The sequence below is a fragment of the Lentzea sp. HUAS12 genome (genome assembly GCF_024125735.1).
GTDB lineage: Bacteria > Actinomycetota > Actinomycetes > Mycobacteriales > Pseudonocardiaceae > Lentzea > Lentzea albida.
The window spans coordinates 741,002-798,672 of sequence record NZ_CP099738.1 but is presented as its reverse complement, the minus strand read 5'-3'; the positions used below and the strand labels follow the sequence as shown (position 1 = coordinate 798,672).

General features: G+C 70.1%; 45 protein-coding genes (2 of these 45 running past the window's edge). 17 read left to right on the top strand and 28 right to left on the bottom strand.

Annotated features, from left to right (window positions below; all coding sequences use genetic code 11):
- The 3 genes from ND450_RS03790 to ND450_RS03780 form a co-directional block, all read left to right on the top strand.
- A protein-coding gene (locus tag ND450_RS03790; protein ID WP_253324756.1) for a GH1 family beta-glucosidase crosses the window boundary here: on the top strand, positions 1-1,329 show its 3' portion. It extends 48 nt beyond the left edge of the window; only the last 1,329 of its 1,377 coding nucleotides appear in the window; its start codon lies off the left edge, out of view; the stop codon is at positions 1,327-1,329.
- Positions 1,326-2,348, top strand: a complete 1,023-nt coding sequence (locus tag ND450_RS03785) for a LacI family DNA-binding transcriptional regulator (protein ID WP_089920199.1) — start codon at positions 1,326-1,328, stop codon at positions 2,346-2,348. The genes ND450_RS03790 and ND450_RS03785 overlap by 4 nt, the downstream gene beginning before the upstream one ends.
- 96 nt (positions 2,349-2,444) lie before the next feature.
- Complete coding sequence (locus ND450_RS03780; RefSeq protein ID WP_253324755.1) at positions 2,445-2,753, top strand: hypothetical protein; 309 nt, start codon at positions 2,445-2,447, stop codon at positions 2,751-2,753.
- Positions 2,754-2,833: 80 nt separating this feature from the next.
- Here the strand turns inward: ND450_RS03780 and ND450_RS03775 are convergent, their stop codons facing one another.
- Positions 2,834-3,391, bottom strand: a complete 558-nt coding sequence (locus tag ND450_RS03775) for an NADPH-dependent FMN reductase (RefSeq protein WP_253324754.1) — start codon at positions 3,389-3,391, stop codon at positions 2,834-2,836.
- A gap of 86 nt (positions 3,392-3,477) precedes the next feature.
- Between ND450_RS03775 and ND450_RS03770 the strand changes: the two genes are divergently transcribed.
- The 7 genes from ND450_RS03770 to ND450_RS03740 all read left to right on the top strand — a co-directional run bounded on the left by ND450_RS03770 (position 3,478) and on the right by ND450_RS03740 (position 15,312).
- Positions 3,478-4,074, top strand: coding sequence for a TetR/AcrR family transcriptional regulator (locus ND450_RS03770; protein WP_253324753.1), 597 nt, complete (start codon positions 3,478-3,480; stop codon positions 4,072-4,074).
- Between the two features lie 139 nt (positions 4,075-4,213).
- On the top strand, positions 4,214-6,787 hold the full coding sequence (locus tag ND450_RS03765; RefSeq protein ID WP_253324752.1) for a glycoside hydrolase family 9 protein: 2,574 nt from the start codon (positions 4,214-4,216) through the stop codon (positions 6,785-6,787).
- A 508-nt stretch (positions 6,788-7,295) separates the two neighbouring features.
- Positions 7,296-8,381, top strand: coding sequence for a multiple monosaccharide ABC transporter substrate-binding protein (gene chvE / locus ND450_RS03760; RefSeq protein ID WP_089920190.1), 1,086 nt, complete (start codon positions 7,296-7,298; stop codon positions 8,379-8,381).
- Positions 8,382-8,407: 26 nt separating this feature from the next.
- The gene (mmsA, locus tag ND450_RS03755) at positions 8,408-9,913 is read left to right on the top strand and encodes a multiple monosaccharide ABC transporter ATP-binding protein (RefSeq protein WP_371927751.1); all 1,506 of its coding nucleotides are present in this window, start codon (positions 8,408-8,410) and stop codon (positions 9,911-9,913) included.
- Positions 9,910-11,124, top strand: coding sequence for a multiple monosaccharide ABC transporter permease (gene mmsB, locus ND450_RS03750; RefSeq protein ID WP_253324750.1), 1,215 nt, complete (start codon positions 9,910-9,912; stop codon positions 11,122-11,124). The genes mmsA and mmsB overlap by 4 nt, the downstream gene beginning before the upstream one ends.
- 19 nt (positions 11,125-11,143) lie before the next feature.
- The gene (locus ND450_RS03745; RefSeq protein WP_253324749.1) at positions 11,144-14,212 is read left to right on the top strand and encodes a family 43 glycosylhydrolase; all 3,069 of its coding nucleotides are present in this window, start codon (positions 11,144-11,146) and stop codon (positions 14,210-14,212) included.
- A gap of 14 nt (positions 14,213-14,226) precedes the next feature.
- A complete protein-coding gene (locus ND450_RS03740) occupies positions 14,227-15,312 on the top strand; it encodes an aldose epimerase family protein (RefSeq protein ID WP_253324748.1) in 1,086 nt (361 codons plus the stop codon).
- A 1-nt stretch (position 15,313) separates the two neighbouring features.
- Here the strand turns inward: ND450_RS03740 and ND450_RS03735 are convergent, their stop codons facing one another.
- Both ND450_RS03735 and ND450_RS03730 read right to left on the bottom strand, forming a co-directional pair.
- Positions 15,314-15,646 carry a hypothetical protein gene (locus ND450_RS03735; protein WP_089920183.1) on the bottom strand — a complete coding sequence of 111 codons (333 nt, stop codon included), beginning with the start codon at positions 15,644-15,646 and terminating at the stop codon, positions 15,314-15,316.
- A gap of 53 nt (positions 15,647-15,699) precedes the next feature.
- Entirely contained in the window at positions 15,700-16,110 is a 411-nt protein-coding gene (locus ND450_RS03730; protein ID WP_253324747.1) for an NUDIX domain-containing protein, read from the bottom strand.
- A gap of 148 nt (positions 16,111-16,258) precedes the next feature.
- Here ND450_RS03730 and ND450_RS03725 point away from each other — a divergent pair, with 148 nt between their 5' ends.
- Together ND450_RS03725 and ND450_RS03720 are read left to right on the top strand one after the other, a co-directional pair.
- Positions 16,259-17,785, top strand: coding sequence for an AMP-binding protein (locus ND450_RS03725; RefSeq protein ID WP_253324746.1), 1,527 nt, complete (start codon positions 16,259-16,261; stop codon positions 17,783-17,785).
- Positions 17,786-17,793: 8 nt separating this feature from the next.
- Entirely contained in the window at positions 17,794-18,012 is a 219-nt protein-coding gene (locus ND450_RS03720) for a sigma factor-like helix-turn-helix DNA-binding protein (protein ID WP_253324745.1), read from the top strand.
- On the opposite strand, the gene ND450_RS03715 is transcribed toward ND450_RS03720, so the two are convergent.
- The 6 genes from ND450_RS03715 to ND450_RS03690 all read right to left on the bottom strand — a co-directional run bounded on the left by ND450_RS03715 (position 17,999) and on the right by ND450_RS03690 (position 27,057).
- The gene (locus tag ND450_RS03715; RefSeq protein ID WP_253324744.1) at positions 17,999-19,936 is read right to left on the bottom strand and encodes a family 43 glycosylhydrolase; all 1,938 of its coding nucleotides are present in this window, start codon (positions 19,934-19,936) and stop codon (positions 17,999-18,001) included. The genes ND450_RS03720 and ND450_RS03715 overlap by 14 nt on opposite strands.
- A complete protein-coding gene (locus tag ND450_RS03710; RefSeq protein WP_253324743.1) occupies positions 19,933-21,618 on the bottom strand; it encodes a ricin-type beta-trefoil lectin domain protein in 1,686 nt (561 codons plus the stop codon). Before ND450_RS03710 ends, ND450_RS03715 begins: the two co-directional genes overlap by 4 nt.
- A gap of 59 nt (positions 21,619-21,677) precedes the next feature.
- Positions 21,678-23,129 (bottom strand): non-reducing end alpha-L-arabinofuranosidase family hydrolase, encoded by a 1,452-nt coding sequence (locus ND450_RS03705; protein ID WP_253324742.1) that lies wholly within the window; start codon positions 23,127-23,129, stop codon positions 21,678-21,680.
- Between the two features lie 28 nt (positions 23,130-23,157).
- Positions 23,158-24,189 carry a cellulose binding domain-containing protein gene (locus ND450_RS03700; protein ID WP_253324741.1) on the bottom strand — a complete coding sequence of 344 codons (1,032 nt, stop codon included), beginning with the start codon at positions 24,187-24,189 and terminating at the stop codon, positions 23,158-23,160.
- Positions 24,190-24,332: 143 nt separating this feature from the next.
- Entirely contained in the window at positions 24,333-25,334 is a 1,002-nt protein-coding gene (locus tag ND450_RS03695; protein ID WP_253324740.1) for a LacI family DNA-binding transcriptional regulator, read from the bottom strand.
- A 391-nt stretch (positions 25,335-25,725) separates the two neighbouring features.
- Positions 25,726-27,057: a glycoside hydrolase family 6 protein gene (locus ND450_RS03690; protein ID WP_253324739.1), complete on the bottom strand. Its 1,332-nt coding sequence runs from the start codon at positions 27,055-27,057 to the stop codon at positions 25,726-25,728.
- 445 nt (positions 27,058-27,502) lie between these two features.
- On the opposite strand from ND450_RS03690, the gene ND450_RS03685 reads away from it, so the two are divergent.
- The 3 genes from ND450_RS03685 (at position 27,503) to ND450_RS03675 (ending at position 31,618) form a co-directional block, all read left to right on the top strand.
- Entirely contained in the window at positions 27,503-28,882 is a 1,380-nt protein-coding gene (locus ND450_RS03685) for an endo-1,4-beta-xylanase (protein WP_253324738.1), read from the top strand.
- A gap of 100 nt (positions 28,883-28,982) precedes the next feature.
- The gene (locus ND450_RS03680; protein WP_253324737.1) at positions 28,983-30,317 is read left to right on the top strand and encodes a PHB depolymerase family esterase; all 1,335 of its coding nucleotides are present in this window, start codon (positions 28,983-28,985) and stop codon (positions 30,315-30,317) included.
- A complete protein-coding gene (locus tag ND450_RS03675) occupies positions 30,314-31,618 on the top strand; it encodes a cellulose binding domain-containing protein (protein WP_253324736.1) in 1,305 nt (434 codons plus the stop codon). Before ND450_RS03680 ends, ND450_RS03675 begins: the two co-directional genes overlap by 4 nt.
- A 6-nt stretch (positions 31,619-31,624) precedes the next feature.
- Here ND450_RS03675 and mmuM read toward each other — a convergent pair whose 3' ends face one another.
- The 13 genes from mmuM to ND450_RS03610 form a co-directional block, all read right to left on the bottom strand.
- Complete coding sequence (mmuM, locus tag ND450_RS03670; RefSeq protein ID WP_253324735.1) at positions 31,625-32,524, bottom strand: homocysteine S-methyltransferase; 900 nt, start codon at positions 32,522-32,524, stop codon at positions 31,625-31,627.
- A 194-nt stretch (positions 32,525-32,718) separates the two neighbouring features.
- Positions 32,719-33,741, bottom strand: coding sequence for a LacI family DNA-binding transcriptional regulator (locus tag ND450_RS03665; RefSeq protein WP_218159731.1), 1,023 nt, complete (start codon positions 33,739-33,741; stop codon positions 32,719-32,721).
- 235 nt (positions 33,742-33,976) lie between these two features.
- Positions 33,977-35,725, bottom strand: a complete 1,749-nt coding sequence (locus ND450_RS03660) for a glycoside hydrolase family 6 protein (RefSeq protein WP_305885206.1) — start codon at positions 35,723-35,725, stop codon at positions 33,977-33,979.
- Positions 35,726-35,745: 20 nt separating this feature from the next.
- Positions 35,746-36,213: a hypothetical protein gene (locus ND450_RS03655; protein ID WP_253324734.1), complete on the bottom strand. Its 468-nt coding sequence runs from the start codon at positions 36,211-36,213 to the stop codon at positions 35,746-35,748.
- Positions 36,198-37,469 carry a lytic polysaccharide monooxygenase gene (locus ND450_RS03650; RefSeq protein WP_253324733.1) on the bottom strand — a complete coding sequence of 424 codons (1,272 nt, stop codon included), beginning with the start codon at positions 37,467-37,469 and terminating at the stop codon, positions 36,198-36,200. The genes ND450_RS03655 and ND450_RS03650 overlap by 16 nt, the downstream gene beginning before the upstream one ends.
- A gap of 11 nt (positions 37,470-37,480) precedes the next feature.
- Entirely contained in the window at positions 37,481-40,357 is a 2,877-nt protein-coding gene (locus ND450_RS03645; protein ID WP_253324732.1) for a glycoside hydrolase family 48 protein, read from the bottom strand.
- Positions 40,358-40,600: 243 nt separating this feature from the next.
- On the bottom strand, positions 40,601-41,479 hold the full coding sequence (locus ND450_RS03640) for a polysaccharide lyase family 1 protein (RefSeq protein ID WP_253324731.1): 879 nt from the start codon (positions 41,477-41,479) through the stop codon (positions 40,601-40,603).
- A 156-nt stretch (positions 41,480-41,635) separates the two neighbouring features.
- The gene (locus ND450_RS03635) at positions 41,636-42,781 is read right to left on the bottom strand and encodes an enolase C-terminal domain-like protein (protein ID WP_253324730.1); all 1,146 of its coding nucleotides are present in this window, start codon (positions 42,779-42,781) and stop codon (positions 41,636-41,638) included.
- On the bottom strand, positions 42,778-44,046 hold the full coding sequence (locus ND450_RS03630) for a sugar ABC transporter substrate-binding protein (RefSeq protein WP_253324729.1): 1,269 nt from the start codon (positions 44,044-44,046) through the stop codon (positions 42,778-42,780). The genes ND450_RS03635 and ND450_RS03630 overlap by 4 nt, the downstream gene beginning before the upstream one ends.
- Before the next feature lie 10 nt (positions 44,047-44,056).
- Positions 44,057-44,938 (bottom strand): carbohydrate ABC transporter permease, encoded by an 882-nt coding sequence (locus ND450_RS03625; protein ID WP_253324728.1) that lies wholly within the window; start codon positions 44,936-44,938, stop codon positions 44,057-44,059.
- A complete protein-coding gene (locus tag ND450_RS03620; protein ID WP_253324727.1) occupies positions 44,935-45,810 on the bottom strand; it encodes a carbohydrate ABC transporter permease in 876 nt (291 codons plus the stop codon). The genes ND450_RS03625 and ND450_RS03620 overlap by 4 nt, the downstream gene beginning before the upstream one ends.
- On the bottom strand, positions 45,807-47,051 hold the full coding sequence (locus ND450_RS03615; protein WP_253324726.1) for a polysaccharide lyase family 1 protein: 1,245 nt from the start codon (positions 47,049-47,051) through the stop codon (positions 45,807-45,809). The genes ND450_RS03620 and ND450_RS03615 overlap by 4 nt, the downstream gene beginning before the upstream one ends.
- Positions 47,052-47,318: 267 nt before the next feature.
- Entirely contained in the window at positions 47,319-48,494 is a 1,176-nt protein-coding gene (locus tag ND450_RS03610) for an MFS transporter (RefSeq protein WP_253324725.1), read from the bottom strand.
- A gap of 74 nt (positions 48,495-48,568) precedes the next feature.
- On the opposite strand from ND450_RS03610, the gene ND450_RS03605 reads away from it, so the two are divergent.
- Positions 48,569-49,552 (top strand): LacI family DNA-binding transcriptional regulator, encoded by a 984-nt coding sequence (locus ND450_RS03605; protein ID WP_256557433.1) that lies wholly within the window; start codon positions 48,569-48,571, stop codon positions 49,550-49,552.
- Here the strand turns inward: ND450_RS03605 and ND450_RS03600 are convergent, their stop codons facing one another.
- The 3 genes from ND450_RS03600 to ND450_RS03590 all read right to left on the bottom strand — a co-directional run bounded on the left by ND450_RS03600 (position 49,553) and on the right by ND450_RS03590 (position 53,261).
- A complete protein-coding gene (locus tag ND450_RS03600) occupies positions 49,553-50,431 on the bottom strand; it encodes a cellulose-binding domain-containing protein (RefSeq protein ID WP_253324723.1) in 879 nt (292 codons plus the stop codon).
- Positions 50,418-52,388 (bottom strand): RICIN domain-containing protein, encoded by a 1,971-nt coding sequence (locus ND450_RS03595; protein WP_253324722.1) that lies wholly within the window; start codon positions 52,386-52,388, stop codon positions 50,418-50,420. The genes ND450_RS03600 and ND450_RS03595 overlap by 14 nt, the downstream gene beginning before the upstream one ends.
- Positions 52,389-52,541: 153 nt before the next feature.
- Entirely contained in the window at positions 52,542-53,261 is a 720-nt protein-coding gene (locus ND450_RS03590; RefSeq protein ID WP_253324721.1) for a hypothetical protein, read from the bottom strand.
- A 194-nt stretch (positions 53,262-53,455) separates the two neighbouring features.
- Here ND450_RS03590 and ND450_RS03585 point away from each other — a divergent pair, with 194 nt between their 5' ends.
- Complete coding sequence (locus tag ND450_RS03585) at positions 53,456-54,283, top strand: alpha/beta fold hydrolase (RefSeq protein ID WP_253324720.1); 828 nt, start codon at positions 53,456-53,458, stop codon at positions 54,281-54,283.
- Here ND450_RS03585 and araA read toward each other — a convergent pair.
- The 3 genes in view from araA to araB are tightly spaced (at most 17 nt apart) and all read right to left on the bottom strand, a layout consistent with a single transcriptional unit that may run on beyond the window.
- Positions 54,253-55,755: an L-arabinose isomerase gene (gene araA, locus ND450_RS03580; protein ID WP_253324719.1), complete on the bottom strand. Its 1,503-nt coding sequence runs from the start codon at positions 55,753-55,755 to the stop codon at positions 54,253-54,255. The genes ND450_RS03585 and araA overlap by 31 nt on opposite strands.
- Before the next feature lie 17 nt (positions 55,756-55,772).
- Positions 55,773-56,426, bottom strand: coding sequence for an L-ribulose-5-phosphate 4-epimerase (locus tag ND450_RS03575; RefSeq protein WP_253324718.1), 654 nt, complete (start codon positions 56,424-56,426; stop codon positions 55,773-55,775).
- On the bottom strand, positions 56,426-57,671 hold the 3' portion of the coding sequence (gene araB / locus ND450_RS03570; protein WP_253327851.1) for a ribulokinase. The gene runs 428 nt beyond the window's last position; only the last 1,246 of its 1,674 coding nucleotides appear in the window; its start codon lies off the right edge, out of view — the gene reads right to left on this strand; the stop codon is at positions 56,426-56,428. Before araB ends, ND450_RS03575 begins: the two co-directional genes overlap by 1 nt.

Here is a 57,671-nt window from a genome sequence, read left to right as displayed (position 1 = left end):
GCCGCGTTCCAGGTGGAAGGTGCGACCGACGTGGACGGTCGCACCGACTCCATCTGGGACGAGTTCTGCCGGCAACCCGGCAAGGTGGTGGGCGGCGACTGCGGTGAACCCGCCGCCGACCACTACCGGCGCTTCGAGCAGGACGTCGCCATGATGGCGGACCTGGGGATCAAGGCCTACCGGTTCTCGATCGCCTGGCCGCGCGTGCGGCCGGACGGCGGCAAGGTCAACCAGGCCGGGCTCGACTTCTACCAGCGGCTGGTCGACTCGTTGCTGGCGCACGACATCGTGCCGTGGCCGACGCTCTACCACTGGGACCTGCCGCAGACGCTCGAGGAGTCGGGCGGCTGGGCGAACCGCGACACCGCGTACCGGTTCGCCGAGTACGCCGCCGCCACCGTCGAGGCGCTCGGAGACCGGGTCGGCACGTGGACGACGCTGAACGAGCCGTGGTGCTCCGCGTTCCTCGGTTACGCCGCGGGCGTCCACGCACCGGGCCGCACGGAACCGGCCGCCGCCGCAGCAGCCGTGCACCACCTGCTGCTCGGGCACGGCCTCGCGAACGAGACCATCCGCGCCGCGCGGCCGGACGCCAAGGTGGGCATCACGCTCAACATGTACCCGATCATCCCCGTCGACCCGGACAACCCCGCGGACCTCGACGTGGCGCGCAGGCTCGACGGGCTGCAGCAGCGGATCTTCCTGGACCCGTTGCTGCGTGGTGAGTACCCGGCCGACGTCCTCGAGGACCTCGAGCCGTTCGGGTTCGGCGAGCACGTCCACGACGGCGACCTGAAGGTGATCTCGGGCCCGATGGACATGCTCGGCGTCAACTACTACACCGAGCACTACGTCAGCTCGACGCCCAACGGCGAGGCCGGTCCGTCACCGTGGATCGGCGTGCAGCACGCCTCGTTCCCGCCCAGGGACGCCCCCATCACCGACATGGGCTGGGAGGTCAGGCCGGACGGGCTCACCACCGTCCTCATGCGGGTGCACAACGACTACCCGCGCCTCCCGCTCTACATCACCGAGAACGGCGCCGCGTTCCGCGACGACTTCTCGGGCACCGGTGCCATCGACGACGTGGACCGCACCGGTTTCATCGCCTCCCACCTGCGCGCCGCCCACGCGGCGATCGAGGCGGGGGTCGACCTGCGCGGCTACTTCTGCTGGTCGCTGCTGGACAACTTCGAGTGGGCAGAGGGGTACGCGAAGCGGTTCGGCATCGTCCACGTCGACTACGACACCCAGATCCGCACGCCGAAGATGAGTGCGAGGTGGTTCAGCAGGGTGGCCCGCGACAACGCGCTGGTCGCCGTCTCATGACGGAAGGCAGGAGTCGCCGCCCCGGCCCGCGCATCGAGGAGGTCGCGCGCGTGGCCGGGGTGTCGAAGTCCACCGTGTCCAGGGTGATCAACGGCGAGAAGTACGTGAGCGAGCGGTCGCGCCAGGCGGTGCACCGCGCGATCGCCATGCTCGGGTACAGCCCCAACCACGCCGCGAGGACCCTGGCGGGCAGCAAGGCGAACGCGATCGCGCTGGTGATCTCGGAGCAGGGCAGCCGGGTCCTCGCCGACCCGTTCTTCGCCGGGGTCCTGCGCGGGGTGCACGCCGAGCTCGCCGGACACCACGTGCAGCTCCTGCTGATGATGAACCAGCCGCTCGACGGTGAGGACCAGGTCGCCTACCTCACCGGCGGGCACGTCGACGGGGCGCTCGTCGTGAGCCTGCACGGCGAGGACCCGTTGCCGAGAACGTTGCACGAGACGGGGCTGCCCACGGTGGTGGGCGGCCGTCCGCTCGTGGGCGGCACCGTCCCGTTCGTCGACGCGGACAACTTCAACGGTGCGCTGGGCGCCGTGCGGTTCCTGATCTCGCTGGGGCGCGAGAAGATCGCCACCATCGCCGGCCCGCACGACATGGCCGTCGGCATGGACCGCCTGAGCGGCTGGCGGTGCGGCCTCGCGGAACACGGCATGCCCGTCGAGCTCGTCGCGCACGCCACCGACTTCACCCCGGAGAGCGGCGCGCTCGCGATGGAGGACCTGCTGCGCCGCGCCCCCGACCTCGACGCGGTCTTCGTCGCCGCGGACATCATGGCGCTGGGCGCGTTGCGGGTGCTCCAGACGCGCGGCTACCGGATCCCGGACGACGTCGCGGTGGTGGGCTTCGACGACTCCGTGCTCGCCTCGACGGCCGTCCCCCCGCTCACGACGGTCCGGCAGGACGTCGAGGGCTTCGGCCGCACCATGACGTGGCGCCTGCTCGCCGAACTGGCGGGCGAGGAGAAGCTGCCGCAGTCGATGTTGCTGCCGACGTCCCTGGTGCGCAGGACCAGCGCCTGATCCATTCGCCGCGGAAGCTTTTCGCCCGAAACCCTGAACCAGCGCCCCAACCAGGCCGTATTACGACGTACGAGCGGATGACGAGCGGGGGCGCGGATGCAGGCGGGCCGATTCTTCGACGAGTCGCGGGACGATCCGGAGCTGCCGGAGACCGCGGTGCTGCGCGTGTTGTGGATGACCGCGCAGGGAATGGTGTGGCCGTGGCTGCTGCAGAGCATGTGCCGGCGCGACGCCATCAAGCACGCCCTGCAGGCGGAGCTGATCTGGGCGCCGGTGGGCGACCACCTCGGGTACCACATCACGGACGAGGGCCGGCGGCGGATCATGGCCTGGTACCAGGACCACCGGCCCGGTACCGGGGCTGACGAGGACGCGGACGACTGGCGCGCCGTGACGATGCGCTGAGCAGGCGGCCGCCGGGGAGGGTCGGCCGCTTCGCGCAGCGACGGCCGGCCTCCGCCAGGAGACCGGCCGCGTCACTCGCCTCAGACCGTGGCGGTCGCCTTCGCGGCCAGGCCCTCGATCACGCCGGCCAGCTTCTCGGTGACCTCCGGGTCGTCCACCGGGTGCAGTTCGGCGAAGCGCACCACGGAGCCCGGGATCGAGAGCGTGAGCTCCTCGGCCACCTCGGCACCGGCGATCTTCGCGGCCTTGCGGGCCTCGTCCTGCGCCCAGACGCCGCCGTACTGGCCGAACGCGGTGCCGACGACGGCGACCGGCTTGCCGGACAGGGCGCCGGCGCCGTAGGGGCGCGACAGCCAGTCGATGGCGTTCTTCAGCACGGCGGGGATGGTGCCGTTGTACTCGGGCGAGACCAGCAGCAGCGCGTCGGCCTCGGCGGCCGCCTCGCGCAGCTTCACGGCCTCGGCGGGGACGGTGCCCTCGTGGTCGATGTCCTCGTTGTAGAACGGCACGGAGCCCAGGCCGTCGAACACGCCGAGATCGACGTGCTCCGGCGCGATCTGGACCGCGGCCTCGGCGAGCCTGCGGTTGTGCGAACCGGAACGAAGGCTGCCGACGAGCGTGAGGATGCGGACGGCCATGACGTGACTCCCAGGTGCAGGCTGTGTTTGAACGACTACACCCTAAACGGGACGCGGCCCGTTTATCTTCCGTCTAGGCTGCGGAGGTGATCGACGGCACACCTCTTCCCCTCGCGGGCCCGCAGTCCGCCCTGCGCGCGGACGCCGTGCGCAACCGCGCGCTGCTGCTGGAAGCGGCGGCCGAGCTGGCGAGCGAGCGGGGGGCGGCGGCGATCACGATGGAGACCGTGGCGGCCGCGGCCGGGGTCGGCAAGGGCACCGTGTCGCGGCGCTTCGGCGACCGCAACGGGCTGTTGCAGGCGTTGCTGGACCGCTCGGAGGTCCTGTTCCAGGAGGCGTTCCTGAGTGGACCGCCGCCGCTCGGGCCCGGTGCGGACGCGGCGGCGCGGCTCAGGGCGTTCGGACCGGCCCTGCTGCGGCACGAGCACGCCCACCGCGACCTCTACCTCGCGGCCGAGCCGACGCCCGAGCGCCGCTTCTCCGTGCCCGCCCGGCAGTTGCGCCATCGACACGTCGCCCTGCTCGTGCGCGCCGCTCTCCCCGGTGCCGACGCGGAACTGCTCGCCCACACGCTCCTGGCGTCGGTGGACGTCGTGCTGGTCGACCACTTCCTCCGCCCGGGGGCATCGCTGGAGCGGCTCGAGAGGGGCTGGCACGACCTGCTCGACCGGCTCCTGCACTGAGGATCGAATCGAAATCGACGGTCGAACGGGATCGGTCGCCCGCCAAGGGTTGTAGCCGTTGCCGCCTTCGCCCTACGGTGCGTTCTGGGAGCGCTCCCAGAACGCAGCACCGTCGACGAGGACGGAGAACCTCAGTCCCATGAGATCGTTACCCCCACGCCTGCTCGCCGCGACCCTGCTCGCGACGCTCATGGCCGCCTCGCTGCACGCGTCGGCCGCCGCGGCGGACTACGAACGCGTGCTCAACGGAACGTTCGAGAGCGGCTCCGCCGATCCCTGGTGGAGTGGCGCCGGCGTCACGAACCGGGTCACCGGCGGCGAACTGTGCGCGGCGGTCACCGGCGGCACGACGAACCCCTGGGACGCGCTGATCGGCCAGAACGGTGTGCCGTTCGAGACCGGCCAGTCCTACACGTTCTCGTTCGACGCCCGTGCGACCACCGCGCAGCCCGTCACGGCCGCCGCCGGCGAGAGCGTCAGCCCGTACCGCGGCATCGCGAGCCAGCAGTTCGCGGTCTCCCCCGAGAAGCAACGGTTCTCCTTCACCTTCACGTCCACTTTGGACTTCCCGGACGCGGGCAACGGCCAGGTCGCGTTCCAGCTGGGCGGCCAGCCGTCCGACAACACGATCTGCGTGGACAACGTCTCGCTGGTCGGCGGCGTGAAGCCCCCTGGCGGCGTGAACCCCAACCCGGCCAAGAAGGTCCAGGTCGACCTGGTGGCGTACGTGCCGGGGCTGCCCAAGCGCGCGACGCTCGTGTCCAGCGCGACGACGGCCCAGACGTGGACGTTGAAGAACTCAGCGGGTGTCGCCGTGACGTCGGGCCAGAGCACGCCGAAGGGCGCGGACGCGACGTCCGGCGACTCGACGCACGTGATCGACTTCTCGTCGTTCGACACGCCCGGCACCGGCTACACGCTGTCGGTCGGCGAGGACACCAGCTTCCCGTTCGACATCTCCGCCGACCCGGTGAAGCGGCTGCGCTACGACTCGCTCGCGTTCTTCTACCACCAGCGCAGCGGCACTCCGATCGAGGCGCAGTACGTCGGTGACGAGTACGCGCGCCCGGCGGCGCACCTCAACGTCGCGCCGAACCAGGGCGACAACAACGTGCCGTGCCGCGCCGACCTCGCGTGCGGCTACACGCTCGACGTGCGCGGCGGCTGGTACGACGCGGGCGACCACGGCAAGTACGTGGTCAACGGCGGCATCGCGACCTGGCAGCTGCTCAACGCCTACGAGCGCGCGTCCCGCCTCGGCGACGCGACCGCGTACCGCGACGGCTCGATGAACATCCCGGAGAAGGCCAACGGCGTGCCGGACCTGCTCGACGAGGCGCGCTGGGAGGTCGACTTCCTGCTCAAGATGCAGGCGCCCGACGGCATGGCGCACCACAAGGTCCACGACGCGAACTGGACCGCGCTGCCCACCCGTCCCGAACTGGACGACCAGCCGCGCCGCCTGTCCGCGACCAGCACGGCCGCGACGCTGAACCTGGCCGCCGTCGCCGCGCAGGCGTCCCGGCTGTGGAAGAGCATCGACGCGACCTACTCCTCGACGTTGCTGGCGGCGGCCCGCAAGGCGTACGCGGCGGCCAAGGCGAACCCGGCCAAGCTCGCCGACCCGAACGACGGCACCGGCGGTGGCGCGTACAGCGACGACACCGTGACCGACGAGTTCTACTGGGCCGCCTCGGAGCTCTACGCGACGACCGGTGACGCGGCCTACCGCACCGACGTGACCGGCTCCTCGCACTACAAGGCGGCGAGCCTGAACCGCGGCGGGTTCCACTGGGGCGGAACGGCTCCGCTGGGCGACATCACCCTCGCCCTCGCCCCGAACGGCCTGCCCGCGGCGGACGTGTCCGCGATCAGGTCGGCCTTCGCGTCGGTCGCGGACCAGCACCTGACCGCGATGGCGGGCATGGGCTACGCCGCGCCGTACGACAACAGCACCGCGGGCTACGTCTGGGGCTCGAACTCCACGGTCCTCAACAACGCCCAGGTGCTGGCGCTCGCGTTCGACTTCACCGGCACCGCCAAGTACCGCGACGGCGTCTTCGAGGCACTGCACTACGTCCTCGGCCGCAACCCGCTCAGCACCTCGTACGTCGCCGGCTACGGCGACCAGGCGATGGTCAACGCCCACCACCGCTTCTGGGCCCACCAGAACGACCCGACCCTGCCGATCGCGCCGCCCGGATCGCTGTCCGGCGGCCCGAACAGCGCGTTGCAGGACCCGGTGGCGCAGCGCCTGCTCACCGGCTGCCCGCAACAGAAGTGCTGGGTGGACGACATCGGCGCCTACTCGGTGAACGAGGTGGCGATCAACTGGAACTCCGCCCTCGCCTGGGTCTCGGGCTGGGCGGCGGAGAAGTCCGGCACCCCGACCACGCCGAAGTCCGACTGCGAGGTGAACTTCAGCGCCGGCCGCTGGAACGACGGCCTGTCGGCGCAGGTGAAGATCACCAACACCGGTACGGCCGCGTGGACGTCCTGGAAGCTCGGGTTCGCGCTGCCCGGCACCCAGCGGGTCACCTCCGGGTGGTCGGCGACGTGGAGCCAGACCGGGCGGGACGTGACGGCGACGAGCATGTCGTGGAACGGCGAGGTCAAGCCGGGCAGGACCGTCCAGATCGGATTCAACGGGTCCGGGTCCGGGTCGGATCCGACCGTGTTCACGGTGAACGGGAAGACCTGCAAGACCGTGTGAGGCGACGCTCGGGAGGCGCGCCCGCTGTCACTTCGGTGGCGGCGGGCGCGCTGGCGTTTCGGGCGGGTCGTCCGCTCTGGCCGCTTCGGTGGCGGGCGCGCTGCCGTCCCAACGATCTGTTGGGCAGTCCGCCCCGCCCGCTGCCACTTCGGTGGCGGGCGCACTGTCCTTCAAGCGCTCCGGCAGGCCGCCCACCGCACCCGCTGCCACTCCGGCGCGCACTGCTGTTCCGGCGGTCCGGTGCGGCGAACGGCGGCGGCGCGGTGGCCCGGCCGGAGGGCCGGTGGCGCGACCACCAGGTCCCCACCTGGCCGACTCGCCGGACAACGCTGTCACAACCCGCCCGTCCCGGCCCTGCACAACCTGCCTCCACCTGCCGCTCACCACCCCTGTGAGCGCTAACAGGCGTCACCTGGCGTTATCCAGATGGAACTTGACGGACATGTTGTTAGCGATAACACTCGCCGCCTACAGCACTGTTGCCTGTCGGTGCCATCGAGGAGAAGCAATGAGGCTTGCCCGGATCGCGGCCACCACCGCACTGGCCGTCACGCTCGCCGCCTGCGGTTCGGCGCAGAAGACGGTCGACCAGCAGAGCGGGTCCAGCGAAGGCGCCCTGGTGGGCGTCACCATGCCCACCCGGTCGTCGGAGCGCTGGATCCACGACGGCGACAACATCAAGAAGGCGTTGGAGGGCAAGGGGTACAAGGTCGACCTCCAGTACGCGGAGAACGACATCCCCACCCAGGCCAACCAGATCGAGAACCAGATCACCAAGGGCGCGAAGCTGCTGATCGTCGCCTCGATCGACGGCACCGCGATCACGTCGCAGCTGCAGCAGGCCGCCGACGCGAAGATCCCGGTGATCGCGTACGACCGGCTGATCCGCAAGAGCCCGAACGTCGACTACTACGCGACGTTCGACAACTTCAAGGTCGGCGTGGAGCAGGCGAACTCGCTCGTCGCCGGGCTGAAGACCAAGGGCGAGGGGCCGTTCAACATCGAGCTGTTCGCGGGCTCGCCGGACGACAACAACGCCACGTTCTTCTTCAACGGCGCGATGTCCGTGCTCCAGCCGCTCATCGACCAGGGCAAGTTCGTCGTGAAGTCGGGCCAGAAGGACTTCAAGACCGTCGCGATCCTGCGCTGGGACCCGGCGACCGCGCAGAAGCGCATGGAGGACCTGCTCACCTCCACCTACGGCGGTGCCAAGGTCGACGGCGTGCTGTCGCCCTACGACGGCATCTCGATCGGCATCCTCTCCGCGCTCAAGAGCGGCGGTTACGGCACGGCCGGCCAGGCCTACCCGATCGTCACCGGTCAGGACGCGGAGGTCGCCTCCGTGAAGTCGATCATCGCCGGTGAGCAGTACTCGACGATCCACAAGGACACCCGCCTGCTCGCCGACGTCACGGTGAAGATGGCCGACGCGGTGCTCAAGGGCGGCAAGCCCGAGGTCAACAACACCAAGGACTACGACAACGGTGTCAAGGTCGTCCCGTCGTTCCTGCTGCAGCCCGTCCCGGTGGACAAGGCGAACTACCAGAAGGAACTGATCGACTCCGGCTACTACACCGCAGACCAGCTCAGGTAGGTCAGGTGTCCGACGAAATCCTGGTGATGCGCGGCATCACCAAGAGGTTCGCGGGGGTCACCGCGCTGCACGAGGTCTCGTTGACCGTGCGGCGCGGTGAGATCCACGCGATCTGCGGTGAGAACGGCGCGGGCAAGTCCACGCTGATGAAGGTGCTGTCCGGGGTGCACCCGCACGGTACGTACGAGGGCGACATCCTGTTCGAGGGCGAGCCGTGCGCGTTCAACGGCGTCCGGGACAGCGAGCGGCGCGGCATCGTGATCATCCACCAGGAGCTGGCGCTGTGCGGTCAGCTCTCGGTGGCGGAGAACCTGTTCCTGGGCAACGAGAGGGCGCGGCGCGGGTTCATCGACTGGAACCGCACCAACCACGAGGCCCAGGCGCTGCTCGACCGCGTCGGTCTGCGGGAGAACCCGACGACGCCGGTCAACGACCTCGGCGTCGGCAAGCAGCAGCTCGTCGAGATCGCCAAGGCGCTGTCCAAGGAGGTCAGCCTTCTCATCCTGGACGAGCCGACGGCCGCGCTGAACGACGACGACTCGCAGCACCTGCTCGACCTGCTCGACGGGCTGCGGTCCGAGGGCATCACCTGCGTGATCATCTCCCACAAGCTGGGCGAGGTCACCAGGATCGCCGACACCGTCACCGTGCTGCGCGACGGCAGGACGATCGAGACGTTGCCCGCCAAGGGGCTGAGCGAGGAACGCATCATCGCCGGCATGGTCGGCCGCGACCTCGAGCACCGGTTCCCGCCGCGCACGCCGGACGTCGGCGATGAGATCCTGCGCATCGAGGACTGGACCGTGCACAGCCCCGCCCAGCCGGACCGCAAGGTCGTCGACGGCGCCACGCTCACGTTGCGGCGCGGGGAGATCGTCGGTCTCGCCGGGCTGATGGGCGCAGGGCGCACCGAGCTCGCGATGAGCGTGTTCGGCCGCTCGTACGGGGTCGGCGTCTCCGGGCGCGTCGTGAAGGACGGCCGCGAGATCGACACGCGGACCGTGCGCGGGGCCATCGACCACGGCATCGCGTACGTGAGCGAGGACCGCAAGCGCTACGGGCTCAACCTGATCGACGGCGTGCAGCGCAACGTCTCGGCGGCGGCACTGGGCAAGCTGTCGAGCCGCGGCTGGGTCAACGAGAACGAGGAGTACACGGTCGCGGAGCGGTTCCGCAGGTCGATGGGCATCCGGACGTCGTCCGTGTCGACGCCGACGGGCACGCTGTCCGGCGGCAACCAGCAGAAGGTCGTGCTGGCGAAGTGGATGTTCACCGACCCGGACGTGCTGATCCTCGACGAGCCGACGCGCGGCATCGACGTCGGCGCCAAGTACGAGATCTACTCGATCATCAACGACCTCGCCGCCCAGGGCCGCGCGGTGCTCGTGATCTCCTCGGAGCTGCCGGAGCTCCTCGGCCTGTGCGACCGCGTGTACGCGCTCTCGGAAGGCCGCATCACCGGCGAGGTGAGCCGTGAAGAGGCCACGCAGGAACGTCTCATGCAGTTCATGACACGAGGACAAGGCTCATGACCACGAAGACCGCGCCCGCTCCTGCCACCGCTCCCCCGGCGCAGTCCCGGCGGTTCTCGATCAACCTGCGGCAGTCGGGCATCTACGTCGCGTTCGCGCTGATCGTCGTGCTGTTCACGGTGCTGACGGACGGGGCGCTGCTGCAACCGCAGAACATCTCCAACATCATCGTGCAGAACTCGTACGTGCTGATCCTCGCGATCGGCATGATCCTGGTGATCATCGGCGGGCACATCGACCTCTCGGTCGGCTCGACCGTGGCGCTGACAGGGGCGATCTGCGCGGTGCTGACCGTCCAATGGGGACTTCCGTGGCCGGTGGCGGTGCTGCTGACGCTGCTGTCCGGCGCGGTGATCGGCGCGGCGCAGGGCTACTGGATCGCGTACTTCGGCATCCCGGCGTTCATCGTGACGCTGGCGGGCATGCTGGTCTTCCGCGCGCTCACCCTGACCACGCTCGGCAACCAGGGCATCGGGCCGTTCCCCGACGAGATCCGGTCGCTGTCCAACGGCTTCACGGGCGGCTACCTCGGCAACATCGGCCTCGGCCCGCTGGGCGGCGCGGACCTGGTGAGCCTGCTCGCCGGTCTCGCGTGCGTCGCGGGCTTCGCGTTGTCGCAGTGGCGCAAGCGGTCCGCGCGGCTCGGCTACGGCCAGACCGTCGACCCGATGCCGGTGTTCGTGCTCAAGATCGTCGGCGTGGCCGTCGTCGTGATGGCCGTCGTCGTGCAGCTCGCCCGGTTCCGCAACCTGCCGTGGGTGCTCGTGCTGCTCGCGGCTCTCGCGCTCGGCTACTCGCTGATGGCGAACAACTCGGTGTTCGGACGGCACATCTACTCGATCGGCGGCAACCTGCAGGCCGCCACGCTGTCCGGCGTGAAGGTCAAGGCCGTCACGTTCTGGGTGTTCGTCAACATGGGCGCGCTCGCGGGGCTCGCCGGCGTGATCTTCGCCGGGCGGCTCAACCAGGCGGGCCCGACCGCCGGCATGTCGTTCGAGCTCGACGCCATCGCGGCCGCGTTCATCGGCGGCGCGGCGGTGCAGGGCGGTGTAGGCAAGGTCGTCGGCGCCATCACCGGCGGCCTGATCATGGGTGTGATCAACAACGGCATGTCGCTGATCGGCGCGCCCAGCGAACGCGTGATGCTCGTGAAGGGTCTCGTCCTGCTCGTCGCCGTCGCCTACGACGTCTGGACCAAGCGACGCGCCTGATTCGACCGGAAAGGCGGACATGGCACCCCTGCGCCACGTCGTCCTCACCGCGGTGCTGACCGCCGCGCTCCTCCCGTCCACTCCGGCCGCCGCCGAACCGCTCGTGCGGTCGGCGGCGGCCGCCGTCGAGGTGCCGAACCTCGGCGACGTCCGGGGCCACCTCACCCTGCCCACCACCGGCACCCGCGGCACGACCGTCACGTGGCGGTCGTCCGACAGCGCGGTGATCACCCCGACCGGTGAGGTGACCCGCCCTCCGGCGGGCGCCAGGCCGGCGAAGGTCGTGCTGACGGCGAAGGTCAGCCTCGGGCAGCAGAGCACCACCCGCGCCCTGACCGCCACCGTCGTCCCGTTGCCCGTCGCGGAACCCCTGGCGGGCTACGGGTTCTTCTACTTCACCGGTGAGAGCAGCCCCATCGGCGAGCAGATCTACGCCGCCGCGAGCAACGGCGACAACCCGCTCGACTTCTCCGAGGTCAACGGCGGCAGGCCGATCCTGAAGTCGAGCCTCGGCGAACTGGGCGTGCGCGACCCGTTCATCCTGCGCTCCCCCGACGGCGACAGGTTCTACCTGCTGGCCACCGACCTCAAGATCAACGGCGGCCGCGGCTGGGACGCGGCCCAGCGCACCGGCAGCCGGTCGATCATGGTGTGGGAGTCGACGGACCTGCGGAACTGGTCGCGCCAGCGCAGCGTCCAGGTCTCACCGCCGACCGCGGGCAACACGTGGGCACCGGAGGCGTTCTGGGACGCCCGGCGCGGCACCTACGTCGTCTACTGGGCCTCGAAGCTCTACGCGGAGAACGACCCGAACCACACCGGCACCAGCTACAACCGGATGATGTACGCGACCACCCGCGACTTCGTCACGTTCACCCCGGCGCAGGTGTGGATCGACCCCGGATACTCGGTGATCGACTCGACGGTCATCGAGCACGACGGCACGTACTACCGCTACACCAAGGACGAGCGGAACAACTCGTCGTCCTCGCCGTGCAGCAAGTACATCACCGCCGAGAAGTCCACCGACCTGCTCGACACGAGCTACGACTTCGTCGCGGAGTGCATCGGCAAGGCCACGCCGACGAGCCCCGGCCTGTCCGCGGGCGAGGGCCCGACCGGGTTCAAGTCCAACACCGAGGACAGGTGGTACCTGTTCATCGACGAGTACGGCGGCCGCGGCTACGTGCCGTTCGAGACGACCGACCTCGCGTCGGGCAGGTGGACGATGTCGACGGGCGCCCGTCTGCCCGCCTCTCCCCGGCACGGCACGGTCCTCCCGGTGACGCAGGCCGAGCTGAACCGCCTCACCGCTCCCCCGGCGCCGGTGAAGGCCGACAGCAGGGGTCTGGTCGCGCACTGGCCGCTCAACGGGTCCGCCGCCGACGCCACCGGTCACGGGTACGACGGCGTGCTCGCCGGCAACGCCACGTGGTCCGAGGGCTCCCTGTCGTTGAAGGGCGGGCACGTCCAACTGCCGAACAACCTGCTGACGGGCGCCTCTGCGGCCACGATCTCCGCCGACGTGCTGGTCGACCCGGCCCAGCAGACGCCGTACTTCCTCTACGGCTTCGGCAACACCGCGCCGAACGGGGTCGGCGACGGCTACCTGTTCAGCACCGGCGACACCTACCGGGGCGCGATCGCCACCGGCAACTGGGCGACCGAGCAGGGCGTGAACTCCGGCCGGGCACTGCCGCGCGGGGTGTGGAAGAACGTGACGCTGACCGTCGGCAACGGCGTGGAAGTGCTCTACCTGGACGGGGTCGAGGTAGCGCGCACGACCGGTGTCACGACCAGACCGTCCGACATCGGCGGCGGGATCACCACGGCCAACTACCTCGGCCGGTCCGTGTACGCGGCGGACAGGTCGTTGCTCGGCAGAATGAAGGACGTCCGCCTGTACAACCGCGCGCTCTCCGGCGGCGAGGTGGCCGCGCTCCCGTTCAACGCCACCCAGATCCGGTCGGTCACGCACGATTCGCTCGACGCGCCCGCGGTCGTCGGGTCCGGCAGGGTGGTGCTCCCCGTGCGGCCGGGCACCGACCTGCGGAGGGTCCGGCTCGGCTTCGAGCTCCCGCCGGGCGCGACCATCACCCCCGGCGGGCCGGTCGATCTGCGGAAACCCCGGCAGTTCGTCGTGCGGTCGGGGCGGGAGAGTCGGGTGTGGACGGTCGAGGCGCACGAGATGCGCAGCCCCGTGGTCCCAGGCCTCAACGCCGACCCGAACATCGTGGCGTTCGGCGACACCTACTACATGTACGCGACCACGGACGGCTTCGACGGCTGGAGCGGCACGAGGTTCTCGGCGTGGTCGTCGAAGGACCTGGTGAACTGGCGCGACGAGGGCGTGATCCTCGACCTCGGGCCCGACGTGAGCTGGGCCGACCGCAACGCCTGGGCGCCCGCGATCGCCGAACGGGACGGAAAGTACTACTTCTACTTCTGCGCCGAGGCCAAGATCGGGGTCGCGGTGGGTGACTCGCCGACCGGCCCGTTCACCGACTCCGGTCAGCCGCTGATCTCCCGCAACCCCGGCGGCGGCCAGGCCATCGACCCGGCGGTCTTCGTCGACCGCTCCGGGCAGCCCTACCTGTACTGGGGCAACGGTGAAGCACATGTGGTGCCGCTCAACGCCGACATGATCTCCTACGACCCGGCGAAGATCACCCGGCTCACCGGGCTGGCGGACTTCCGGGAGGGCCTGTTCGTGGTGGAACGCGCGGGCACCTACTACCTGAGCTGGTCGGTCGACGACACCCGCAGCGAGGACTACCGCGTGGCTTACGCGACCGGCCCCTCCCCCACCGGCCCGTTCACCAACCGCGGTGTGATCCTCGCCAAGGACCTGGCGCTCGGTGTGAAGGGCACCGGGCACAGCTCGATGCTCCAGGTGCCCGGCACCGACGACTGGTACCTCGCCTACCACCGGTTCGCCATCCCGGAGGGGGATGGCACGCACCGGGAGATCACGATAGACAGGATGGGGTTCGACCGGGACGGTTCGATCGTCCCGGTCAGACCCACCCTGGAAAGCGTCGCACCACAACGGATCCGGCCGCAGCACTGCCGCGCCCTGGTCACCTGATCACGAGGAGTTCGATGTCGCAGCGGGAACCCGCGCTCCACCGGGAACTGTTCGGCCACATCGGTGACACCGCCGTCCACCGGTACGTCCTGGCGTGGCCCGGTGGGCTCACCGTGCGCGTGCTGGACTACGGCGGCATCGTCCAGTCGCTCGAGGCGCCGGACCGCGACGGCGTCCCCGCCAACGTGGTGCTCGGGTTCTCCTCGCTCGACGACTACGTCAAGAACAGCCAGCCCGGCGAGAACAGGGTGTTCTTCGGCGCCGTCATCGGCCGGTACGCCAACCGGATCGCTCGCGGCGCCTTCACCCTCGACGACGTCGGCTACCGGCTGCCCGTCAACGACGGCCCGAACAGCCTGCACGGCGGGCCGAACGGGTTCGACACGCGGGTGTGGTCCGCGTCCGAACTGCGCGAACCGGACAGCGTGGGCGTGCGACTCGACCTGGTGAGCCCGGACGGGGACGGCGGGTTCCCCGGCGCCGTGGCCGCGCAGGTGACGTACCGCCTCGACCGGCACAACCGCCTCACGATCACCTACACCGCGACCGCGGACGCGCCCACCGTCCTCAACATGACCAACCACACCTACTGGAACCTCGCCGGCGAGGGCAACGGCGACGTGCACGGCCAGTCGCTGATGCTGAACGCCGGCCGGTTCTGCCCGGTCGACGAGACGCTGATCCCGGTGGGCGACCCGGTGGCCGTGGACGGCGGCCCGTTCGACTTCCGGCTGCCGACGGCCATCGGCGCCCGCATCGGCGCGCCGCACCCGCAACTCGGCATCGCGGGCGGCTACGACCACAACTGGGTGCTGGACTCCTCCGGGGCGTCGTTCGCCGCGCAGGCCTGCGACCCGGGGTCCGGGCGGCTGCTGACGCTGTGGACCACCGAGCCGGGCCTGCAGTTCTACTCGGGCAACTTCCTCACCGACGACCTGGTCGGCACCGGCGGCCGCCCCTACGGTCCCGGCGCCGGGTTCGCCCTGGAGACGCAGCACTTCCCGGACTCGCCGAACCGGCCGGACTTCCCCAGCACGGTGTTGCGGCCCGGCGAGGTCTACCACCAGGATACGGTGTTCCAACTGTCCACTGCGGACTGACTCAGGCCGCGTGCGCGCACGTGGGGCAGCTGCACTCGGCACACGTGCAGTTGGCGCACGAGTCGTCGCAGCCGTCGCACGCGCACCGGGCGTGGTTGCAGGTGGGGCAGTCGCAGTCCGTGCAGTCGCACTGCGCGCAGGAGTCCGCGCAGTGCGCGCACCGGCACTTGTCGCACTCGTCGTAGTGCACACCGCGATCCGTCACGTGTTCGCGGTGCAGGTGGCCGTCGTGCAGGTAGTCGACGTGGTCGCGGTGCACGACGGCGTCGTGGCCGCAGCCGGGACCATGGGTGTGGCGGTGCAGTTCGGCGGGAGCGTGGTCGACTGTCGTCATGGGACAGATGCTCATATGCGCAGACGACCACGACAAACCGGCGCGCCCGGTGATCATCCACCTGGGTGATGGCCGGCGCGCGCGAAGAACTCGGCGAGGACCGCGTTGTCCTCGTAGCCCAGCTCGTGGGCCGCGACCTCCTCCGGGGTGAACCACCGCAGCCGCTGGCCCTCGGTGAGCACCACCTGGTCGAGGTCGAGGTCCGCCTCGGCCCAGAACGTGTGCTCGATGCCGTAGGAGCGCTCCTCGGAGCACAGGTGGTGCACGTCGTCCGCCGCGAGGACGACGCCCATCTCCTCCTCGATCTCCCGCCTGATGCACTCGTGCGGGGTCTCGCCCTGCTCGAGGTACCCGCCGGGCAGGCACCAGGTGTTCGGGAACCTGATCCCGGGCTTGTCGTCCCGCAGGTAGAGCAGCACCCGGCCGGCGGGGTTGATCATCACGATGTTCGTTCCCTCGTCCACCGCCCGACTCTGCCCGCCCGATCCCATACCGTGCAAGCCGATGCGACACAACGGCTTTATCGATTCGACCGGTGAATCGACAGCTTGTCACCACGACTGGTCTGTTTCGTTCAAGATGGAGGGACACCGTTCGTGAGGAGGTCCTGTCGTGGCAGCCGAGTTCCTGGAGACCGCCCTGCGGGGGCTGTCCGCCGCCGACAGCGCGCTGTTCCGGGCGTTCGGCGCCGGGCCGATCCGCACCCCTCCGTTCGACCACGTCCACCACGCGTTCGAGGCACACGCCGCCCAGCGCCCGCGCGCGACCGCTGTGGAGCACCTCGGCGAGTCGCTGACCTACGCGGAGCTCGACGCCAGGGCCGGGCTGCTGGCCGAACTCCTCATCCGCGGCGGCGTACGTCCCGGTGACCACGTCGGCCTGTTCCTGACGCGGTCGATCTCCATGGTCGTGGGTGTGCTCGCGGTGCTCAAGGCGGGCGCGGCCTACGTGCCGCAGGACACCGCCACCGCGACGGAGGCCCGGTTGCGGCACGTCGTCCGCACCGCGCGCATCGACGTGGTGCTCACCACGAGCGCGGACGAGGTGCCCGACCACCTGGCGCGGATCATCGTGGTCGACGCGCTGCCCGACGTCAGTGCGTTCTGCCGCACCATCACCGCCGAGTCGGACGCCGCCGCCGTGGTCTACAGCGGTGCCACCGGCGTGCGGATCTCCCACGCCAACCTGTGCAACGTCCTGCTCACCGCCCCCGGATCGCTGGGCATCACGCCGGGGACCAGGGTGTCGCAACTGCAGGACATCGCCTGCGACCTGGCGATCTGGGAGGTGCTCGGCACCCTCGCGAACGGGGGCACCCTCGCGCTCCGCGGCGACGACGCCGAGCGGACGGCGAGCGGGGCCGACGTCGTCATCGCCACACCGGGCGTGCTCGCGTCCCTGGACCCCGAGGTCTGCCACCGCGTCCGCACGGTCGTGGTCGCCGGCGAACGCTGCCCGCAAGCGCTGGCGGACACGTGGTCGACCCGCGTGGCCCTGCACCTCGCGTACGGGCCGACCGAGGCCTCCATCGCCGCCGCGGTGCGGCGCCACGAACCGGGTGGCGGGCGGCTCAGCCTCGGCAGGCCGGTGCCGAACACGACGGTGTACGTGCTCGGCGACGACCTCCAGCCGCTGCCCGCCGGTGCCGTCGGCGAGGTGTGGATCGGCGGCGCCGGCGTGACCGCGGGGTACGCGGGCGACCTCGACCTGACGGCACGGCGGTACCGGCCCGACCCGTTCCTGAGGGGCGGCGGCCTGATGTTCCGCACCGGTGACCTCGGCAGGTGGACCGCCGACGGCGACCTGGAGCACCACGGCCGCGCCGGCGACCAGGTCGAGGTGCTCGGGTACCGCTTCGAGCTGGACGCGGTCACCGAGGCGCTGGAGGGGGCGGTGGGCTGCGAGCGCGCCACGACCCTGGTCCACGACGGGAGGCTCGTCGGGTTCATCAGTCCCGGCACGGCCGCGCCGGAGGTGGCCAAGCAGGCGGTCTCGCGGCGGTTGCCGCACTACTGCGTGCCGACGCTGATCGTGCCGGTCGACGCACTGCCCACGACGGATCGCGGCAAGGTCGACCGGCACGCACTTCTGTCCCGTTTGGACGGACGCCGTGCGCGGGCACTCCGCTCGCAGGTGTGAGGCACCCCGTGAACGCACCCCGCAGTGCGGCCCTCGTCGCCGAGGCCTTGTCCTCGCTCGAACCCGAGCACCGGGTGGTGGTCGTGCGGGCCTACTACCGCCACCGGTCCGTCGCCGAGCTCGCCGACGAATTGGGGCTGCCGCAGGACACCGTGAAATCGAGGTTGAACCACGGCCTGCACGCTTTGAGGGACGCACTGCGGGACAACGGGGTCATGGAGTCGTGAGCTCGAAGCGCTGCACGGTGACCGATCCGCCCAGTGCCTGTGTGGCGTGGTTGAAGATGCCGAACCGGTAGCCCATGAAGAACTGCCACTCGTTCTTCAGCGTGAAGCCGGTGCCCAGCGACGTGAAGTTCACCCCGTCGGTGCTGTAGGAGAACCTGGCCTGCCGTCCACTGCCGGGCCGGATGTCGGCGTTGGCGCGCAACCAGATCCGGGTTCCGGCGAGGTTCGCGCTCGCGGTCTCGGTGCCGGTGCCCGTGGTGTTCCAGTTGCCGTCCATGGTCAGCCCGTTGACCACGACGACGCGGTTGCGGCCGTTGTCGCGCTTGACGCCTATCCACGCCGAGGAGTCGCGCAGCATCGCGAGACCGGTGCGGTCGCCGTCGCGCATCGAGGTCAGGTCCAGCGCGACGGTGCCGGTCGACGTCGGGCCCTGGACGCGGTGGGTGAGGGTGTTGCGGGCGTTGTAGAGGTCGTTGGTGACGGTCGTCGTGGACAGCCGCAGGCCGTTGTTCACGCTGTACTTCGTGGTGTCCGGGTTGTGGTTCCACTCCCACTGCGGCTTGAGCACCGTGCCGTCGAAGGTGTCGACGCCGGTCATGGGTTTCACCGGCCGCGACGGCAGGTTCGGCATCGGGTAGTTCACGCCCCAGCCTCCGTTGGCGGTGGTGACGCGCGGCCAGCCGTCGGAGGTCCAGGTGATCGGCGCGAGCACCGGCACCCGCCCGCCGGGGTAGGCGTCCACGAACGCCATGTAGTACCAGTCGCCGTTCTGCGTCTGCACCAGGCCGCCCTGGTGCGGCACTCCCCCGCCCTGGATCGGGCCGGGCATGTCCAGCAGCACCTGCTGCACTGTGTAGGGACCGAACGGGCTCGACGCCTTGAGCACGTACTGGCCGTTCGCGGGCCTGGTCAGCCAGATGTAGTAGCTGCCGTTGCGCTTGTAGAACCGCGCACCCTCGAGCGTCCCGATGTTCGACGGGGTCTGGAACACCTGCTGCGACCGCACCTCCGACTTCCCGTCGGCCGAGAGCTGCGCGACGCTGATCGTCGTGTTGCCGTAGGCGACGTACATCGTGTCGTTGTCGTCGACCAGCATTCCGGCGTCGTAATAGCACTTGTTGATCGTCGACAGCTTCGACCACTGCGCGTCCACGGAGGTGGCGGTGTAGATGTGCGTCTGCGCGAAGTCGACGCAGCCACCCCAGTAGAAGGTGTTGTTGCTCTTGCGGTGGTTGAGGAACGACGCCCAGATGCCCCGCACGTAACCCCTGGCGCCGTTGAGGTCGTACTTGGAGCCGAAGTCCAGCCGTGGCACGGAATGTCCGGCGAACTCCCAGTTGACCAGGTCGTAGGAACGCAGGACCGGGGCTCCTGGCGAGTAGTGCATGGTCGACGCCGAATAGTAGTAAGCGTCGCCGACGCGGATGATGTCGATGTCCGCGAAGTCCTGCCACAGCACCGGGTTGGTGAAGGACGACGGCCTCGGTGTGGTTGTCGTTGTGGTTGTCGTGGTGGTCGTGGGTGTGCCGGTGTCGCCGCAGGTCGTGCCGTTGAGGCGGAAGGAGGCCGGTGCCGGGTTGGAGGAGCCGGCCGTGGCGTTGAACCCGAACTCGACCTTGCCACCGGACGGGATCGCCGCGTTGTAGCCGGCGTTGCGCGCGCTCACCTCCCCGCCGCTCTGCGTGATCACGGCGTTCCAGTGCTGCCCGACCTGCTGGCCGGACGCGTAGGTCCACTCCAGCGTCCAGCCGGTGATCGCGTCACCGGTGTTCGTGATGGACACGGATGCGCCGAAACCGCCCTGCCACTCCGAGGTCTTCGTGTAGGTGACCGCACAGCCGGGAGCCGCCTGCGCCGCCGTGCTCGCGGCGACTCCCGCCGCCACCAGGGTGAGTGCCGACAACGCGGCCGGGAACCACCTCATGATCGCGTCCACCTCTGGTTGGACTGGCCGTTGCAGGTCCACAGCACGAGCTTCGAGCCGTTGGCCGTCGCGGCCCGTTCGACGTCGAGGCACAGGCCGGCGTTCGCGTTGCGCAGCGTCCCGTCGGAGCCGAACGTCCAGCGCTGGTTCGCCTGGCCGTTGCACTGCCAGATGATGACGCGCGTGCCGTTCGCGGTGCCCTGGTCGTAGGCGTCGAGGCACTTGTCCCCGAACACGCGCACCTCGCCGTTCGGCCAGGACGTCCACCGCTGCGACGCGGGCGTGAGGCAGTCCTGGATCACGACGGCGGTCCCGGCCGCGGTGGACCCGTTCTCGACGTCGAGGCAGCGGTTCGCCCCCGCCCCGAGCAACGGGGACGTGGTGCTCTGCACCGGGCTCCCGCCCGTCACCCGGTACACGGCGACGCCGTGCGCGGGAACGGAGGCGGAGATCGTGCCCGTGGTGCCGGACGTGCCGCCGGTCCACAGGTCGGTGAGGGTGAAGGCGCTCCCCGACAGACCGGTCTGGGCGGCTGTGGTCGTGATGGTCGCGGTGGCGCCGCCCCGGTTGAAGAGGCCGACGGCGACCGAGCCGTCCGCGAGGGGTTTGGCGAACACCTCCGCGGCCCCGTCGTCGCGCACCCTCCGCCCTCCCGCACCGAGGGCGTCCTGGTTCACCGCGAGCAGGCGCTGGTTGCGCAGGACCGCGCTCACGTCGGCGGACATGGTGCGGATGTCGTTGCCCGCCATCAGCGGCGCCGCCATCAACGCCCACAGCGCGAAGTGCGAGCGGGACTCGGTGAGGGTGAGCCCGGGGCGCCCGACCACCAGCATGTCCGGGTCGTTCCAGTGCCCGGGACCGGACTGCGCCGCGAGCGGGGCGGTGACGTCGAGGACGTTGCCCACGCCCATCGGATAGCTGTTGACGTTGCCGTTCTGCCAGATGTCCAGCAGGTCCTCGGTGGTGCGCCACAGGTCGGCGACCTGCCCCCAGTCGTACCGGTCGCCGGTGATGGCGTGGAAGCTGTTGGGGTTGATGCTGTACACGATCGGCCGCCCGGTGGCGCGCAGGGCGTCGCGCATGATCGAGAACCGGGCCACCTGCTCGTCGCGGGTGCCGGCGCCCGAGCACCAGTCGTACTTGAGGTAGTCGACGCCCCAGGACGCGAACGTGCCGGCGTCCTGGACCTCGTGGCCCTTGCTGCCGGTCGAGCCGGGGTGGGCGCCGGTGGTCTGCGCGCACGTCCGCTCGTTCGGCACCTGGTAGATGCCGAACTTCAGGCCGCGGGCGTGGATGTAGTCGCCCAGCGCCTTCATGCCGCTGGGGAACTTCGACGGGTGCGAACGGAGGTTGCCCGCCGAGTCGCGCTGCGGGTCGAACCAGCAGTCGTCCACGACGACGTACTGGTAGCCGGCGTCGCGCATGCCCGACGACACCATCGCGTCGGCGGCCTGGCGCACCTGGCCCTCGGTGATGCCGCAGCCGAAGCTGTTCCAGCTGTTCCAGCCGAGGGGCGGGGTCTGGGCCGGGCTGCCGGGAGCCGCGGCGCTGGGACCGGTGGTGGGTGCGCCGGTGGCGGGACCGGCGGTGGCGGTGGCGGCGCTGACGGGAGGCGCGGTGACCGCCACCGCTGCCAAAGCGGCGATCCCGAGACGCGTGAGTTTCCTGGACCGGAAGGGCATCATCGCCCCTTTCTCCCCATGAGCGGCGCCACCGGTGTGCCGGTGGCGCCGGTCCCGGGTCAGCAGGTGGAGTTGGTCTGGGTCAGCAGGCCGAGCCGCCAGGGCAGGCGGTTGTAGTCGCCGCCGGCGTTGGGATCCATGCCCTGGTACAGGTAGCTGAGCCGGCACGGGCTGATCTCCATCGTCTGGTCGACGTTGGTGCGGACCATCTCGCCGTGGCTGATGTCGCGGGTCCACTGTCCACTCGGGAACGTCACGTTGTTCGCGCGGGCGAACGGGTTCGACTCCGTGTCGGCCAGCGCCGCCCACGGACCGGTGATCGAGGGGGCGGTCCAGGAGCGGAACCAGCGCCGGCCGTCGGTGCCGATCGCCTCGTGCACCAGCAGCCACTGGTCCTTCCCGGCGATCTTGTAGACGTTCGACGCCTCGAACAGCCGGTACCTGTCGCTGTCCTGCATGGCGATCACCGTGTTGGTGAAGCCGTTGGGGAACTGCGCGAGGTTCGTCTCGGACCGGTAGAGGTGGCCGTTGTCGTCGGACGAGAACAGGTAGCACTTCGCGGTGTCGCACACGGTCCAGAAGTCGACCCAGTAACCGTTGCCGATGTTGTCGCGGATGATCTGCGGCATGCCGTTGGCGTAGAAGTTCTTCGGCGTGGACCACGAGGACGGGTTCGAGATGTCGGACGTCGTGGAGTACGAGGCGTTCGACCCGGTCTGGTAGACGAGGTACCAGAGGCGTTGCGGCGCGAAGTAGAACACCTGCGGCGCCGCCCGGTAACCGGTGCCGATCCCGGAGCGGTCCAGGTAGTAGTGGGGTGCCGACGACGCCTGCGACCAGTCGGTGAAGCTGGTGTACATCAGGTTGTAGCCGTCGGTGTAGGTCGACGCGAAGACGTGGTACTTGCCGTTGTGGTAGACGACGCTCGGGTCCTTCACCGCGACGTTGGCGTGCGTGGAGTCCGGCTTCGGGCTGATCAGCTGCCCGCTCGAGGACCAGCGGAAGCTCGACGGGAGGGTGCCCACCGGCGGGTTGCCCGTGGTGGTCGTCGTCGTGGTGGTCGTGGTGGTGGGGCCGACGTCGCCGGTGCACAGGGTGCCGTTGAGGCTGAACGCCGACGGGCTCGGGTTGGCACCGGTGCTGGAGCCGTTGAAGCCGAACTCGACCTTCCCGCCGGTCGGGATCGTCGCGTTGTAGGAGACGTTGCGGGCGGTCACCTGGGAGCCGGACTGGGTCACCTGGGCGTTCCAGGCCTGCTGCACCTGCTGCCCGGCACCGAAGCTCCAGGTGAGCGTCCAGCCGTTGACCGCGTCACCGAGATTCGTGACGGCGACGGCCGCGGTGAAGCCACCGTCCCATTGCGACGGTGTGGAATAGGTGACCGAACAGCCGGGGGCGGCCGAGGCGGGCTGCTGGGCCACCGCGGTCAGCGCGGTGACCGCGATGAGCGGGACGGCGGCCAGGGCGGTGAGGCGGGCACGCCGGGACGGGGAGAACCGAGCGGGGGACATGATCACCCTTCGTCGCTGGGGCAGGGGTTCAGGCGCCGGCGCAGGTGGCGGAACCGACCGCCGCCGCACCGGAACCGGACGCGATGAAGCCGAAGGCCGCGGAGGCACCGGGGCCGATCGTGCCGTTGTAGGCGGCGTTGGTGACCGTGACCGAACCGCTTGCCGTGCCACCCCAGATCTGCGTCACGGTGTGCCCGCCCGGCAGCGTGAACCGGACGCTCCAGCCGGTGAGGGTCGACGCGGTGGGGTTGGTGACGACGACCTCCGCCTGGAAGCCGCCGTTCCACGTGCCGGTCACCCGGGGTGTCGCGGTGCAGGTCGCGCCGGGGTCCTGCGGGTCTCCGACGCTGCCGGGCACCGAGGACAGGGCGGTGAACCAGACCGCCGCCATCTTGCTGTAGCCCGCCGCGTTCGGGTGGATGCCGTCGGGCAGGTCCGCGACGGGCACGGCCGGGTACATGTCCACGACGTGCACCCGCTTGCCGGCGGCCGCTTTCGCCCGCAGCAACGGCACGATGGCGGCGTTGTAGTTGCGCACGGTGGCGTCGGCGAACCGGATCGGGATGATCGTCGAGACGAACACGTCCGCACCCGGTGCCTGTGCGGTGATCTTGTCCACCAGGGACGAGAGTCGTCCTGGCGCACCAGCGGGATCGCTGCCGTACATGTCGTTCGTGCCTATGTGCAACAGGATCGTGCGCGGGGTGTACGTCCTGAGCCAGTTCACGACGTTCGCGTCGACCTGAGCGATGGTCCAGCCTGGATGGCCTTCGTGGTTGCGGTCGGGCATGGAGCCGGGGCCGTCCGCGAGGGACCCCACGAAGTCGACGTTGCGCCCCGCGGCGCGCAGTCTCGTGCCCAGGTCGAGGCGGTAACCGCCGATCGAGCCGCCCTGGGTGATCGAGTCGCCCAGGGGCATCACCCTCACGGGATCGGCGGCTTGCTCCACAGTGGACTGGTCGGCGAGTGCGGGTGAGGCGGCCAGGAGGGTGGCGACCAGGGCACAGCACAGCGCGCGGAACGGGCTCGGCATGAGGAGCCTTTCGTCGACGGGGGTCAACGGCAGGGGCGGCTCCCAGCAATGTAACGACGGGTTCACACTGCGGTCAAAGCTAAATGTGAGCGCTAACTTTTAGCTGATCGCCTTGCTGCAGCACCGAAGGACGCATCTGGCCAGCTCTGCTGTTAACGCGAACATGCAAGTCACCGCGCTCGTGCCACCGAACCGCCTCCGCGCACGGGCATCGGCACCCGGTGCACCAGCGGGGTGCGGGAACCCCGACCCTCGACGAGCTCCACGAGCACCTCCACGGCCCGCTCCCCGAGCTCGCGCAGGGGCAGGGCGACCGTGGTCAGCCGGGGACGCATCCAGGAGGCGGCGGGGTGGTCACCGAACCCGAGCACGGACACGTCGCCCGGCACGGAGAGCCCCGCCTCCGCGAGGGCCTCGTAAGCCCCGAACGCCAGCCGGTCGTCGAAGCACACCAGTGCCGCGGGCCGATGCCGGCGCAACAGGTCCTTCGTGACGTCGTACCCGCGTTCGGGTGTCCACTCCGGACACGGGTGCACCCCGGCCACCTCGACACCGGCCCCGGAGAACACCTGCCGCAGCCCGGCGAGCCGGTCCGCGGCGTCGCGCCGGCCGGCACCCACCAGGTGAACACCGCGGTCGTGCCCGGCCTCGACCAGGACACGCGCCGCCGACCGGCCACCCCGCACCTCGTCGGGCACCACCGAGGGAAGACCCGACCCCGGGGCGCCGAGCACCACGGCGGGCCCGTACCAGAGCACGTCCGGCCGGCCACCCGTCGCCGGCCGCCCGCCGGCGAACACGACACCGTCCGCCCGCCGGTCGCGCAACGCCTCGACCAGCCCCCGCTCCACGGCCGGATCTCCCCCGGTCTCACCGACGAACAGCATGAACCCGCGCCGGTACGCCACCTCCACGGCACCCTTGACGGTGTCCCCCTCCAGGTCCGGCTCGGCACCGAGCACGAACCCGATCGTCCGCGACAGCCCCGCCCGCGTGTCGCCGCCGCCACGCCGATAGCCCAGCTCGTGCGCGGTCGACCGGACCCGCTGCTCCGCCGCCTCGGAGATGCGCAACTCGCGCGCACGGCCGGTCAGCACGAGAGAGGCGGTCGTGACCGACACCCCGCTCGCCGCCGCCACGTGGGCCAGGGTCACACGCGTTCGTTCCGCCACGGGTCCGGCTCCTACCTTCGAGGGCCGCTTTCCGCGGGAGGTGCGCGCTTTCAGCGGACGGGGCTGGTCGGGGATGTGGCCTCCGGTGGCCGCGCCGGCGTTGTGGAGGGCACGCCGGTGGACGGAGGCGGTGGACACCTGGGTGGGGTGCGGGCTCGGGGCTGGGCTGGCTGGGTGTGAGTGGAGGCGGGCCGGCGTGTGGACTCAGAGGTGGGCTCGGAAAGGCGAGCTACATGGCCGCCAACTACTACGTCGCCACGCACGGGTGTGGGCCAGGTGTCCGGCGGTAGCTGTCGCACCCCGCCGGGCACGCGAGAGTCCCCGGCCTCCCGGCCGGGGACTCCGCCTCGCCCGCCGCCGCCTCAGCGGGCGAGACGTCACGCCGACCGCCTCACGAGCAGGCGATGCCGTTCAGCACCGGCGAGGAGAACGGCGGTGTGCCGTTGTAGTTCGCGTTGTAGCCGATGCTCACCTGGCCGCCGGACGACAGCGAGCCGTTCCACGCCGCGTTCGCCACCCGGACCTGGTCGCCCTGGTCGGTCCACGTGCCGTTCCAGCCCTGGGTCACCGAGACGCCGGGTGCCGAGAACGAGAAGGTCCAGCCGTTGATCGCCGAGCCGCGGTTCACGATCACGATCTCCGCGGAGTAGCCGCCCTGCCACTGGCTCGTCACGCGGTGGGTCGCGGTGCAGCCGCCACCGGGGTTGCCACCGCCCGACGTGGTGGTGGTCGTCGTGGTCGTGGTGGTCGTGATCGGGCCCGCGGCCATCGCGAGTTCGTAGGCCCGCTGGGGCACGAACTGGCCTGCGGGGGCGATGCAGCCGTCCGACTCGCCCGGCAGTTTGATCCACAGGAACGCGTCGATCTTCGAGTCGCCCGTGTTCGTGGTGCTGGGCGTGCCGATCGCGCGCCCGGACGGGTCGCACCACTCGCTGCCGGCGGGGCCGTTGCCGTTGCGGCTCGTGTCGACCACGGCCTTGAGGCGGCCGTCACCGACGGCGTTGAGGACGTTCTTCGCGAAGTTCACCTCGTCGGAGGTGGCCCGGTAGTTGGACACGTTCGTCGAGATGCCGTCGGCGCTGTTGGAGATGTCCGCGCCGCGCAACCGGTTCGCGGCCTCGGAGGGGTTCAGCCACGACGAGTGGCCGATGTCGAAGTAGACCTTGGCCTGACCGGAGCCCGCCTTCAGCTTCTTGCCCGCGTAGGCCATCGACGCCTTGGTCTGGTTCTGCTGGTCGGTGCTCTGGCAGTTGGTCATCAACGGCAGCACGTCCGGCTCCAGCACGATCGTCGCCGGACGGCCCGCGAGTCCCGCCGCCACCTCGTCGACCCACGCCCGGTAGGCCTCGTGGGACGGGGCACCGCCGCCGCTCGCCCCGCCGCAGTCGCGGTTGGGGACGTTGTAGACCACCAGGATCGGGATCTTCCCCGCGGCCGCCGCCGCACCGACGAACGAGCTGACCTCCGACCTCACCGTCGACGTGTTCGTCGTGGTGTACCACCGCGCCTGCGGCACCGAGACGATGCGGTCACGGATGACCGCCGCCCGCGAGTCGCCGGGGTTGGCGGCCACCCACCGCGCGCTCGAGCTCGACGGGTCGACGTAGAACGCCGACTCGGCGGCGCTGACGGTCGCACCGCCGCTGACGACCAGGGCGGTGACCCCGGCGACGACCGCGCCCGCTAGTGCGCACGCGCCCGTGCCCCGCTTCCACCGTGTCATCGTGTCTCCAGTTCGCTCGGTTGCAGTGATTCGGTTCTCGCAGCGTCATTGCCGCCCAGAAGTGGGAATCAGATGCGAATGCGAGTTCGGGCCAACGTAACCACGGAGCACTGAATCGTCAACGGCGGAAGTGAAGCGCGTCGACGACGTCGAGGAAAGTTTCGAAAAGTCCGCCGAGAATGCGATCATGGCGTTGACGTGCTATTTGGGAGCGCTCCCGCATCCAGGGTAGGCCGATCAGGGTAATCTGCTGTCGAATTCGACAACGACTTCTTGTGAGCCCCGTCGAACTGCTGCGACACTCCGGGAACGGCACCGGAGGGCGTTGGCGGAACACCACCGCGGATTCGACGCCCACCGAGATCCGGCAATGGCGCACCGGGTCCGGCCACCGCACTGACCATCACCCGTCCTGCATTCGGGTCGACCTCGGAAAGCGTGGAAGATGAAACTGACATCGAAGTCAGTGGCCCTGATCCCGATCATCGCCACGGTCGCGACCGCCGCGATCGGCGCCACCCTGATCGCCCCTCCCGCCGCGAACGCGGCGACCACCCTCGCCGCGGCGGCCCAGCAGAGCGGCCGCTACTTCGGCACCGCCGTGTCCGCGAGCAGGCTCGGCGACTCGACCTACGTCGGCATCCTGAACCGCGAGTTCGACATGGTCACCGCCGAGAACGAGATGAAGATGGACGCCACGGAGCCGAACCAGAACCAGTTCAGCTTCACCAACGGCGACCGCATCCTCAACCAGGCCCGCAACCAGGGCAAACGAGTCCGCGGGCACGCGCTGGCGTGGCACTCGCAACAGCCGGGCTGGATGCAGAACATGTCCGGCACGTCCCTGCGCAACGCGATGCTCAACCACGTCACCCAGGTCGCGACCTACTACCGCGGCAAGATCTACGCCTGGGACGTCGTCAACGAGGCGTTCGCCGACGGCAGCAGCGGCGCTCGCCGCGACTCCAACCTCCAGCGCACCGGCAACGACTGGATCGAGGCCGCGTTCCGCGCGGCTCGTGCGGCCGACTCCGGCGCGAAGCTCTGCTACAACGACTACAACACCGACGACTGGTCGCACGCCAAGACCCAGGCCGTGTACCGGATGGTGCAGGACTTCAAGTCCCGCGGCGTCCCGATCGACTGCGTCGGCCTGCAGTCGCACTTCAACCCCAACAGCCCGGTGCCGTCGAACTACCAGACGACGTTGCAGAACTTCGCGAACCTCGGCGTGGACGTGCAGATCACCGAGCTCGACATCGAGGGCTCCGGCAGCGCCCAGGCCCAGAACTACCAGCGGGTCACCCAGGCCTGCCTGGCGGTCGCGCGCTGCACCGGCATCACGGTGTGGGGCATCCGCGACACGGACTCGTGGCGCGCCTCGGGCACCCCGCTGCTGTTCGACGGCAGCGGCAACAAGAAGGCCGCGTACAACTCAACGCTGGACGCGCTCAACGCCGGTGGTGGCACCGACCCGACGACGACCACGACGACCACCACCACCACGACAACGACGACCAGCAACGACCCCGGTACCGGCGGCTGCACCGCGACGGTGTCGCTGAACCAGTGGAACGAGGGCTTCGTCGCCACGATCAAGGTCACCGCGGGCTCCAGCGCGCTGAGGGGCTGGACCGTCACGACCACGCTGTCGAACGGCACGGTCACGGGCGCGTGGAGCGCGACCCGCAGCGGCAACAGCGGAAACATCAACTGGACCAACGTGGACTACAACGCCTCCGTGCCCGCGGGCGGGTCCACCGAGTTCGGCTTCCAGGGCAGCGGCAACGGATCGGGCCTGAACCCGTCCTGCACGGCGCGCTGACGTCCGGCACCACACCACAGGCAGGCCCCGCGGAGTCGGCGTGACGTCCTCCGCGGGCGCCGGCCTGCCCTGGAACTCCCTGTGAGAGAACGAGGTCATCGTGACCCTCCGCAACCCCACCTTTCCGCGCACGACCAGGTACCGCGTCATCGCGGTCATCGCGGCGGTGCTGTCCGTCGTCGCCGCCATCGCCTTCGCCTCGGTGCCGCAGCAGGCACACGCCGCGTCCCTCACCCAGGTCACCGGTTTCGGCACCAACCCGACGAACCTCAACATGTACGTCTACGCGCCGGACCGGCTCGCCGCCCGGCCCGCGCTGCTCCTGATGATCCACTACTGCACCGGGACGGCGAGCGCCGTGCACAACGGCGGCGGGCGCGACTACGTCAGCGCCGCGGACCGGTACGGGTTCGTGATCGTCTACCCCGAGGCGACCAGGGACGGCCGCTGCTTCGACGTCTCCACCCAGAACGCGTTGCGCCGCAACGGGGGCAGCGACTCCACCGGCATCATGTCGATGGTGTCGCACGCGCGGCAGCGCTACAACGTCGACCCCTCGCGCATCGTGGTCTCCGGCATCTCGTCCGGCGCGATGATGACCAACGTGCTGGCGGCCGAGTACCCGGATGTGTTCAGCGCGGCGTCGGCCTTCGCGGGCGTTCCCGCGGGGTGCTTCGCGACGACCGACGGGTCGCTGTGGAACAGCCAGTGCTCGGGCGGGACGCTGCAGAAGACCCCGCAGCAGTGGGGTGACCAGGCGCGGGCGATGTTCCCCGGTTACACCGGCGCCTACCCGCGGATGCAGCTGTGGCACGGCACCAACGACACGACCCTCGCGTACCCGAACTTCGGCGAGGCGCTCGACCAGTGGACGAACGTGCACGGGGTCAGCAGGACGCCGGTGTCGACCGACCAGCCGCAGTCGAACTGGACGCGCACCCGGTACGGCGCAACGGGTGTCGTCGAGGGCATCAGTGCGCAGGGCACCGGGCACGACGTGCCGACCGCGGGGATGGTCTCGCGCGCCATCACGTTCCTGGGCCTGGACCGGCCGGGCACCGACCCGACCACCACGACCACCACCACTACGACCACGACGACCACGCCACCGCCGTCCGGTGGGTGCGCGGTCACCGCGTCGGTCAACGCCTGGAACACGGGGCTGACCGAGACGATCACGATCACCAACACGTCCACCACCGCGGTGAACGGCTGGCAGCTGCAGTTCACGCTCCCAGGTGGACAGGTCATCACCGGCGGCTGGAGCGCGACCTACTCGCCCGCGAGCGGCCAGGTCACCGCGCGGAACGTGAACTACAACCCGCAGATCCCGCCGAACGGGTCGATCTCGATCGGCCTGCAGGCCACGCACACCGGCAACAGCGCGGCCGCGACCGGGTTCTCGCTCAACGGCGCAGTGTGCGGTGTGCGATGAGCCGGCACAGGTCCGTGCTCGCGGCGGCCGTCGCGAGTGCCGTGGTGCTCCTGGGTGCTGCGGGCGTCGCCGCGGGCGGTGCCGGCGAGGTCAGTGCGGGCGAGGTCGGTGCCACGACGGCGGGGTGCGGCAAGTCGCCCGCGTTGACGAGCGGCCAGCACACGATCAGCAGTGGCGGACAGAACCGCACGTTCTTCCTGCGGCTGCCCGCGAACTACGACAACAACCGCCAGTACCGGCTGTTCGTGGGGTTCCACTGGCTCAACGGCACGGCGAACGACGTCGACTCCGGTGGCGGCGACGGCTACAACTGGTCGTACTACGGGCTCCGGCGGCTGTCGGACGCGGCGGACAACGGCACGATCTTCGTCGCACCGCAGGGCAACAACAACGGCTGGGCCAATCCCGGCGGCCAGGACCTGACGTTCGTCGACGACCTGCTCGCACGGCTGGACGCGGCGCTGTGCCTCGACACGGCCCAGCGCTTCGCCGGTGGCTTCAGCTACGGCGGGGCCATGTCGTACGCGGTCGCCTGTGCCAGGGCGACGGTGTTCCGCGCGGTGGTCGTGTACGCGGGCGCCCAGCTCAGCGGGTGCAACGGCGGTACGCAACCCGTTGCCTACCTGGGCATCCACGGGATCAGCGACACCGTCCTGAACATCTCGCAGGGCCGGGCGCTGCGCGACACGTTCGTGCGCAACAACGGTTGCACGGCGCAGAACCCGCGGGAACCGAGCGCGGGCAGCAGGACCCACGTCGTCACCGCGTACAGCGGCTGCCGGTCCGGTCAGCCGGTGGTGTGGGCGGCGTTCGACGGCGGGCACACCCCGGCGCCGGTCGACGGGGGCGGCGACGGCTGGCGCACCTGGACGTCCGACGAGGCGTGGAGGTTCATCAGCCAGTTCCGCGGCAGCGAACCGACGAGCACCACGACCACGACGAGCACGACGGGGCCGACCACCACCACCTTGCTCCCCGGTCAGGGGTCCTGCCGCGTGGGCACGACGACCAACGCCTGGAACAACGGCCTCACGGCGAACATCACGATCACCAACACCGGTCCCACCCCGGTCGACGGCTGGTCGCTGGGGTTCACCCTGGCGGCGGGGCAGACGATCACGGGCGGCTGGAACGCCACCTACTCCCCCACCTCGGGACAGGTGATCGCCCGGAACGTCTCCTACAACGCGACCATCGCGCCGTACGCGTCCACCACCATCGGCTTCCAGGCCACGCACACCGGCGACGCGGCCGCACCGGCCTCGTTCAACCTCAACGGCAGGACCTGCACGACCGCCTGACGATCCTCACCCTCCCGAGGCGGTGAAGTTCTCCGCCAGCACCGCGATGGCGTCCGGCCCGGTCCGGCAACACCCGCCGACCAGCCGGGCGCCTTCGCGCACCCACTCCCCCGCCGACGTGGCGAACCCGCCGCCGTCCCCCGTCCACGACCGGTCACGCGCGTCCCACCGCTCACCGCTGTTGGGGTACACGACGACCGGCAGCCCGGTCACGTCGCGCGCCACGGCGACCGCGCCGGCCGCGTCCTCCGGTGCGCAGCAGTTGACGCCGACCGCGATCACCTCGTCCACGCCGGCCACCGCCGCGAACGCCTCCGCCAGCGGCTGGCCCGCACAGGTCCTGTCGCCGCGCACGCTGTAGGAGAGCCAGGCGGGCACACCGCTGCCGCGCACGACCTCGAGCACGGCCTCGGCCTCGTCGACGTCCGGGACGGTCTCGACGGCGAGCACGTCCGGCGCGGCCTCGCACAACACCTCGATCCGCGGCCGGTGGAACCGCGTCAGCTCCCGCGTGCTCAGCCCGTAGCGGCCGCGGTACTCCGAACCGTCCGCCAGCACCGCCCCGTACGGGCCCACCGACGCCGCGACCCAGCGCGGTCCGTCCACATCGGACGCGGCGGAACGGGCGAGTGCGACGCTGGACCTGAGCAGGCGTGCCGTTTCGCTCTCGCTGATCCCGCGCTTCGCGAAGCCGTCGAAGCTCGCCTGGTAGCTCGCGGTGATGGCGATCTCGGCTCCCGCGCGGAAGTAAGCGAGGTGGGCGGCGCGGACGGCGTCCGGGTCGGTGAGCAGCAGCCGCGCCGACCACAGCTCGTCGGACAGGTCGTGCCCGGCCAGCTCCAACGCCGTCGACATGCCGCCGTCGAGCACCACCACTCCGCGCGACAGCGCTTCCGCCAGCTCCATCCCGGCGAGTCTACGGACCGCGCGGGCGGAGGGGTGCGCGACAGCCGCTCCGCCGTGGGCCGCGCACCCCTCCAGGACGATTCACGGGCGAGTTCGGCCTGTGCGCGCCGCGTTTCCGCACAGGTGACGTCGTCCCGCGACCGTCCGCCGGATCGCCCGCGCACCGCCGGCGCGGACGAAGACCGCAGTGGACTTCAGGCGGTTCCGCGGTGTGGTGCCGGGTCCGGCGTGCTGGCCCGCCGCGAGAGCCTGGGTGGCAACAACATCAGCGGTGGCGGCTGCTTGCCCTCCAGCTTCGCCACCAGCAGGTCGACGGCGTGCCGCCCCAGCTCCTCCGCCGGCAGCCGCACCGACGTGAGCAGCGGTGACGTCTGCTCCGCCAGTTCGTCCGGGCAGATCGCCACGACGGCGACGTCTCCCGGGACCTGCCTCCCGGCCGCCCGCAGGCAGGTGGTGATCCACCCCAGCGCGGCCTCGTTGTGCACCACCAGGGCCGTCATCGACGGGTGCGCCCGGATCAGGGCCTTGGTGGCCCGCAGCACCGAGTCGTGGTCGCCCTCCACGGCCAGCGCGGTCGCGGCGACCCCGCGGCGCATCGCGGCCGCGCTGAAGCCGTTCATGGTGCGGTGGGCGAAGCCGGTGCTGCGCCGGTAGACGGCGCTGGGCGCGCCCAGGAAGCCGATCGACCGGTGGCCCAGGTCCGCCAGGTGGTCCACGCACTTGGCGCCGGCCGCCTCGAAGTCCAGGTCCACGCAGGTGAGGCCGCGGGCCGCCGCGGGGTGTCCGATGAGGACGGACGGCTTGGCCAGCTGCCGCAGCAACGGCACCCGGTCGTCGTCCATCTCCACGTCCATGACGAGGAACCCGTCGACCTGGGCGCCGTTCGCCGCGCGGCGCAGGCCCGCGGCGCCGTCGTCCGCGGTCATGAGCAGCAGGTCCATGTCGTAGCGGCGGGCGGTGGTGACCGCGGCGGTGACGAAGCGCATCACCGCGGGCAGGTGGGTGCCCGCGCGCAGCGGGAGGACGAGGCCGATCACGTTGGTCCTGCCCGCCGACATCGTGCGGTCGGAGGCGTGCGGCTGGTAGCCCAGGGCTCTGATGCTTTCGCGAACTCTCGTCTTCGTGTCCGCGGAGATGGACCGCTTGCCGGTGAGGACGTAGGAGACCGTGCTCGGGGCAACCCCGGCGTGCCTTGCGACGTCCGCGATGGTGACCACACAGCCTCCTCTCGCGCTTGCGCTCAGTGAGCGTGTCGACACCATAGGGAGCACCTTCTGATGACATCAAGTGTTATGTGCGCGTTAACATTGCGAATTTCAGGTGGTCCAGACGAATTCGGCACCGTCTGGAAAGTTGCCGGACGGAAAACACGAGCAGGCCGGAAGAGCGTGCCCACGCGGCACGACCTCAGCGAACGAGACCGGTCGCATGGGCACGCTCACATCCCACGGCTCAGAGCGCCGGGTAGGCGTTGCGCATGAGCTCCTGGAACTGGGCGGAGAACCATTTGCCCGAGATCGGGGCGTTGCCGAGCGCGCCGGACATGTTGTTGCCGTTGCGCACGTTGCCGGTGTACGTCGGGTCGCACATCCGGTCGAAGCCCTTGCCCTCGTTGTTCGGGATCTCCTCGCTGGCGCCGTCGGACTCACCCGGCGGCTTCATCCAGACGTAGGCGTCGATGCCCGACTCCGGGGCCGCCTTCGGGCGCTCGCCCAGACCGGCACCGGCCTGGTTGCACCAGTTGCCGAGGTGGATGCGCCGGTCGATCTTGCCGCCGTTGACGTAGGCGTCCACGCTCGTCGTCGGGCCGGGGCCCGTCGGACGGGCGCTGCCGCCCCAGCCGTTGCGGCTGGTGTCGATCAGCACGCCGACGTTCGAGTCGAAGCCCGCCTGGATGGCCCGCTGCCGGAACGCCTGCGCGTAGGACAGCCCGTCGACGTACCGGTTCCAGTCCACCCACTTCGACTGGCGGACCGAGGTGCCGTTCACCGAGTCCTCGATCTTGAAGTACGGCTCCTTGAGCGCGCCGTAGTTCGCGGTGTTGGCGATGAAGCCGACGACGTTGGCCTTCGTGCTGCCGGACGCGTTGGCCGCCTGGAAGAGCAGCTCGGCGGTGGGACCGAAGTTGTCGTCCCAGCCGATCCAGCCGTGGTGGCCGATGTCGAGGTAGTTGTAGACGTTCGGCACCGCACCCAGCTTCGCGAGCGCGTAGCCCACGCCGGTGACGTAGTTCCCGTTCGCCTTCATCGTGTCGCAGGCCGCCACCGCGGTGGGACGCGGGGACACGTTGGTGATCAGGTTCGGCAGGGAGTCGATCTCCACCGTGGTCACGATGCGCAGGCCCGAGTACGCCGGCCTGGCGAGGATCGCCGCGATCGGGTCGATGTACTCCGACTTGTAGCGGTCGATCTCGTTCGCCTTGAGCTCACCGTTCGACGCGAGCGCCGAGCAGTCGCGACCGGGCAGGTTGTAGATCACCAGCTGGATCACGAGTGGTGAGCCCGCCGCCTGGCGCACCGCCTCGTCCAGGTGACCGACCAGGCCGCGCGAGTCGGCCGTGCCCGCGATCGCCGCGATGCGGTCCAGCCACACGCCGGTCGGCTGGTTCGCGACCCTGCTGCCGCCCGGCTCGGCGTTCGCCTTGGCCGCCCAGTCCGGGTTCACGTACTGCTTCGCACCGACGTACGGGTTGTCGACCCGGTTGCCGGGGCCGGGGCCGTTCGACGTCGTGGTCGTGGTGGTCGTCGTCGTCGTTGTGGTGGTGGTCGTCGTCCCCGGCTGACCGGTGCACGTCGTGCCGTTCAGGGTGAACGTGGACGGGTTCGCGTCACCGGTGGCGGCGTTGCTGCCGTTGAAGCCGATGTCGATCGACGCGTTGGTGCCCAGGCTGCCGTTCCACGACATGCTCGTCGCGGTCACGTCCTTGCCGGACTGCGTCCAGTTCGCGCTCCAGCCCTGTGCCACGCGCTGGCTTCCGGGGAACGAGAACTTGAGCGTCCACCCGCCCGAGATCGCGTCACCGAGGTTGGTGATCTTCACCGCAGCACCGAAACCCCCTCCGCCCCAGCTGTTCGCCGTGTAGTCCACACGGCAGCCAGGTGCGGCGCCCGCGGGTGCGCTCATCGCCACCCCGAACGTTGCCACGGCAGTGGCGACCACGACTCCCGCCGCGGCCCACCGCCTCTGTCCGTTGAGCTTCATTGCTCCGGATCTCCTGTCTGTCAATGATGTTCGATCTCCCTGAGCGAGCACGCGCTGGGCGTGCACTCAAGTCTTCTGAGGCCGAGGTACTCCATGCCGATCGAGCCGGTGAGGGCGAACCCGTCCCCGAAGGCGAGGTCCGGATCGCCCCGGACCTCGCCCTCCGCGAGCGCCGCCAGCCAGGCCTGGTCCAAGCCGGGCCTGAGGACCAGCAGCCCGAGCCGCCCGTACGGCTCCTTGGCGCAGGTCCCCCACTCCGCGATGAACGGCGCGTAGACCTTCGACCGCACCGGACCGGCGAACTCGGTGAAGTCGTCACCGCGCCGGACCGTCGAGCACTCGTCGGTCAGGTCGTGCAGCCACGCGGCGATGCCGTCGACGCCCTTGCTGAGGTCCGGGGTGGGTTCGGCGCGTCCTACGAGGAGGGCGAACGTCACCGAACCCACCACCAGGAGGGCGAGCAACGCCCTCATCACCGGACGGCGCACGCCGAACCGTTGAGCGTGAAGGACGTCGGGTCGGTCGGCGTGGACGTCGTCGTGGCGTTGAAGCCGAACGACGCCGTGCCACCGGCCGGTATGTCGGCGTTGTACGACACGCCCTTCGCCGTCGCCTGTCCACTCGCGACGGTCACGGTCGACGACCAGGCCTGCTGGAGCTGCTGCCCCGACGGGAAGGCCCACACGAGCTGCCACGCGCTGATCGCGCTGGTGCCCGTGTTCGCCACCGTGACGTTCGCCGTGAACCCGCCGCTCCACGTGCTCGGCCGCGTGTAGGTCACCGTGCACGAACCCGTGGGAGTGCCGCCCCCGGTCGACGTTCTGACCGTGACGCCCGAGGAGGCCGTCGAGGCGTTGCCCGCCGAGTCCGTCGCCACCACCGTGAACGAGTACGAGGTGTCCGCACTCAGACCGGTGACCGTCACGGAGTTCGTCGAGGAGGTCGCCACCACCTGGCCGCCGCTGTAGACGCGGTAGGACGCGACGCCGACGTTGTCCGTCGAGGCGGACCAGTCGAGCTTCACCGAGTTCGCCGTGACGCCCGACGCGACAGGGGTGCCGGGTGCGGACGGCGCGGTGGTGTCGGGCGTGCCGGTGCCGCCGCCGAACACGACGTCCGAGCAGCTGTAGAACGCCTCGGGGCTGTCCGAGCGCTGCCACAGCGAGTAGATGATGTGCCGGCCCGACTTGTTGGGCAGACGGGCCTGCCAGGCGTACTCACCGTTCGCGAGCGGCGGGTTCGTCACCTTGTCGAACGGCACCGACTCGAGGTCGGACCACTTGAGCGGCTTCGTCACGTCGAAGCCGTCCTTGGTGACGTACTGCTCCCAGGTGCCGGGGTGCGGGGCCCACGCGTTGTACCGGAACGTGACCTGGCTGTTCGCCTGCACCTGGGTCGTGGGCCAGTCGGCCCGCGTCAGGTTGTAGGCGGAGTACTTCGTGGTGGGACCGCAGAGGTTGCCGTCGGGGATGATCTCCCGGTGGCGCCCGGCCGCGTTGCTGATCAGGTTGCCGAACCAGTCCCACAGCGGCTGCTTGCCGCCCTGCGCGACCGCCGCCTGACAGGCCGGGTTGGTCGGGTTCAGGTCGCCGCCACCGCCGCCGGCGCGGCCGTCCTCGTAGCAGAGGTAGGTGCGGCTGCCGGGCCAGACCATCGACCCGTGCGCGACAGCGGTGCCGCCGGTGTGCACCAGGACGGCGCCGACCGCGGCCGCCACTGCGAGCAGAGCTATTCGTTTCTTCATGTGGGGACTCCTCACCCGTAGATCTCGGCGTGCAGGGAGAACGCCGTCGCGATCTCGGCTTGCGCCCAGAACCGGTGGTAGGTGAACGTCGGTGCCGGTCCACCGTCCAGATAGGACTGGACCTTCGGCCACTGCGGGTCGTTGCGGAACATCGACCGCATCGACAGGAACGACGAGCCCTGGCCGATCGTGTCGCCGTTGGGCATCTTCCCGGTCCAGCCGGACGGCACGTACGGGCCTTCGAGGGTGCTGGTGTTGTAAACGTCGTCGAACCGGTTGTAGTCCGCGCGGGTCTCCGGCGTCGCGATGCCGAGGCTGTCCTGGTGTGCGAGCAGCCCGGTCAGCAGCGCCTCACCCGTGGTCTTGGCCGCGGCGTTGCCCGACCGCGCCGCGTAGTTCAGCAGCACCTTCGCGTACGACGCGGCGATGCCGACGTCCTGGTTGTGGTTCACCACGCGCACCCGCAGGTTCGCGTTCGAGCCCGGGTTGGTCGCGTTCCACGTGTCCGGCGCTCCCGACCACTCCAGGTCCGCGGGGATCTGGAAGTTCGTGCCGGTCGTGGTGTTCGCGATCGCCCACGGCACCCACTTGTCGAGGATCTTCTTGGCGCGCGCGTCACCGGTCAGCCGGTACAGCGCGGCCGTGCGCTCGATCCCCCACACCTGGAAGCCGAACCACCGGTTGCTCGGCGGGTCGCGCCACACGGGGTGGGCGTCGTAGTACATGCCGTAGAACGTCGGGGTGCCGCTCGGAGGCGAGGCGTACTGGCCCTCCCAGCTGTTCGTCACACCGCCGGCGAGACCGCCGTCGGCCGACTGCAGCCACTGCAGCATCTCGAGCTGCCGGTTCAGCGACGTCGCCCAGTCCTGCTGCCCTGTGGCGGACAACGGCTTGAGCGCCGGCACGTTCGCGAGAGCGTGCGCTGCCAGCGGGTTCTGGTAGCCCTGGTGCGAGGCACCGTCACCGATGCGCCACGCCCAGCCGGCGGACGTGTCGGTCGCGCCGCCCCACGCGTAGTACCAGGACATCAGGTAGTGCGCGCTGTTCTTGCCGGTCGCGCCGGGGCACGACGACGGGCTGTTGCAGTTGCCGATGCGCTTGAAGTACTTGTCGAACATGGCGTACCGCAGGTAGTCGCCCATCTTGGCGGACTTGCCGATCTCCGCGGAGATGTCACCGGCCTTGCCCTGCGCCGTGGCCCACTGCTGGGCCAGCAGCGCCACCTGCACCACGCGGGCGTCCGCGTCCGGCGCGTTGGTGTACTTCCACTGCTTGGCGTAGGACGAGTCCTTGGTGAACAGGTCCAGGAAGCCGTTGGGACCGCCGTGCTTGAACGTGTCGCAGGAAGGCTGCGGGATGGTCTCCCACACCGACTCCGACGAGCCGCGCTGGTAGGTGTTGATGTACGCGGGTGCCGTCGTGCCGTCACCGCAGCGGCCGAAGCCGTAGGTGTTGTCGACGTCGATCAGCCAGTGCATGCCGTAGACGTCCGAGTTGCCGTACGCGGACTTCAGCTCCGCCGCGATCGGGTCCTGGCCCACGGGAACGGTGCCGTCGAGCGTCGACGGGTACTGGTCCATCCTCGGGTGCTCCGGCGCGTAGGTCGCCGGCTTGGACGGGTCGTACTTGTCGTTGGTCGGCTGGTCGGCCTTCGCGGGGATGATGTACTTCTCCATCGACGCGAACGCGGACTTGAACGGAGCCCAGTCCCCGGTGACGCGGCCGTAGCTCGCCTCCAGCCACAGGTAGTAGCTGAACGCCTCGGACGTGGTCTGGTGACCGTGGTCCGGCGCCTCCACCATCAGCGTCTCGACCGAGTGGTAGGGCACGAGCAGGTCGCCGAACTTGCGGAAGTAGCCGCTCGCCGGGTCCTTGATCTTGTTGTACTGGTCGAGGAACGCCTTGTTGAAGTCCGAAGTGGACGGGTCGAGTTCCTTGACCGTGACGGTCGCCGGGCTGTAGCCGGTGGCCGACGCGGTGAACGTGGCCGTGCCGAGCGCGCCACCGTTGTTCGCCGACGTCACCGTGACCGTCTGCTTGGCGGTGCCGGAGAACGTCAGCGTCGCCGGGCTCACCGTCAGGTCGGTGCTGCCGCTGCCGGCGATGGTGACGGTGACCGGCTGGCTCGGTGCCGTGGCCAGGGAGACGTCGAACGTTGCCGTCTGGCCCTGCTTCACCGAGACCGCGCTCGGCGAGGCGAGCACCGCCGGCCCGGACAGGACCTTCACCGCGGCCGGGGCCGAGGTCGTGGTGGCGCCGCGGTTGTCCGTCGCCCGCGCGGTGATGCTGTGGTCACCGGCCGGCGCCGACGTCCACGTGCCGGTGAACGGCGCGCTGGTGTCGGTCGCGACCAGCGTGGTGCCGGCGTAGAAGTCGACCTTGGCGATCGTGCCGTCGGCGTCCTGCGCGGTCGCCGCCAGCGGGATCTGCGCGGGCAGGGTGTAGCTGCTGCCGCTGGTGGGTGCCGTCAGTGCCACGGACGGCGACTGGTTGGGGCCCGTGCAGGACACGCCGTTCACGGCGAAGTCCGTCGGGGGCCGGTTCGTCGAGCCCTTGCTGCCGTTGAAGCCCACCTGCGCGGTGCCACCGGAAGGCAGCGTCGGCGCCCAGGAGGGGTTGGTGACGCTCACAACGGCGCCGTTCTGCGTGAAGTTGCCGCTCCACCCCTGCGTGACGCGTTGCCCGTCCGGGAACGTCCACGTGAGGTTCCAGCCGTTCAGCGCCTCCCCGTCGTTGCGGATCGACACAGCAGCGCCGAATCCGTTGTTCCACTCGTTGGTGACTTGGTAGGTGACGGTGCAGGCCACCGCGGCCGGTGCCGCGACGGCGGGGGTCCCGCCGATCAGCACCACCGCCGCAACCGCCAACGCCACTCTTCGTCGAGTCATGCCGCCGCCCTCTCGACAACTGGGAGCGCTCCCAGAGTTCACGGCACTGTAACGTGGCCCACAGCGACCAACCGATCACAGGTGCAACAGGTTCTGCGCCGCACAGCTCTTCGCGTTACTCCTTGCGGCGCAACACTTGTTGCTCTGGCGGTTCCTCTTACTGCTCCCTTCGAGTGGAATTCTGGGAGCGGTCCCAGGCAACGGCAGGGGCACCCCCGCCACCGGGGGCGCCCCTGGGTCCCGTCAGCCGCGCCCGGCTCCGGCACCGGCCATGACCACGCTCTTCACGCTGCTCGCGCCGTCCAGCGGGTACGAGTAGGGCAGGCTCTTGACCGAACCGCCCTGGTCACCCGTTCCGGAGTTGACGAAGTGGTTGTTCCTCGCCACGAGCGAGCCGCCGGCCGAGCTGCCCTCACCGCGGTGGAACGGGTCGCCGGTGTTCTCGAAGTAGTTGCCCTCGACCAGGACACCGGCCTCGACGGTCGACGCGACGCCGTAGTCGGTCACGCCGCCGTAATAGTTGTTGTAGACGTGCACCGGGTTGCCGAACCGCACGCGCGGGTGGCGCTGCTGCGTTCCGTCGAACCAGTTGTGGTGGTAGGTCACCCGGAGCTTGCCGCGGTCCTCGGAGCCGTTGTCGTCGCTGTGGCCCAGCAGCATCGTCTTGTTGTGACTGCTGAACTTGTTCCAGGACACCGTGACGTAGTCCGACGCGCGTTTGACGTCGACCGCGCCGTCATAACCGTTGGAGAAGGTGTTGTGGTCGATCCACACGCGGGTCGAGTACTGCACGTTGATCGCGTCGTCGCCCCAGCTCCTGAAGTTGAGGTTGCGCACGATCACGTTCGAGGCGTTGGCGATGTTCAAACCCTGCCCGGTGATCGCCGAGGACGAGCCGACTCCCTCGATGGTCTTGTTCGAGGCGATCTTCGTCATGCTCGACAGCGAGATCGTGCCGGAGACCCGGATCACCGCCGATCCGGACGCCTTCGCGGCCGCGACGAACGCGGACGCCGTGGTCACGGTGACGGGGGTGGCGCTGCCACCACCCGTCGTACCTCCTCCCTGGGTGGCCCAGCCGACCAGCCCGAACGGTGCGGCGGTCGCCTGGGGAATGGACACCGCGCCAATGACGAGCGCGGCCGCGGAAATGAGTGCTGCACGTTTCGAATTCATTCACGCTCCCAATGTGGTGAGCGGCGGTAGAACTCACGAAACCAGCACCCGGCAGAGCGGTCAACCAATTCGAAGATATTCGATAATCAGTTCTTCGATTTCTCACCACACTTCAAGAGTGTGAACTCCGATGTGTTCGAAATTCCAGTCGTCGCCGATTCCCGATATCTCCTGCAGCGTCACGCACCCGTTCTCGTCCAGCGGGTCCGCGATCGTGTTGCGGTGTGGTGGCACCCGGTCGAAGTCGACGTGCGGGTGCAGCAGGCCGCGCTCGTACCACCGGCCCGCGTCCGTCGCCCCGAGCACGGTGAGGCTGCCCGAGCCGTTGCCGTGGATCTCGCAGTCCACGTTGAACGCCTCCGCGAGGTGCACGGTCTTGAGCACCGGTGTGATGCCTCCGCTGCCCGCGGGACCGGCTCTGAGGATGTCGCACGCGCCGCTGCTGACCCACTCGGCGCGGGTCATGTGCTTGCCCCACGCCACCTCCGGGCCGATGACCGGGATGTCCAGCTGCTCCGCGAGCCACCGGTAGGAGCTGATCGAGGCCTCCTCCATCGGTTCCTCGAACCAGTAGAAGTCCAGCTCCTGCAACGCCCTGCCGAGCCGCAGGGCCTCGGTCCTCGAGTACCAGTGGCTCGCGTCGAGCATCAGCGCGACGTCCGGCCCGACCGCGTCCCGCACCGCCCGGCAGGCCTCGACGTCCCGCGCGACGTCCGGTGCTCCGGGTACCGGAGGCATCCAGGTGTGCAGCTTGATCGCCCGATATCCCAGCGACACCAGGTGCTTCGCGAAGTCCGCGTAGTCGGCCGGGGTCGCGAGGCCGTCCGCGTCACCGCACATCGTGCTGGCGTAGGCGGGTATCCGGTCGCGCGCGCCCCCGGCGAGCTTCCACGCGGGCAGCTCCACCCTGCGCGCCACGAGGTCCCAGAGCGCCTGGTCCACGAACCCGAGCGCACGGTCGGTGAACCCGCCGTGCGCTCCCCGCTGGCGCCTCGCGAGGAGCCGCCAGAGCCGTTCGCGGTCCCACGGGTCCTGGCCCAGCAGCACCGGTCTGACGTGCTTGTCCAGCACCGCGGGACGCACCTGGTCCGGCTGGACCTGGCAGTATCCGGTGACGCCGTCGGTGTCGGTGACCTCCAGCAGCGCCTCCACGACCTCGTGCTCGGGCGCCGGGTGCCGGTGCCCCTCCGGGTCGACGGAGGTCGCCGCCGTGGTCTTGAACGTCCGCACCACCACCCGTTCGATCACTTGCGCTTCTCCCAGTCCTGCTGGGCGGTGGTGAGCTTGGCCGCGAGCTGGTCGAGGAACTCCTGCGCGGACATCTGCCCCAGCAACACCTTCTGGTACAGCGGTTCGGTGTCGGTCTTGGTGATCGACGAGTACTCCGGCAGGTAGACCGGCGCCGGCACGAGCACGGTGGCCGGGTCCTCCAGGACGCCGAGCGCCATCTTCACGGCCGGGTTCTTCTGGATCCACTCCGCGCCGCGCACGTCGGTGTTGGCCGGGATCTGGCCGACCTTCTCGTTCCAGTAGCCGTTGCTCTCCGCCGAGGTCAGGAACTCGACGAACTTCCAGGAGGCGTCCCGGTTCTTCGAGCCCTTGAACACGGCGAAGCCGTCGGTCGGGTTCGGCACCACGGTCCGCTTGCCGGACGGGCCCTTGGGCAACGGCATGGCACTGACGCGTTCCGCGCCGAGCGCCTTCATGACGTCCGCGGTGGAACCGAGGTTGTGGTGCATCATCGCGACCGTGCCGCCGGTGAACTGGGCGACCATCTGCGTGTAGTTGTTGTTCACGTCCGCCTCGGGCGTGGCCTTCTTGTACAGCTCCGCGACCTTGCGCACGAGCTCGGCGTTGCGCGGGTCGGCGACGGTGCTCCTGCCGCCCTCGTAGAACTTCTCGACGCCGGAGTACGAGTAGGCCTCGGCCAGCAGCTGGAAGATCGAGCCCGCGCCACCGCGGATGGTGAAGCCGTACTGGTTCTCGGCCGGCTTCGTGAGCTGGGTGGCGGCCTTCGCCAGGTCGTCCCAGGTGGACGGTTCGGCGATCCCGGCCTCCTCGAACCGGTCGGACCGGTACCAGATCACGTCCATGTTGCCCGACGCGGGAACGGCGTAGAGCTTGCCGTCCGGTGCGGTCTGGCGCACGGTCTCCAGCAGGCCCGGCAGCAGTTTGCCCTTCAGAGCGCCGTTCTCGACCCGCTCGTCGGCCGGTTCGAGCGCGTCCTGCCCGACGAGGTGCGCGAGGTAGGAGGTGGTGACGCCACCGACGTCCGGCGTCGCGCCACCGGCGATGGCCGTGTCGTACTTCTGCTGCACCGACGAGCTCGGGATGCCGACGTACTCGACCTTGACGCCGGGGGTCGCCGCCTCGAACCGCTTGATCAGCTCGGTGTAGATCGGGGTGCGGCCGGGGCCGCCGTTGTTGTCCCAGAACGTGATCGTCGTGGGACCGTCCTGCCCGGCGGAACACGCGCTCACCACGAGCGCGAGCGCGACCAGCAGTCTCCTCATCATCTCTCCCTCATCCCTTGACCGCGCCCGCGCTGAGCCCCTGCACGAGGAACCGCTGCACGACGGCGAAAACCAGCACGACCGGCACGGCGGCGACGACGCCACCGGCCGCGAGCGCCCCGAAGTCGGTGTTGAACTCCCCCAGCGCGTAGCTCAGCCCGACCGGGAGCGTGAACTTGTCCTGCTTGCTCGCGAACATCAGCGCGAACAGGAAATTGTTCCAGGCGCCGATGAACGCGAACGACCCGACGGCCACGAGCGCGGGTTTGAGCTGCGGCAGGGTGACCGCGAAGAACGCGCGCAGCCGCGTGCACCCGTCGACCATCGCGGCCTCTTCGAGCTCGACCGGCACGTTGCGCACGAATCCGCTCATCAGGATCAGCGCGAGCGGCAGCTGGAACGCCGTGTCCGCGATGACCAGCCCGGTCAGGCTGTTCAGCAGCCCGGCGGACTTGAAGATCACGAACAGCGGGATCAGCATCATCGCGCCGGGGATGAACTGCGTGCACAGCAACGCCAGCAGGAACACCCGCTGGCCGCGGAACCGGAAGCGCGCCAGCGCGTACCCGCCCATGAGCGCGAACACGGTGACGACGACGAGCGTGCCGACGCCGATGATCAGGCTGTTCTGGAAGAACAACCCGAAGCCGACGCCGTTCCACACGGTGTCGAAGTGCTCGAACGTGATGGGCCACGGCACGAGCGAGGTCTGCCCCGCCGGCCTCAGCGCGAACACGAGCATCCAGTAGAACGGGATGAGCGTGAACAGCAGGTAAAGCACGAGCGGCAGGTGCAACCTCAGATACCTGCCGGGGTCTTTCCGCCTCCTGCGGCGCGGCGGCGAAGGCGGTGGCACGACCGGGGTCTCCGGGCGGGTCAGCGTCTGGGTCATGCCCGGCTCCCGAACTTGGACAGCCTCAGGTAGAGGATCGAGAAGAACAGGAGGATCACGAAGCCCGCCATGGTGAGCGCCGAGCCGTAGCCGAAGTCGTGCGAGTCGACGGCCTTGCGCGCCACGTAGAGCGGCAGCGTGGTGGTCTGGTTCGCCGGCCCACCACCGGTGAGCGTGTAGATGAGGTCGACGTTGTTGAACTCCCACACCGCCCGCAGCAGCGTGGACAGCACGATCGCGTCCCGCAGGTGCGGCAGCGTGACGCTCACGAACCGCCGCCACCGCCCGGCGCCGTCGACGGACGCGGCCTCGTACAGGTCGTTCGGGATGGTCTGCAGGTCGGCGAGCAGCAGGATCGCGAAGAACGGCACCCCGCGCCACAGCTCGGTGACGACGGTCGCGGGGAACACGGTCGCCGGGTCCCCGAGCACCGACGTGCCGGGATCGCCTATGCCCCACTGCGCGAGCTGCTGGAAGATCCCCGTCGACGGGTTGTAGAGCAGGATCCAGATACCGGTGGTGAGCACACCGGACACCGCCCACGGCGAGAACACGAGCGCGCGTGCCATCGCCCGTCCGACGAACGTCTCGTTGACGATCAGCGCGAGCACCAGCCCCAGCACCAGCTGCAGGCCGACCTCCACCGCGACCCACTTGGCGCTGAACACGAGGCTCTGCCAGAAGAGCTGGTCCTCGAACAGCATCCGGTGGAAGTTCTCGAACCCGATGAAGCCGTTCTTCCACGGCTGCGTGACGGTGTGCTGGCGCAGGCTGAACCACCCGACGCTCGCGATCGGGTAGACCAGGAACACCGCCATCAACACCAGCGTCGGCGCGATCAGGGCGTAGGGCGCCCAGGTGCGGGTCCTCACCGGCGCGCGCCCGCCTTCAGGTGCCTGATCCCCTGCGCCGGCTCGAGCCCGCGGTCCAACGTCGGCGTCCACCCGGCGTCCCGACCGAGAGCCTTGCCGGGGAACGCGGTGTTGTACGCCTCGACGAAGCTCTTCGCCTCGCCGTCGAGGAGGTTGCCGACGTCGGTGATCCCGGTGCCGCCCCAGTTGTAGACGACCTCCTCGGCCGCGATGCCCTTCACGTAGTTGTTCTGGGCGTAGATCTGCGACTGCACGCCGACACCCCAGCTGTACGTCTGCGCGCCCTCGTACAGGTTGTTGTAGACGTGCACCTGCCCGAACCGCACCCGCGGCGCGCGTTCCAGCACGTCGCGGAAGACGTTGTGGTGCACCGAGACCCGCAACTTGCCGGGGTCGGTGGTCGAGGAGTTCGACGAGCCGATCAGCATCGTCTTGCCGTGCTCGGCGAACAGGTTGCGGGACACCGTGACGAGGTCGGCCCCGTTCGTGATGTCGAGCTGCCCGTCGTGCACCTGGTAGGGCCGTCCGAAGTGGAGCGGCTGCTTGGCGTCCTGGTTGGGTGCGTCGGTGAACGTGTTGCGGTGGACCCACACGTTCTCCGACTTCTGGACGGACACCGAGTCGTAGAGCGAGTTCCAGTTGCCCGGCGACGCCCCGGGACTGGTGTCCGTCGGATCCCACTGCGGAAAGCAGTCGTGGGTGTCGCGGAAGGTCAGGTCGCGCACGATCACGTTGCGCACGTTGTGGATCCGCAGGCTGCCACCCGTGATCCCGGCGCCTCTGCTCGCACCGATGATCGTCGTGTCAGCGGGCACGTCGAGCACGATCGTCGCTTCCTGCTTCTCCGCCGATCTGGCGCGCGCCTCTTCCAGCGGCCCCTCGGGCTCCCGCTCCCACCCCCACACCGCCGGGTCGTAGGCCGCGAGGTACGCGGCCCGCGTGTAGCCGTCGGTCTCGTAGTCCGCGCACCGCAACGGTGTGCCGTCGTCCGCGGTGTTGGCGTCGATCACGCCCTTGACCGCGATGATCCTCGGACCCGGCACCGCCAGGGCTTCGACCAGTTCGGCGCGCGTGCGCACGACGCGCACGTTCCGCGCCTTCGCACCCCCGGTCGTGCCCGGCCCGGCCGACGCCCAGCCGTCCCCTGCGGCCAGCACCTGCCGGGCGGGGTCGTGGGCGTGCGCCGGGACCACCCCGGTACCCGCGCAGGCCAGAACCAGCGCGCTGACGAAAAGCCGCATGACGGAATACCCTTCAGAAAGGATTCACATTCTTGAACACCGTCCACGATCGTGAACCGAGTATTACGAATGCGTCCGCCGTGCGTCAACGAAGTGAATTCATTCGACAATTCAACTCTTTATTCGACGATTTTTCGAATCGAATGCCGTCGAACGGTTGAACGTTCAGGTAATGCGGCTGTCCAACTCGGCACGAGGCACTGGGCCGTCTTGCCAACATCCCTGCGGGGACGGCCCTTCCAGTTCCGAGCCGGTCGACCCAACCGGTTACCGGTCCTTCACCGGCCGCAGCATCGGCACCAGCGCCAGCGCGGGCAGCAACAAGAACGGCACCACGAGCAGAGCCCGCAACACCCCGACCTCGTTCCCCAGGAACCCGACCAACGGCGGCCCAGCCAAGAACGCCGTGTACCCGATCACCGCCACCACGCTCACCCGAGCCGCCGCCCGAGCCGGATCGTCCGCCGCGGCACTCATCCCCACGGGGAAACCGAGTGCGGTCCCCAGCCCCCACACCGCGACACCCGCGATCGCGACCGGGAACGACCCGGCGAACACGGCGACCGCCACCCCGGCTGCCGCCAGCACCATCGACACGAGGATCGCCGGCACCCGCCCCCACCGGTCGAGCGCGATGGTCCCGAAGATCCGGCCGAACGTCATGGTCGTGACGAACACGCCGAACACCAGGGCGCCCAGTGCGGGATCGACCTCGTACCCGTCGATGAACGCGACCGCCACCCAGTCGTTCGCGGTGCCCTCGGTGAACGCCAGCACCAGCACGAGCAGGCCGATCAGCAACGTGCGGGGCTCGCGCCACGCGGCCAGGACGCCGCTGCCGGTGCCGTGTTCCGCCTCGCCGGCGAACCGGTACGTCCTCGAAGCGACCAGCGTGCCCGCAGCCACGATGAGAGCCACCACGACCAGGTGCGCGGTCACGGACAGGGCGGCCCAGGCGACGAACGACGCCAGGCCCGCCGCGGCCACCGTGCCGAGGCTCCACATGGCGTGGAAGCGCGGCATCACCGTCTTGCCGAGGGCGCGTTCCACCTCGGCGGCCTCCACGTTCATCGCCACGTCGCACAGGCCTGAGCCGTAGCCGAGGGTGAAGATGCCGACGGCCGTGAGGATCGCCGACGGGTGGGCGCCGATGCCCACGCCCGCCACCGCGAGTCCCACTGCGACGGTCACGGCCGCGACGGCCACGGTGCGCTTCGGGCGCAACCGGTGCGTGACCTCGCCCGCGGTGAGCATCGCCAGGCAGGCGCCGGCCGACATCGACAGCAGCAGCAACCCCAGTGCGCCCGGTGTCAGGCCCAGCGCGTCGCGGGCGGCGGGGACGCGGGCGAACCACGTCGCCACGGCCACGCCGTTCAGCCCGAACGTGACGGCCACCCCCGCGGCGGCGGCTCGGACTTGACTGCGCGGCACCGTGACCGACATCCCGGTCCCTCCCTCTCTCGATACAGAAGTTCTTATCCCACACATGGAAGCGCTTCCACCGCAATACTGCTGAGATGACGGCTGAACGCACCGCCACGCTTGATGACGTGGCACGGGCCGCGGGCGTGTCCCGGGCCACCGCCTCACGTGTTGTCACGGGACAAGGACCGGCATCACAGCGTACGAGGGATCGTGTCACCGCCGCGGTGGCCGCCCTCGGTTACGTGCCGGACGCCTCCGCCCGCGCGCTGGTCACGCGGACCGGCACGCGCCTCGCCATCGCCGTCATCGGCCGCACCGCGGCCGTGCTCGACGACCCGTACGTCGGGCGCGTGCTGACGTCGGCGGCGCACGTCGCCGCCGAGCGCGAGGTCGGTGTCTCACTGCACTGGCTACCCCTGCACGACCCCGGCTCACTCGCCCGGCTCGCCGACGGCCGCGGGCTCGGCGGGCTGGTGGTGGTGAACCCGACCCGGCCCGCGCTCGAGACCGTGCCCAGGGCCCTGCGCGGGCGGGTCGCCGCGGTCGGGGTCGGCACGCGGCACGTGCCGTCGTTCGACGTCGACAACCGCGCCGGCACCGACGGCGTCGTGCGGCACCTGGTGCGCACCGGGCGGCGCCGGATCGCGATGGTGACGGGGCCGTCGTGGCTGCCCTGCGGCGACCGCGCCGTCGACGCCTACCGGCAGGTGCTGGAGGCGACCGGCGCCGAGCCCCGCGTCGTCCCCGGCGACTTCACCGCGGCACGGGGCGCCGGCGCCGCCGTCGAGATCATGACGCGGTGGCCCGACACCGACGCCGTCTTCGCGCTCAGCGACCTCACCGCCCTCGGTGTCCTCGACGGACTGCACGCGCTCGGCGTGCGGGTGCCGGACGACGTGGCGGTCGCCGGGTTCGACGACATCGCGTTCGCGGGGCTGAGCAGGCCGGCGCTCACGACGAGCACGCACCCCGTGGAGGAGATCGCCACCGCGGCGGCACGGGCCGTGCTCGACCGCCGCGACGCCGCCGAGACGACGTTCTACCCGTCCGCGCTCGTCGTGCGGGAAAGCGCGTGATCATGCGACCGAGCACGGCTGGTTGTTGAGCGTGAACGCCGCCGGAGCGGCGTTTCCGCGCTGTGCCGACCCGTTGAACCCGATCTCCACCGAACCGCCCGGCTGGATCAGCGGGTTGTAGTGGGCGTTCACGGCGTCGACGGTCCCACGGGACTGCCTCGGCGTCGCGTTCCACATCTCGGTGACCACCTGCCCGCTCGCGAACGTCCAGCGCAGCACCCAGCCGTTGATCGGGGCGGCACCGGTGTTGCGCACGGTCACCTGCGCCTGGAAGCCACCGGGCCACTGCCCGGCCAACCGGTACGACACGGCGCACGTCCGTGCGGGAGGGGGCGCGGCAGTGGTAGTGGTGGTGGTCGTGAGACGGGGTGGCGGCGGAACCGTCGTCGTGGTGGGCGCGACCGCCGGGGCTTCGCAGGGCGGGCCCCACAGGCCGCGGTCGGCGGCGGCCGCCTCGGACTCGGCGGTCAGCAGCGCGCCGCCGTCGGTTCCTTCCGCCCGCAGTGCGCCTTGCCGCACAGCGAGCAACGCGTAGTCCGTGCCGTCCTCGAGCGTCAGCTTCACGTCGCCGGACAGCATCGGGCTGATGCGCACCGCGCTGGCGAGCAACGTCGTCCTGGCGAACGAGAGCGCGCCCGCCTCACCGCAGGCGGGAGGAGCCGCCAGTTGCGCGATCCGGGCCTTCGTGCCGTCCGCCAGCTCCACGGTCCGGCCGTCGACCACGTCCCGCACGAAGTGCAGCACGCCTTCCGCGCGGACCTGCTCGTTGACCAGCGTCGGCGGCTTCTGGGACGTGCGGGTCGGCGGCACCGGTGCGGGCGGGGGCGGCGAGCACCCCGCCAGCAGGGCCAGCGCGAGCAGGCCGCTAGCCGCGCGCAACGGTGGTCCAGCGCTGGTTGGCCCCCGAGGTCGCGTGGTACGTCCCGATCCGGGCACCGTCCTCACGCGACTCCCCGATCACGTCGAGCAGGCTGCCGGTGGAGGCGTTCACGAACGTCCACGTGCCGTCCCCCGTCGACGACAGCACCCACCTCGCGGCCGGCCCGTCCGCGGCGCTCAGCACCACGTCGGCGCCGTTCACCGCGATCCGCTGCCCCGTGGCGGCGTTGACGATCGAGAACTGCGCGCGGTGGTCGTAGCCGCCCGAACGCCGCTCCACGCGCCACATCTGGTCCGCCGCCGCGGGATCGGTGGTGCGCTGGACGAGCGAGGTGCCCGACGGCGCCAGGGACCTGCCGCTCTGCACCCCGGTGAGCCGGTACTCCCCGCCGAGCGCGGCCGCGCGGTCCACCCCGCTCACGCCGGTCACCTCGAAGGTGGTGACCGACCTGGCGGGCACGGACAGCGTCGCCCGGCGGTTCCGCACGCTCACGGCCGCGCCCTTGACCAATGCGCCGTGCTGGTCCGTCACGACCGGTCGCACGGACGCGCCCGGCCGCACCGACCCGAACGCCGACAGGTCCAGCGTCACGGCCTGCTCCTGGTCGCTCTTGTTGAGGTGCACCACGGACTTCAGCTCGGTACCGCGCACCGCGGCCACGTCGGTCGTGGTGTTCACCTTCACCAGGCGGTCACCGGGCCTCACGAAGTGGGTGAAGTTCCGCAACGCGTGGAACTTCGTGTTCACGCGCGCCGGGCAGGTCGCCAGGGTGTCCCCCGGCCCGCAGTCGAACGGGATCTGCACCACTCCCCAGTTCATGCCGTCCGGCGACTCGGCACCGGGCCTCATGTTGTTGTAGTCCTCGACCGCCTGCCACAGCAGCCAGGCACGCGGCTCCAGCTCGCGCAGGTCGTCGATCACGCGCTCGGCGATGCCCAGTCCGGGGTCCATGCTCGTGAAACTCTGGCCGGCACCCCAGTGCCCGTCGACCTCGCTCATCCACAACGGCTTGCCCGCGCCCTTGGCGATGTCCCGGGCGGTCGTGCGGCGTGCCGTGCCGTAGGTGTGCACGTTCAGCTGACCGACCTGCGCGCGTGCGGAGGCGGGATAAACCGCCCAGTTCTCGGCGAAGATGCCGGGATTGGTCTCGTCCGGCGCCGACACGGCTGCCTTGAGCCCGTTGGCGCGCAACGCTTCCGCCATCGCGGGCACGACCTTCGCCTGCAACGCGGGCCCGAGGTGGGCGCCCTCCTGCCGTCCGCCCGTCGGGTTGCCGTCCGGGCCGAGCGTGGTGCGCCAGTAGGAGGTGTTGGGCTCGTTGAACGGGTCGACCGTCGCGAACCGGATGCCGTGGGCGCGTTCGAGCTCCGCGGTCGCCCGCGCGAGGTAGGCCGCGAAGTCGCTGATCCTGTCCTCGCGCAACTGGTCCGCGTTCGGGTCGAAGCCACCGGACACGTACCCGCTCACCGTCTGGAACCACGGCGGCGAGTTGCTGAACGACTCCCACCGCGTCACGTCCCGCTTGATCCGGTCGACCCACCAGCGCTGACGAGGATCCGCCGCCGCGTCGAAGAAACGCGGATCACCGGGCCGCCACCAGTCGGTGTCCTCCCGCGTGGTGCCCTCCGGCGCCTTCCACCAGCCCGGGACCGCGGCGCCCGCCCGCAGGTACGGCGGCACGTCGGGAGCGTTGCCGCCGCCGATGTTGTACCGGGCGATGTCGAGGTTCAGCCCGTCCTCCCCGAACAGCAGCTCGGCCAGCCGGTTCCGGATCTCGTCCGGGTAGCCGCCGGTGGCGTTGGCGAACCACACCAAGCTCGTCCCCCAGCCCTCGAACGGCTCCTGCTGGTAGGTCGGATCCGGCCTCACCAGGACGGCGTCGGCGGCGGCCGTGGCGGGCGTCGCGGTGGAGAGCATGAGCGCCGAAGCGGCGAGCAGAGCAGGGAGTCTGGTCATCGGTTCTCCGTTGAACGCGCGATGTTCACGCTAACATCTATCGAGAACCTACTGGTGCGTCAAGGTCCTGCCGGACGGAGGCGCGTCCGTCCGGCAGGCCTCCTGGGAACGCTCACCCCTGCGGGCAGCCGCTCGCTGGAACCCCGAGGAGAGTCACTTGAGCGAGCAGGTGGCGAAGCGCTCCAGTCCCTGGGGCCGCGCCTGCACGCGGCCGATGGCGATCGCGATCCGGTCCAGGGCGGCGGCGCGCTTGCTCGCCAACGGGCCGAGGATCGCGTTCTGCACGAAGTTCGGCCCGCCCTGACCGACCGAGGTGCGCAGCCGCTCGTTCGCTTCCGCGAGCTGCTTGCCGAGGTTCGCGAGCTCGCGGTCGACCTCGGCCCGCGCGGCCGCCGGCACGTCCTGGAGCACGGGCAACGGGCATTCGATCGCCCCACCGGCCACCGGTGTGCTCGATCCGCTCGCGGCGGGTTTCGAGGTGGCCGGCGGCGCGGACACGGGGGGTGCCTGACCGAGCCCGCAGGTCGCGAACCTATCCAGTCCCTCGGGTTTCGCGGCGACCCGGCCGATGGCCGTCTCGATGCGGTTCAGCGCGGCGACGCGCTTGCTCGCCAACGGACCGAGGATCGCGTTCTGCACGAAGTTCGGCCCGCCTTCACCGGCAGAGGTGCGCAGCCGCTCGTTGGCCTCCGCGATCTGCTTGTCCAGGTTCGCCAGTTCCCGCTGCACCTCGGCCTGCGCCGCGGCCGGAACGGCGGGGACGACCGGCTGCGGGCACACGACGGCACCCGTCGCGGTCTCGCCTCCGGCGAAGGCGACGGCCGCGGTCACCGCGGTCAAGGTCGCCGCGACACCCAGCCCGGCCACGATCACCCGTTTGCTCCGTTGCGGTCGTGCGTGCGCTCTCGACATATCCGAACCTCACGAGTAGGGGACGTTTTCTGCCGGCACCAGGGGAATACGGACCGGGAAAATGAAAGGTTCAACTACTTGTGAGCGTTCACAGGCGCTGGCATGCTCGCAGATCGTTCCGCAGTCCCGCACCTGCGAGAAACCGGGGTACAGCAATGCCATCGGCCGCCAGAGTGGTCCACGAGCACCTCCCGCTCCGCGTCCACGGGGTGAACCTCAAGATCGCGTCGGTGCGCCGCGAGGGCTCCGGCGATCCCGTCGTCCTGCTGCACGGCTTCGGCACGAGCAAGGAGGACTACCTCGACATCACGCACCGGCACGAGTTCGCCGCACGCGGATTCCTCGCCTACGACGCACCCGGTTGCGGTGCCACGGAGTGCGGCGACCTCGGGGCGATCGACCTGCCGTTCCTGGTGGAGACCGCCCGCGCGGTGCTCGAACGCGCGGGTATCGGCCGGTTCCACGTCGTCGCGCAGTCGACCGGCGCGCTCACGGCGCTCCTGCTGGCGCACGCGGAACCCGGCCGGGTGCTGAGCTTCGTGAACATCAAGGGCGTGCTCGCGCCGGAGGACTGCGTGCTGAGCCGGGAGTCGCTGCACCACCGCGATCCGGGCGAGTACCTCTTCCACCTCGCCGAGCGCACCCGCGCGTCGTCCTGCTACGGCGGTGGGCTTTACGCGGCGAACCTCCCGAACAAGGTCCGCCGCGGTGCCGTGGCCGGCTACTTCCGTTCCATGGTCGAACTGGCCGACCACGGCGACCTGCTGCAGAAGTTCCTCTCACTGCCCTGCCCGCGGATGTACCTCTACGGCGAGCAGTGCGCCGGGCTCTCGTACCTGCCGCTGCTGGACGCGAACGGGGTGGAGCTCGCGGAGATCCCGCACAGCGGGCAGCTCCCCATGTACTCCAACCCCGTCGCGACGTGGCGGCAGATCGCCGAGTTCCACGCCCGTCAGCTGATCCCGAGCGCGAGGCGGTGGTAGGCGGAGTTCCAGCGCAACCGGTCCGCGAACGAGGCCGGGGTCGTCGCGGAGTCGATCAGCACGAGCTCCGTGGCGGCCATCTGCGCGAAGTCCCGCAACACCTCGGCCCCGACGGCCTGCGTCATCACCGTGTGGTGCGGTCCGCCCGCCGTGAGCCAGCACTCCGCGGAGGTCGAGAGCGACGGCTCCGGCTTCCACACGGCCCGCGCGACCGGCAGCGCCGGCAGCGGCTCGTCCGGCGGGACGACCGTGACCTCGTTGGCCACCAACCGGAACCGGTCGCCCATGTCGGCGAGGCCGACCACGACGGCGGGTCCGGACGCGGCGTCGAACACCAGCCGCACCGGGTCCTCGCGGTCGCCGATGCCCAGGGGGTGGATCTCGCAGGACGGCTGGTCGGCGGCGATCGTCGGGCAGACCTCCAGCATGTGCGCGCCGAGGATCTTCGGCTCGCCCGGCCCGAAGTGGTAGGTGTAGTCCTCCATGAACGACGTGCCGCGGCCCGTGCCGGTGCCCATCGCCTTCACCGCGGCGAGCAGCGCGGAGGTCTTCCAGTCGCCCTCACCGCCGAAGCCGTAGCCGTCGGCCATGAGTCGCTGCACGGCGAGGCCCGGCAGCTGCCGCAACCCGCCCAGGTCCTGGAAGTTCGTGGTGAACGCGCCGAAGCCGCCGTCGTCCAGGAAGGACCGCAGGCCGATCTCGATGCGGGCGGCGTAGCGCAGCGACTCGTGCCGCTCTCCCCCGCGTGCCAGCTCCGGGCTCAGCCGGTAGGCCTCCGCGTAGTCGGCGACGAGCAGGTCGATGCCCGCGTCGGGCACCGCGTCGACCACGTCCACCAGGTCGTTGACCCCGTAGGTGTTGACGGAGACGCCGAACCGCAGTTCCGCCTCGACCTTGTCGCCCTCGGTCACGGCGACGTCGCGCATGTTGTCGCCGAAGCGGGCGAGCTTCAGGCCGCGCAGGTGCGCGACGCCGGCGGCGGCACGGGCCCAGCCGTCGATCCGTTCGGCCACCACGGGATCACTCGCGTGCCCCGCGACCGTCTTGCGCGCCACCCCGATCCTGGTCTGCACGTAGGCGAACTCGCGGTCGCCGTGCGCGGCCTGGTTGAGGTTCATGAAGTCCATGTCGATCGTGGACCACGGCAGCGCCTCGTTGAGCTGCGTGTGCAGATGCAGCAACGGTTTGCGCAGCAGGTCGAGCCCGGTGATCCACATCTTCGCGGGCGAGAACGTGTGCATCCACGCGATCACGCCGACGCACGACGGGTCGTTGTTCGCCTCCTGCATGACCGCGCGGATGGCGCCGGAGTCGGTCAGCACCGGCTTCCACACGATCTCCGCGCTGATCCGGCCGGAGTCGGTGAGCATCCGCTGGATCTGCTGGGACTGGGCCGCGACCTGGTCGAGCGTCTCGGGGCCGTAGAGGTGCTGGCTGCCGGTGAGGAACCAGATCTGGGGCTTGTCCGCCATGTGCTCTCCTTCTGGGCTCACTGGCCGTAAACGTTCTGGTAGCGCTCGTAGAGCCGGTCGACGTGCTGCTGGTCGATCACGTCGGGCTTGCCGAGCTGGAGTGCGAAGTGGACGGTCCGGGCGACGTCTTCCAGCAGCACCGCGGCCTTCACCGCCTTGACGGCCGTCTCACCGACGGTGAACGGGCCGTGGTTGCGCATCAGCACGGCCTTCGACCTGCTGGTGCTCAACGTGTCCACGATGCCCTTGCCGATCGAGTCGTCGCCGATCAGCGCGAACGGCCCGACGGGGATGTCGCCGCCGAACTCGTCCGCGATCATCGTGAGCACGCACGGGATGGGCTCACCGCGCGCCGCCCACGCGGTGGCATAGGGGGAATGCGTGTGCACGACGCCGCCGACCTCCGGCATGTGCCGGTACACGTACGCGTGCGCCGCGGTGTCGCTCGACGGCGCCAGCTCGCCTTCCTTGAGCGTGCCGTGCAGGTCCGTCACGACCATCGCGTGGGGACCCAGCTCGTCGTAGGACACCCCGGACGGCTTGATGACCATCAGGTCGTGGCCGGGCACGCGTGCCGACACGTTGCCCGCGGTCCAGGTCACCAGCTCGTAGCGGGTCAGCTCGCGGTGCAGTTCGGCGACGGTGCGGCGCAGCTCTGCGGTGGGTGACATCAGCTCTTCCCCTCCAGCGCGGCACGGCGGTACCCGCGCAACCGGTGCATGACATCGTTGGCACCCCGGCCGAAGTAGTCGTGCAGCTCCTGGTAGTCGAGGAAGAGCCGTTCGTACGCCTCGACGTTCTTCTGGTCGGGCACGAAGACGTTGCGCCGCACCGATCCCATCTTCTCGGCGGCGTCGCGGATGTCGCCGTACGCGCCCGCCGCCACGGCCGCGTGCATCGCGGAGCCGAGCGCTGGCCCCTGTGCCGAGCCGATGACGGAGAGCGGGAGGTCCAGCACGTCGGCGTAGATCTGCATCAGCAGGGAGTTCTTGGTGAGACCGCCCGCGATCACCAGTTCGGTGACCGGCACGCCCGCGTCGGTGAAGGTGTCGACGATGACGCGCGTGCCGAACGCCGTGGCCTCGAGGAGGGCGCGGTAGACGTCCTCGGCCTTGGTGGCGAGGGTCTGGCCGACGACCACACCGGACAGTTCGTGGTCGACCAGCACCGACCGGTTGCCGCTGTGCCAGTCGAGCGCGACGAGTCCGTGCTCGCCGACTTCCTGCTGTGCGGCCAGTTCCGAGAGCAGCTCGTGCACGCTGATGCCGCGTTCGCGGGCCTGGTCGTGGTAGCTCGGCGGCACCTGGTTGCGCAGGAACCACGCGAAGATGTCGCCGACGCCGCTCTGCCCGGCCTCGTAGCCCCACAGCCCCGGCACGATGCCGCCGTCGACGACGCCGCACATGCCCGGCACCTCGCGCAGGTCGGACCCGCTCATCACGTGGCACGTGGAGGTGCCCATGATCGCGACCATCTGGCCGGGGTTCACGGCCTGCGCCGCCGGCGCCGTGACGTGCGCGTCGACGTTGCCGACCGCGACCGCGATGCCCTCCCGCAGCCCGGTCCACCCGGCGGCTTGCGCGGTGAGGGTGCCCGCCTTGTCGCCGAGCGCGGACAACGGGTGGTCGAGCTTGTCCCTGACGAACGTGCTGAAGCCCGGGTTGAGTTCTCCCAGGAACTCCTCGGTGGGGTACTCGCCGTCCTGCAGGATGCCCTTGTAACCGGCCGTGCAGGCGTTGCGCGTGTACGTGCCCGTGAGCTGCCAGATGATCCAGTCCGCGGCCTCGACCCAGTGCTCGGTGGCCGCGTAGACCTCGGGCGCCTCCTCCAGGAGCTGCAGCCCCTTGGCGAACTCCCACTCCGAGGAGATGAGCCCGCCGTACCGCGCGAGCCACGGCTCCTTGCGCTGCCGCGCC

Coding starts and splice junctions, on each gene's coding strand:
- ND450_RS03785 (WP_089920199.1), top strand. CDS start 1,326: ATGACGGAAGGCAGGAGTCGCCGCCCCGGCCCGCGCATCGAGGAGGTC.
- ND450_RS03780 (WP_253324755.1), top strand. CDS start 2,445: ATGCAGGCGGGCCGATTCTTCGACGAGTCGCGGGACGATCCGGAGCTG.
- ND450_RS03775 (WP_253324754.1), bottom strand. CDS start 3,391: ATGGCCGTCCGCATCCTCACGCTCGTCGGCAGCCTTCGTTCCGGTTCG.
- ND450_RS03765 (WP_253324752.1), top strand. CDS start 4,214: ATGAGATCGTTACCCCCACGCCTGCTCGCCGCGACCCTGCTCGCGACG.
- chvE (WP_089920190.1), top strand. CDS start 7,296: ATGAGGCTTGCCCGGATCGCGGCCACCACCGCACTGGCCGTCACGCTC.
- mmsA (WP_371927751.1), top strand. CDS start 8,408: ATGCGCGGCATCACCAAGAGGTTCGCGGGGGTCACCGCGCTGCACGAG.
- mmsB (WP_253324750.1), top strand. CDS start 9,910: ATGACCACGAAGACCGCGCCCGCTCCTGCCACCGCTCCCCCGGCGCAG.
- ND450_RS03745 (WP_253324749.1), top strand. CDS start 11,144: ATGGCACCCCTGCGCCACGTCGTCCTCACCGCGGTGCTGACCGCCGCG.
- ND450_RS03740 (WP_253324748.1), top strand. CDS start 14,227: ATGTCGCAGCGGGAACCCGCGCTCCACCGGGAACTGTTCGGCCACATC.
- ND450_RS03735 (WP_089920183.1), bottom strand. CDS start 15,646: ATGACGACAGTCGACCACGCTCCCGCCGAACTGCACCGCCACACCCAT.
- ND450_RS03715 (WP_253324744.1), bottom strand. CDS start 19,936: ATGAGGTGGTTCCCGGCCGCGTTGTCGGCACTCACCCTGGTGGCGGCG.
- ND450_RS03710 (WP_253324743.1), bottom strand. CDS start 21,618: ATGCCCTTCCGGTCCAGGAAACTCACGCGTCTCGGGATCGCCGCTTTG.
- ND450_RS03705 (WP_253324742.1), bottom strand. CDS start 23,129: ATGTCCCCCGCTCGGTTCTCCCCGTCCCGGCGTGCCCGCCTCACCGCC.
- ND450_RS03690 (WP_253324739.1), bottom strand. CDS start 27,057: ATGACACGGTGGAAGCGGGGCACGGGCGCGTGCGCACTAGCGGGCGCG.
- ND450_RS03685 (WP_253324738.1), top strand. CDS start 27,503: ATGAAACTGACATCGAAGTCAGTGGCCCTGATCCCGATCATCGCCACG.
- ND450_RS03675 (WP_253324736.1), top strand. CDS start 30,314: ATGAGCCGGCACAGGTCCGTGCTCGCGGCGGCCGTCGCGAGTGCCGTG.
- mmuM (WP_253324735.1), bottom strand. CDS start 32,524: ATGGAGCTGGCGGAAGCGCTGTCGCGCGGAGTGGTGGTGCTCGACGGC.
- ND450_RS03660 (WP_305885206.1), bottom strand. CDS start 35,725: ATGAAGCTCAACGGACAGAGGCGGTGGGCCGCGGCGGGAGTCGTGGTC.
- ND450_RS03650 (WP_253324733.1), bottom strand. CDS start 37,469: ATGAAGAAACGAATAGCTCTGCTCGCAGTGGCGGCCGCGGTCGGCGCC.
- ND450_RS03645 (WP_253324732.1), bottom strand. CDS start 40,357: ATGACTCGACGAAGAGTGGCGTTGGCGGTTGCGGCGGTGGTGCTGATC.
- ND450_RS03630 (WP_253324729.1), bottom strand. CDS start 44,046: ATGAGGAGACTGCTGGTCGCGCTCGCGCTCGTGGTGAGCGCGTGTTCC.
- ND450_RS03625 (WP_253324728.1), bottom strand. CDS start 44,938: ATGACCCAGACGCTGACCCGCCCGGAGACCCCGGTCGTGCCACCGCCT.
- ND450_RS03615 (WP_253324726.1), bottom strand. CDS start 47,051: ATGCGGCTTTTCGTCAGCGCGCTGGTTCTGGCCTGCGCGGGTACCGGG.
- ND450_RS03610 (WP_253324725.1), bottom strand. CDS start 48,494: ATGTCGGTCACGGTGCCGCGCAGTCAAGTCCGAGCCGCCGCCGCGGGG.
- ND450_RS03605 (WP_256557433.1), top strand. CDS start 48,569: ATGACGGCTGAACGCACCGCCACGCTTGATGACGTGGCACGGGCCGCG.
- ND450_RS03595 (WP_253324722.1), bottom strand. CDS start 52,388: ATGACCAGACTCCCTGCTCTGCTCGCCGCTTCGGCGCTCATGCTCTCC.
- ND450_RS03585 (WP_253324720.1), top strand. CDS start 53,456: ATGCCATCGGCCGCCAGAGTGGTCCACGAGCACCTCCCGCTCCGCGTC.
- araA (WP_253324719.1), bottom strand. CDS start 55,755: ATGGCGGACAAGCCCCAGATCTGGTTCCTCACCGGCAGCCAGCACCTC.
- ND450_RS03575 (WP_253324718.1), bottom strand. CDS start 56,426: ATGTCACCCACCGCAGAGCTGCGCCGCACCGTCGCCGAACTGCACCGC.